Source organism: Streptomyces javensis, from assembly GCF_039525925.1.
In the GTDB taxonomy this organism is placed as follows: Bacteria; Actinomycetota; Actinomycetes; order Streptomycetales; family Streptomycetaceae; genus Streptomyces; species Streptomyces asiaticus.
Genome location: NZ_BAAAIF010000014.1, coordinates 1 through 55,473, shown reverse-complemented (window position 1 = coordinate 55,473; position 55,473 = coordinate 1). Strand labels below are relative to the sequence as shown.

Here is a 55,473-nt window from a genome sequence, read left to right as displayed (position 1 = left end):
TCTGAATCTGTAAATCAGATCGCCTACCACGGAAACATCTGTTGGACAGAAGTACGGCCATGTCCAAGGATCCCTCGTGCGGTGGCCCGGTCAACGCGACACCGGGATGGACCACCGCCTGAGTGGAGGCTGAACGTTGAGTGAAGAGACCGAAGTGGTCGTCGTCGGGGCGGGCCAGGCGGGTGTGGCGATGAGCGAGCACCTGGGGGCTCACGGTGTGCCGCACATCGTCCTGGAGCGGCACCGTATCGCCGAGCGGTGGCGGTCGGAGCGGTGGGACTCCCTGGTGGCGAACGGGCCCGCGTGGCACGACCGGTTCCCGGGGCTGGAGTTCTCCGACGTCGACCCCGGCGTACACCCCGATGGCTTCGCCTCCAAGGACCAGATCGCGGACTACTTCGTCACGTACGCCGAGAAGATCGGTGCCCCGATCCGGTGCGGGGTCGAGGTGACCTCGGTGCGCAGGCCCCCCGGCCGGCCCGGCTTCCGGGTCGAGACGTCGGAGGGCCCCATCGACGCGCGCTTCGTCGTGGCCGCCACCGGACCGTTCCAGCGGCCGGTGATCCCGCCCATCGTCCCGGACGGCGCCGTTCCCGTGCAGATCCACTCCAGCGGGTACCGCAACCCGGGGCAGCTGCCCGAGGGCGCGGTCCTCGTGGTCGGGGCCGGGTCCTCGGGGGTGCAGATCGCCGATGAGCTGCGCCGGTCCGGCCGCCGGGTCCTCCTCTCCGTCGGTCCGCACGACCGCCCGGCCCGCGAGTACCGCGGACGCGACTTCTGCTGGTGGCTCGGTGTGCTCGGGCGCTGGGACGCGGAGACGCCTCCGCAGGGGGCCGAACACGTCACCATCGCGGTGAGCGGCGCCCGCGGCGGCCACACCGTGGACTTCCGCGCCCTGGCCGCCGACGGCATCGAGCTCGTGGGTCTGACCGCGTCCTACGACGACGGTGTGCTGCGCTTCGCGCCGGATCTCGCCACGAACATCGCGCTCGGCGACGCCAAGTACCTCGAGCTCCTCCGGGCGGCCGACGAGTACGTCGAGCGCAATGGGCTCGACCTCCCCGAGGAGCCCGCGGCCCACGTCCTCGGACCGGACCCGGCAGGCGTGGCCGACCCCCGGCTTGAGCTCGACCTGGCCGGGGCCGGGGTCACCTCGATCGTCTGGGCGACGGGCTTCGCCACCGACTACAGCTGGCTCGAGGTCGACGCGTTCGACGAGCGCGGGCGGCCGGACCAGCGGCGCGGCGTGTCGTCCGAGCCCGGTGTCTACTTCCTGGGCCTGCCCTGGCTGTCCCGCCGCGGATCGAGCTTCATCTGGGGCGTCTGGCACGACGCCCGTTACGTGGCCGACCACATCGCGACCCGGCGGGGCTACCTCGCGTACGGCACCGGCGACCGGCCCGCCGCCACGCCGACCGCCTGGAAGAACTGACCAGCGACGAGGAGCAGATGATGACCTCCACGAGCGAGGGCCGCCGGGCGAAGTCCGGCAAGGCCGTCAAGGCCCCGATCGTCACCGGCGGGCACACCCGGATCCGCCCGTTCAACACCCGCGACACCTATCCCGAGCAGAACCTCGACAACGACCTCTGCCAGGCCGTCGTCGCCGGTGACACCGTGTATGTCCGGGGCCAGATCGGCCAGGACCTCGACACCAGCGAGTCGGTGGGCATCGGCGACGCCGGGGCGCAGGCCGAACAGGCCATGGCGAACATCGCGATGCTGCTGGAAGAGGCGGGCAGCCGGATGGAGCACCTGGTCAAGCTGACCATCTATCTGATCGACCCGCGCTACCGCGAGGCGGTGTACCGCACCGTGGGCCGCTGGACCAAGGGCGTCCACCCGATCTCCACCGGTCTGGTGGTGTCGGCCCTGGCGCGTCCGGAGTGGCTGTGCGAGATCGACGCCGTCGCCGTGATCCCCGAGGAGGAGCAGGCATGACGTTCTCCCTGGTGGTCCGAGACGGTGAGCGGTTCGGCATCGTGGCCAGCTCGTCCAGTCCCGCGGTCGCAGCCCGGGTCGCCCATCTGCGGCCCGGGGTCGGCGCGGCGGCTTCGCAGAACATCACCGACCCCACGCTGGGCACCAGCCTGCTGGAGGGGCTGGCGGATCACGGCGACGCGGAACGCGCCCTGGCCGGTGTCACCGGCGCGGCGCGGAACGCGAAGTCCATCGCCTACCGTCAGCTGACCGTGGTCGGCCGCTCCGGGCCCGGGTTCGCCCACAGCGGTACGCACACCCTGGGCAGGTACGCCTCGGCCACCGCCGAGGGCGCGGTGGCGGCCGGGAACATGCTGTGCGGCGAGCACATCCCCGGCGTACTCCTCGACGCGTACTCCGCCGCCACCGGGGAGCTGGAGGAGCGGCTGGTCATCGCCCTGAAGGCGGCCGTCGCGGCCGGTGGCGAGGAGGGGCCGGTGCACTCCGCGGGCCTCGCGGTCGTCGCGGACGTGGCCTGGCGGGTGACCGATTTGCGGGTGGACTGGGCCGACGACCCCGTCGACCGGCTCGTCGAACTCCTCGCCGTCTGGCTGCCGCAGCGGGACGACTACGTGCGCCGTGGGCTCGATCCCGCCTCCGCCCCCTCGTACGGCGTGCCGGGCGATCTGTGATGCGGGCGCTGAAAGAGGCGGCTCGGCGCGAGGTCGACCGGCATGCCGAGGAGCTGATCACCCTGTCCGAGCGGCTGCACGCCGACCCGGAGACCGCCTGGGAGGAACACCGGGCGGCGGCCGCCGTACCCGAGCCGCTGGACCGCGCCGGATTCGATGTCACCTCGTCCTACCTGGGCCTGGACACCGCCTTCCACGCCCGGTTCGGCAGCGGGCCGGTGCGGATCGCGCTGTGCGCCGAGTACGACGCGCTGCCCGGCCTCGGCCACGCGTGCGGGCACAACCTCATCGCGGCGAGCTCGGTCGGTGCCGCGCTGGGCCTCGCCGCCGTCGCCGACGACGCGGGCCTCACCGTCGAGGTCTACGGCACCCCGGCGGAGGAGGGCGGCGGCGGCAAGATCGAGATGCTCGACCGGGGCGCCTTCGCCGGGGTGGACCTCGCGATGATGGCGCACCCGGCGCCGGTCGACGTCGCCGAGGCCCGTCCGTTCGCGGTCAGCCACTCCAAGATCTCCTACACCGGCAGGTCCGCGCACGCCGCGGCCTACCCCGAGGCCGGGGTCAACGCGGCCGACGGCTTCACCGTGGCCCAGGTCGCCATCGGGCTGCTCCGCCAGCAACTGCCGTCCTCCGCCCGGGTGCACGGTGTGGTGACCCACGCCGGGGACGCGCCGAACGCCATCCCGGAGCGGGCCACCGGCCGCTGGTACGTCAGGGCGGAAACCCTCGCCGAACTGGCCGAACTCGAACCACGGGTGATGCGGGCCTTCGAGGCGGGCGCCCTCGCCACCGGGTGCGAGCTGGAGATCGAGCCGGAGAGCGAGCCGTACGCGGAGTTCCGCAACGACGAGACCGCCCTCGGCCACTACCGCGCGAACGCCCTCGCCCTGGGGCGGGAGTTCGCGCCGCCCGGGCAGGCCGCCCGGATGAACCGCGCCTCCACCGACATGGGCAACGTCTCGCAGGTGGTGCCCGCCATCCACCCCTACATCGGCATCGGCTCGCTGCCCGCCACCAACCACCAGCACGAGTTCGCCGCGTTCTGCGTGGGCGGAACGGCCCAGCGGGCCCTGCTCGACGGGGCGACGGCGCTGGCCTGGACCGGTGTGGACCGGAGCCCGGCCCGCGCGAGCCACTGACCGAGGCGGCACCCGCACAGCTCCGGCTTCTTCCACCCCATCCCCAAGGAGGCGCGCAATGCCCACCGCTCACACCGACGTCACCACGACCGAGGTCGAGGTGGCCACCGACGCCGTCGCCCTGCGCAGAAGCGTTGCCGCGGGAGCCGTCGGCGTGTTCGTGCACTGGTTCGACTGGGCCGCCTACGCCTATCTCGCCGGTACGGTCGCGACCGTGTTCTTCCCGGACGAGAACAGCACCACGGGACTGCTCGCCGTGTTCGGCGTGTTCGCCGTGTCCTTCGGCATCCGGCCCATCGGTGCCATGGTGTTCGGGCCGCTCGGCGACCGGATCGGCCGCAAGCGCACACTGTCGCTGGTCATCTTCATGATGTCCGGCGCGACCCTGACCATCGGTCTGCTGCCCGGCTACGCCGCGATCGGGGTCGGCGCCCCGGTGCTCCTGGTGATCCTGCGCCTGATCCAGGGATTCGCGGCAGGCGGCGAGTTCGGCAGCGCGGCGAGCTTCCTCGCCGAGAGCTCCCCACGGCGCCGCCGCGGATTCGGGGTGAGCTGGCTGGAGGTCGGCTCCCTGCTGGGCTTCCTCGCCGGTTCGTTCGTCTATCTGCTGCTGTCGACCGGACTCGACGAGGCCCAGCTGACCTCCTGGGGCTGGCGCGTCCCCTTCCTCATCTCCGCGCCGCTCGGCGTCATCGGCTTCATCATCCGCAACAAGATCGAGGACACCCCCGAGTACCGGACACTCGAGGCCAACGACGCCGTGCCGCGCACCCCCGTACGGGAGCTGCTCCGCCACCACAAGCGGCGGCTGCTCCAGGCGGCGGGCCTGATGGCGGCCATGCACGTGCCCTTCTACGCGGTGCTGACATACCTGGTCACCTACGAGACCGACCACCTGGGGCACTCGGCCGGCAGCGCCGCCCTGCTGTCCACGGTGATCTCGCTGCTGGGGCTGGTGCTGGTCCCGGTGTTCGGGCTGCTGTCCGACCGCGTGGGACGCAAACCGGTCTTCATCGGTGCCACCGCGGCCCTCCTGGTCGCCGCCACCCCCGCGTTCCTCCTCATGCGGACCGGGCTCGCCGGAACCTGGGTCGCCGGACTGCTGCTCGGAGCGATCCTCGCGGCGATCCTCGGCACCTACGCGGTGTGGTCGGCGGAGATCTTCCCCACCCGCACCCGTCAGAGCGGCCTGTCCATCGCCTACAACCTCACCGCCGCCCTGTTCGCCGGCACGGTGCCGTATCTGATGACCGTGCTCATCTCCGCGACCGGCTCCACCCTGGTGCCCGGCCCCTATCTGATGGTGTTCGCCGCCGGCGGCCTCATTGCCGCCCTGTCCCTGAAGGAGACCACCGGGTCCGCCCTGCTGCGCCCCGAGGACGTCGCCGACGCGCCCCCCGGGCATTCGTAGGCGCCGCCGCGGTCCGGCACCCGCCGCCGCATAAGGTCGGCACCGGCATGGACAACGATCACCAGGCGCGGGGGCCACGCATGACATCACCGGTGGGTTTCACCCTCCTCCAGCTCCGCTACTTCCTCGTCGCCGCCGAGCGCGGTTCGATGACGGAGGCGTCGGGGGCGCTCCACATCGCGCAGTCCGCCGTGTCCGCGGCCATCCACAACCTGGAGCGCGACCTGCGGGTGCAGCTGTTCATCCGCCGCAGGGGCCGTGGGCTGACCCTGACGCCCGCGGGGGAGCGGCTTCAGAGCCATGCGCGGGAGCTGCTGGCCCGTGCGCGTGAGGTCGAGCGGGAGGCCCGGGGAGACGGCGAGACGATCTCCGGGCCGGTGGCCGTCGGCTGCTTCGTGACGCTGGCCCCGTACTATCTGCCGCCCCTGTTCAGCGAGTGCACCCGCCGCTACCCGGGCATCGAGATCGACGTGGTGGAGGCGGAGACGGATCAGCTCGTCCAGGCCCTGGGCGCCGGGCGTATCGACTTCGCCCTCACCTACGGCCTCGGTCTGTCGGCCGAGCCGGACCTGCGCGGCGAGACGATCGCGCGGGCCCCGGCCTACGTCATCGTCCCGGCCGATCACCCCCTGGCCGGGCAGGGCACCGTGGAGCTGGCCGAACTGTCCGCGGAACCCCTGGTCCTGCTCGATCTGCCGCACAGCCGCGACTACTTCCGCTCGCTGGTGGCCGCCACCGGCACCGCGCCCGATGTCCGCTACCGCACCCGGAGCTACGAAACGGTGCGTTCCCTGGTGGCCCGGGGGCTCGGCTACTCCGTGCTGAACCAGCGGCCCGCCACCAGCCAGACCTACGGTGGCGGCGAGATCGCGGAACTGGAGCTGCGGGACGGAAGCCCTCCGCTCGAAGTCAAGATCGCCTCGGTGAAGGGCATGACCCAGACCGCCCGCGCCCAGGCTGTGATGGGGCTGCTGCGGGAGGTGGCCGCCGCCACGATCCCGTGACGCGCGGCCGCCACGGCCAGCGGTGACCGGTCCAGGAGCGCCGCTTCGGCGTCGGCGGTCCGCACTCCGTCCGGCGCCTCCGTGAAGGCGACGAACCAGCAGCTCTCGCCGTTTCCGCCGGTCAGCGCGATGGTCTCCACCGTCAGACGGAAGCGCTCGCCGTCCCGGTGCCTGACCTTCACGACGGCGTTGGCGGCCCGCCGGCCGCCGTGCCCGCCCGTGTCCCCGGGAGGCGAGGACCACCGCACCGCTTCGACAGGGGTCTCCGGCAGCTCCCGCGCCGGCAGCCCCACGACATCCCCCGCGCGGTGCCCGAGCAGCCGCCGGCAGCCCTCTCCCCACGCCAGGATGGTGCCGTCGGAGCCCAGGAGAGCGAGGGCCGGAGCGGGTGCCTCGGGCACGTCCGCGAAGCCGGCCGGTATCCGCTGCGCCTCGGGATCGGCCCCGGCTCTACGCGCCATCCCGATACCCTCCGTAGCCGCCGATATCGATCGATACGCTGCAAAAAGGTAACGCGCCCGGGCGGTGGTCGGGGCTTCGCCGATCGGAGCGGCCGACCACCGATGAGTTCGGCGACCGGGCGGGGTCTATACCTGCACGACACACGCCGCTGCACGACACACCACACACGACACACACATGATCAGGAAGGGATCCCGGCATGACCACCAACGCACTGCCGTCCGTCGTGGACGCCGAGACCTGGCAGCGTGAGCTCGAAGCGCTGCGGGTGCGGGAGAAGGCCGCGACCCGGGAGCTCGACGCGATCGCCGCCCAGCGCCGCCGCCTGCCGATGGTCGAGATGCCCGACTACACCCTCGAGGGCGAGGACGGGCCGGTTCGGCTGGTGGACCTCTTCGACGGCAGGAAGCAACTGATCGTCTACAACCACATGTGGTTCCCGGGCGAGAAGTGGCAGTGCCCGGGCTGCACGGGGTTCACCTCGCAGTTCACCAGGCTGGAGTTCCTGGGCAACTACGATGCCCGGTTCGTCGTCGTCACCCAGGGCCCGATCGACGAGGCACTCGCCTACAAGCGGCGGGTCGGGAACGCGATGGCCTGGTACTCCACGGCGAACAGCCCGTTCGGAGCCGATGTCGGCGCCCCGCCCGGCGGCGGGTTCGCCGTCAATGTGTTCCTGCGCGACGGCGACACCGTCTACCGCACCTGGCACACCAGCGGCCGTGGCACCGAGCAGCTCAGTTACTCCTTCGCGCTGATCGACCTGTTGCCGTACGGGCGGCAGGAGGAATGGCAGGACTCGCCCGACGGGTGGCCGCAGCAGCCCACTTACAGCCGGTGGGCCGGCTCCGAGGACATCGCCGCGCTCTACGGCCAGGGCGCGTGAGGGTGGCCGACGTCAGGCAGTTGGGGGCGGGGCCTCCTCGTTGAGCCGGCGCAGCAGGCCGAGCAGGGTGGCCCGGTCCGCGGACGGGAGCGGTGAGAAGCACTCCTCCAGGACCTTCTGGCTGACCTGGTGACCGGCGGCCAGGGTCTGTTCGCCGGCGGGTGTGAGGCGGTGTTCGATACGGCGTCCGTGGCCCGGCCTGCGCTCCACCAGGCCCTGGGCGGCCAGGCGGCCCACGAGCGCCCCGAACGCCTGCTCGCTCTGGAACGTCACCGCGGCCAGCTCGCGTGCCGAGGCCCCGGGCCGGCCGCTGATGGCGCGCAGCGCGTCCCACTGCGCCAGCGTCGTACCGACCTCGCCGAGCGCACTGTCCAGCGCTCGGTGCTGTCGGTACTGCGCTTGCTTGACCGCGCGCCCCAGAACCTGAAGATCGGCATCCATGTCGTAAGTCTACCCGCAATGAAACTAGCTTAATTAAAGAAGCTTAGTTAGGGTCTCGGTCATGACGACGGACCTGAACTCCCTTACCCATGCGGCCGCGTGCGACGACCTGGACCTCACCCTCTCCGAGGCGGGCTCCGGCCGCCCGGTGCTCGTCCTGCACGGAGGCGGCGGGCCCGCCACGGTCGCCGGTATCGCCGCACATCTCTCGCGCGCCGCGCACACGCTCGCGCCCGTGCACCCCGGCTGGGAGGGGACGCCCCGCCCCGACTGGCTGACCGGCGTGGACGATCTGGCCCTGACCTATCTGCACCTCCTGCACGACCGCGGCCTGCGCGACGTCCTGGTCGTCGGCTCCTCGCTCGGCGGCTGGATCGCGGCCGAGATGGCGGTGCGGGACACCGCGGGTGTCATCGGCGGCCTGGTCCTGATCGACGCGGTCGGGGTGCACATCCCCGGCGAGCCGATCACGGACTTCTTCGCCCTGGATGCCCGCGGTGTGGCGTCACACTCCTGGCACGACCCGGACCGCTACTACGTGGACCCCGCCGACATACCGGCCGGCCAACTCGCCATCCGGCAGGCCAACATGGCCACCATGCGCGTTCTCGCGGGCGAGCCGTATATGCACGACGCGAAACTGCTGCGCCGTCTGCGCCGTGTGGACACACCGGCACTCCTGCTGTGGGGGGAGAGCGACCGCGTGGTCACACCTGCCTACGGCGCCGCCTATGCCGCGGCCTTCGGCAACGCCCGCTTCGAGGTCATCCCCGGAGCCGGCCACCTGCCCCAGATCGAGCAGCCCGAGGCCACGCTCGCTCTGATCGACGCACACGTTCACGCATACGCATACGCACGCGCCCACCGCGCGCTCGGCTCCAGCGCCACCTGAGGTCCGGGTGGACCGGTCCGGGTGGGCTGGTCCGTATGGGTTGGCTCTGGTGGACGAGCTCTAGTCGAGCGTGGCCAGCGCGGCGCGGAGTTCGCCGAGGGTGTGGCGGGTGAGGTCGGTGAGCGTCCGCTCGCTCGCCGGATCGGCCCACTGGTCGAAGGCGTCGTAGAAGGCGCGGATGCCGAGTTCGGCGGCGAGGCTCGCGGCCGGTTCCGATACGCCGCGCTTGTGCAGCGCGTCCGTCACGGCCTCGGCGAGTTTGGCGCGCTTCAGGGCGGAGCGCTCCTGTAGTTCGGTGTTACCGGCGATGACCGGGCGGAGCCTGGCGCCGACGTCGCGGCGGTCGTCGGTGAAGGTGGCGGTCAGGGCGTCGAGGGCCGCGCGGACCGCTTCGAGCGGTGTGGCCGGGCCGGGCACCGCGTCGATCGCGTCGGCGAGGAGCCGGGTGTGCATGTCCTGACCGGCGAAGAGCACTTCCCGCTTGTCGCGGAAGTGCCGGAAGAAGGTGGTCTTGGTCAGACCGGCCCGATCGGCGATCTCGTTGACGGTGGTGGCGTCGTAGCCCTGCTCGGTGAAGAGCTCCAGTGCGGCGCGCACCAGCCGTTCCTGCGCGTTCGGTTCCCATCGAGCCATGCGCACAGCATAAGTGATGTGACTTGGTAACGTCACTTCGGCTATGGTGACGGTACCAAGTCACATCACTTCGCTCCGCCCGGGCGGAGCATGTCTCCAGGAGAGCTACGCATGCGTGTTTTCGTCACCGGTGCCAGTGGTCACATCGCATCGGCCGTGGTGCCCGAACTGATCCGGGCCGGACACGAGGTCGCCGGGCTGGCCCGGTCCGAGGCCTCGGCCGACGTCGTCAAGGCCCTGGGCGCCGAGGTGCGCCGCGGCGACCTCGACGACCTGGACGGTCTGCGCGCGGCCGCGGCCGACGCGGACGCGGTCGTCCATCTCGCGTTCGATCACGACGCCATCCCCGCCGGGAGGTTCGCCGACGCGGTGGCAGTCGACCTGACCGTGGTGCGGACCCTCGGCGACGCGCTGGCCGGGACAGGCAAGACCCTCATCGGCGTCGGCTTCACGCACACCGGCGACCCGCGGCTCGACGCGGCGATAGACGCCAACCCCCGCTCCGCCGTCGGGCGCGTGATCAATGACTTCACCGAACGTGGCGTGCGGACCGTCCTCGTCGCCATCCCGCCGGTGACACACAGCACGCGGGACAGGGCCGGTTTCATCCCGACGCTGATCAAGATCGCCCGCGACACGGGCGTGTCCGGCTACGTCGGCGACGGCACCAACCGCTGGCCCGCCGGTCACACCCTGGACGTCGGCCGCCTCTACCGGCTGGCGCTGGAGAAGGCCCCGGCCGGCTCGCAGCTGTACGCCGCGGCCGAAGAGGGCATCACGGTGCGCGAGATCGCCGAGACCATCGGCCGCCACCTGAACGTCCCGGCCGTGAGCATCCCGGCCGAACGGGCCGCAGACCACTTCACGGGCTTCCCGTTCATCACGATGGACATCACCATGCCCAACGCGGACACCAAGCGGCTGCTGGGCTGGGAACCGGTCCACCCCGGCCTGATCGCCGACCTCGACGACGGCCATTACTTCACCACCGACTGACACCGACGGGCGTGGGTGGGGCGGCCGGGAGCGGCGGGAGCCATGGCAGCCCGCACACCGCCTCGGTGAGCGGCCCCGAGGCGCTGACCGGCCCCGAGGCGCGCGGCGCGTTCGGGCCGGAGCACGCCCGCGCCCAGGCCGGCCGGTAGCCGGCACGGCCTGGGCGCGGGCGCGTCAGTTGAAGAGCACCATGTAGGACGAGGTGAGGCCCGAGGCCAGCCAGAACGATCCGCCGGCGATACCGACGATGATCAGGACTGCCAGCGCGCTGTCTATCTTTTCCACCAGCGGGGACGGAGGCCGGGGCTCCAGGTCATGTTCACTCATCCGCCCAACATATGCCAAGAAGTAGGTGTGTGCGGCAGCCTGTTGAGGTTTCCGTGACCGCGGGTTGTCCCAAAAGTCACCGAGCGTCTGCCGAAACGGGATCATTGGGCCGGAAGCCCGCCGAAGACCATGCGGTGCCCGAGCGCCGTGTCCATGTACTCGCGGACCCGGTGGATCAGCCCGTCCCGGAGTTCGAAGACGAGGCAGTAGTCATTGGCGTAGCGGTTGCCGTTCGCGAGCGTCGCCGTCATGGTCTCCTCCACGATCACCCGGTCACCGTCGGCGTAGAGACCGTGGAAGGTGACGGCGACGTCGCGTACGAAGAAGCGCACGATGGCCTCCTTGCCGATCATGTGGCTGGGGCAGTCCAGCGCGACGGCGGTCGCGTTTCCCGGAGGCGCCAGCCACTCGGCGTCCTCGGTGAGGACCGCGGCGATCTGGTCGGCGTCGTGGCCGGCGAACGCCTTCCAGGCGTTCTGAACGACCCTCTGGTTCCGTTGCGACTGCGACATGTTCGCGAAGGTAGAAGGGTGCGAACGAAGAGGCTGGCGGGTTTGCGACGCCACCGCCCCGGGTTCAGCACCTGGCGGGTGCGTGCGGCTCGATGCCGGGATGGGCCACGCCCGTGCACATCACCGACCACGTGCCCCGACCCTGAACGCGCGCGTGCGGCGACGCGGCACGCATGAGTCCAGGATCCGCGGGGCACTCACGGGCGCGACGCGGTCAGGCGTCCGTCGAGGTGGTGGTCGTGCCGATGCGCGGCAGGACGACGAGGAGCACGGCTGCCGCCGCGAGCAGATGCAGCACTTCGAGGGCCACGACGGTCAGGCCCTGGTCGGCGCCCACCAGCGGCCCGACAAGTAACAGCACCACGGCGACGGTCACGATCGCGGCGAAGGTACGGGTCGGCTGGGCCGTGCGCCGCGCGATGAGCAGTGCGACGGTGCCGCCGACCAGGCTCACCAGGAAGGCCGCGAGGCACGCCTGGACCGCGGTGACGGTGCTCTCGGTGCCGGACATGGTGACGTCGAAGTCGGCTCCGGCGGCGTCGAAGATCAGGTAGCCGACGAGGACGGCGACCGCCGCGGCCAGGGCCGCGGGTATGACGAGGCGGGCGATGGCGGCGGTGGGGCGGGTGGATGCGGTGTCGGTCATGGAACTTCTTCCGTGGATGGGGAAAGTGGGTGGTGAGCGGCCCCGCGGATCGGGTGGTCGCAGAGTGCGGGGCCGTTTTGGGCCACGTCATTCTGCTAGGTGATCGTTTCGGAGGGGGCGCTTCCGGCCACCGCCGGACATGGCAAACCACCCCGTATCCCACCGCTGCCGCCGCCGTGTCGCCTATTGGACGAAGCGCACGTCGGGGTGGGACGGGGCAGACCCGTCCAGCAGGTGTTGCGGCCGGCCGCGCAGATGCTGGTGGAAGCGCACGATCGTCTGGGCGTCGGGGTAGCTGAAGTGGGCGCCCGGTTCGGGGCTCAGGTCGCGCTTCCAGCGGGTCGAGCGGTCCCAGAGCGACTGCCAGGACGGCTCGTTCAGGTGGGTCTGACCGTCCTTCCCCATGAGCATGAAGGGACGGCCCAGCCCTTCCAGCGCGCCCGGCAGGAATTCGGTGTCGCTGTACTTGAGGTACATGCTGGTCGAGGACGAAGCGGGTGTCGCGGACACGGGCCTCGATGGCCGGCTTGCGCTTCGCGGGATCGGTCAGGGGATCCCTTCGCAACTCCACGCGGCAGCCGGGGAACTCGACCGGGGATGTCTCATGCGTGCGGTCCATGGTGACCACCACAAGCACGACCGGCCGGGGCGCGCGGCCGTCCGCCGGGGCGGCGGTGACGGCGTTCGTACGCGTGGCGGCCCAGTCCACCAGGCCGGGAGGTGCCAGGCCGAACGAACCCGACTCGTCCACGGCACGGGGGGTGCCGGGCGGCATAGGGGGCCGGCGGGGTATCCGCTCGCCGAACGCGCCGGGTACCAGACGCTGACCATCAGCTCCCGTCGCGTGCCGGTGACCCAGGGGTCGGTTCGGGTGTGGTCGACGAGATGGAGTTCGGTCACTCCGACCGGCTGCCGTCCCGTGGGTGAGGGCAGTTCGAAGCGCACGGCTCCGCGTACACCACCGTGTACGGGCCCGGGCGAGGGATCAGACGGACCGGTGGCGGGTGCGGCCGCCCTCGTGCCGCGTCAGCCAAGGTTTGCCCCGCTCGCCGCCCTGGCACGGCCATCTGCGGCGTTGCCGAACCGACCGAGTAGGCCCACTACGAGGCCGATTCGGCGCCTTGCAGCTGACCGCACCAGGACGCCTCGCTACCGGGCAAATCTTGACTGACGCGCACTAGCCGAGGTTCTCCGTCGGCGCGGCCAGTGCGGGATTCTGTCCGGACCGGCTGAGCGCCTCGGCCACGAATCCGGAGGCCGTCAGGTGGGCCACGGTCTCGCACAGGAAGCGCACGGTCTCCGGACGCCGTGTCCGCGTCGTTCCGACGGCCTGCCGGATGGTCATGAACGCGGGCTCGACCAGGCGCAGTTCGGGCCGTTCGACGAGGTGTGCGGTGAGCGGCTGCCGGATTCCCGCCGCGGCCTCCAGTTTCTCGCCGTGGAAGACGTCCACGCCCTCCGGGCCCCGGACCACGGTGGCGTGGCGCAGGGTCCGGGTGAGGTACAGATCGTAGGCGGAACCCTGCTTCACCCCGATACGGATGCCCGGACGGTCCACGTCTTCCGGTGTGCGCAGTGGGGACTCGGCGGGGACGGCGTACACCCCCTCGATATGCACATACGCGGGGGTGAACGCGATCTCCGCCTCGCGGGCCGGTTCGATGGCGAGGAAGCACAGATCGGCGTGGCCGGTGGCCATGGCCTCGTACGACTTGCGCGCCGCGTCGAAGCAGACGAACTCCACGGGCAGGCCGAGGCGCCGGGCCAGGTCACGGGCGAGGTCGACGGTGACACCGCCGGGCGCGTCCGGGGTGCCCTGGGCGAGGACGGGATTGCCGAGGTTGATGGAGGCGCGGAGCACTCCGGTGGGGGCGAGGTCGCGGGCGAGCGCGGTGCTGTCGGTAATCTCCATGGGCCGAGTCTAGGAACGATCGGCGCTCCTCGACCCCGGGTACGCCCCATGACCGGGCGGGCCTCACGGGCTCACAGCCGGACGACGATCAGGGCGATGTCGTCGCCTCCGCCGTCGGCCACGCCGAGGCGGCTGAGCAGGGTGTCGGCCAGGTGATCGGGGCCGAGGGAGGTGTGGCGGCCGAGGGTGTCGGTGAGGCGGCGCAGCCCGACATCGATGTCCTCGTCACGGCGTTCGATGAGTCCATCGGTGTAGAGCACGAGGGTGTCGCCCGGGGTGTAGGACACCGTGGCCTGCGGGCGGGGGAGGTGGTCGATGACGAGGCCCAGCGGAGGGTTGGTGGCCTGGTCGAGCAGGTCGACGGTGCCGTCCGGCCGGGCCAGGACGGGTGGCGGGTGGCCGGCGCTGGTGTAGGTGATGCGCTGGTGGCGGGTGTCGACGACGGCCTTGGCCGCGGTCGTGGCCAGCGCGCCCTCGAAGGTGCGGGCGTAGAGGCTCAGGACGTCCATCGCTCTGCCGGGCTCGCTGATGGCGCGGACGGCGGCGGACAGGGCGCTGCGGAGCATGCCCATGACGGCGGCGGCCTCCAGGCCGTGGCCGACCACATCGCCGACCGCGACGGTGAAGGTGTCCGCGGACAGGTCCACCACGTCGTACCAGTCGCCGCACACATTGAGCGACCGGGCGGCGGGCATGTAGCGCACGGCGATTTCGCGGTGTCCGGCCAGGTCCGGGGAGTGCAGCATGGCCTCCTGGAGGGTGAGGGCGGTGCGGCGCTCCCGGTCGTGGGCCTCGCGGAGCTCCTCGTTGAGGTGCTGGAGTTCCCGCGCCCGCGTGTACAGCTCGGCCTCCATCGCCTCGCGCTCCCTGCCCGCGTCCGGCTTCGGGCGCAGCGGCCGGGTCAGTACGAACTCGGTCATGTCCTCCACCCGGTGGATGATCCACCGCACCTCTCCATCGGGTCCCAGGACGGGTGTGTTCATGGGCGACCACCACTTGGCCCGGAACACTCCCGGCCGCCCGGAGACGGGGATGTCGTACTTCTGCACCGCCATCGTGTCCGTCTTCTTCGTGCGCAGGACCCGCTGGAGAGAGGCGTCCAGATTGCGCACCCCGTCCGCGTCCGGGTCCGCCGGGTTGTCGGGGTGGACCTCGAAGAGGTAGTGGCCGATCAGCTCCTCCCTGGACCGGCCCGTGGCCCGCAGATAGGCCTCGTTGACCTCGACGACCACCAGGTCGGGGGCCAGCACCAGATAAGGACTGGGCGTGACGGCGAACACCGCCTGGTAGTCGATCCGCGGTGCGCTCACAACCTTCTCCCGTCCGGCCCGGCCCCTGTCTCAATTCCGATTCTCGACTATGCGGCCCGCCCCGAGCGAGGGGCCGTCGGCTCGCCGATCATCGAGGGCGCCGACCGGGCGGCTCGCGGACCCGGCCACCCGGCGCCGACCGGCCCTGTCGCGCCCCGTCGGCTGCCGGGGCGCTGTGCCGGTTGTGGAGCGATCTTGTGAGATTCGGACACGTTTTTGAACCTCGTCCACCGGTTGTTCGTCCTCCAGTGCGGGAGCACCGGGATGCTTTGTGACGCAGCGAAGGTCCCCGCGTGATGAACCGCACCACGAGCGAATGGACAAGCACACCATGGGGCGACACCGACGAATATCCCGGCTTCCCCGGACCACGCTGGCGTCGCGAGCGGCGCTGGCCGCGGGGGCGCTCGTGCCGACGATCGCCTCGGTGGGGTCGGCTCACGCGGCCACCCCGCAGACGGCGATCTGCACCTCGGACCGGCCGGGGCTCGCCGACGAGCTCTCCGAGGACATCAACGCGGCACTGGACGGCTCCACCGCCACGACGGCGATCAGCCTCCACGACCGCACCACGAACACCACCTGCACCCTCGACGCGGACCGGACGTTCGACTCCGCGAGCACGGTCAAGGTGACCGTGCTCGGCACGCTGCTGTGGGACGCGCAGAAGGACGGTCGCGCCCTGACGCAGGAGGAGAAGGACCGCGCCACCGCCATGATCACGAAGTCCGACAACGATGCCACCACCGCGCTGTGGAAGCAGCTCGGGGCGGACAAGATCAACGGATTCCTCCAGGCCGCGGGGATGACCAACACCGTCCTCGACAGCGAGGGGCACTGGGGGCTCACCCAGATCACCGCCAACGAGGAGGAAAAGCTCCTCAACCTGGTCACCCACGCGAACCCGGTGCTCAGCGAGGACTCCCGCGGCTACATCCTGAAGCTGACGAGCGAGGTCATCCCCTCGCAGCGCTGGGGGACCCCGGCCGGCGCGCCGGGCGACGCACAGGTGCATGTGAAGAACGGCTGGCTGGAGCGGGCCACGAACGGCTGGCGGGTGCACAGCCTCGGCGCCTTCACCGGCGGCGACCACGACTACACGATCACGGTGCTCTCGCAGGACAACGCCACGATGGACGACGGCATCGCCAACATCGAGGGCGTCGCCCGAGCGGTCCACCAGGACCTCAACGCGCCCGCGGCCGACGCGCGGCCCTAGCCCGCCGGAACCCGCCGGAACCCGCCGGAACCCGCCGGACCCCCCGGACCCGTCGAGGTCAGGAAGCCCGGGTGTGGTGGTCCAGCAGACGGGTGAGCAGCCCCACGAACTGGTCGCGCTCGACAGGGCTCAGCGGCGCGAGCAGTTCGTCGTGGAGTTCGTCCAGGACCTTGTCGAGGCGGCGTAGCCGGCGGCGGCCCCGGGGGGAGATCGTGATGGTGTTGCGGCGCCGGTCGGCGGGGTCCGGCGCCCGCTCGACGAGGCCGCGCTCGGTCAGTTCGTTGAGCACACCGACCATGTCGCTGCGGTAGATACCGGTGCGCCCGCTCAGCGTCGCCTGGCTGCCCGGGCCGTATTCCCCCAGCGACGCGAGTACGGCGTAGTGCCACTTGCGGGCGTCGGCCCGGGCCAGGCCCTCGTTGATCAGCCGGTCCGACCGCGTGGTCAGCTGCGACAGCAGTCGGCTCGCCAGCCGACGCAGCCGTTCGGGCGTCTGGGGCGCGCCGTCGTCGGGGACGTTCGCGGCTTCGGCTCTGGTCATGGCGCTCATCCTACCGATTGCGTTAGTCCGACTAACGATGTACGTTCGCTCGCGCCGACAACGTTAGTGCGACAAACGTTTGTTGAGCGGACTCCACGGAAGGAACACCTTGCCCATCACGACACTGCGGATTCCCACCCCGGACGGTCAGGCCGACGCTTTCGCCGCCTTCCCCGACGGTGGCGAGCGGCACCCGGGGGTGCTGCTGTACCCGGACGCGTTCGGCATCCGGCCCGTACTGCGGGAGATGGCCCGCGAACTGGCCGACCACGGGTACTACGTGCTCGTCCCCAACTTCCTCTACCGGCAGGGACCGGCCCCGGTGATCGAACTTCCCGAACACATCGGAGAGGAGGTCCGGCCCGCGGTCATCGGCCGGCTGATGCCCCTGATCGAGGCGCACACCACCGAACGGATCCTGCGCGACGCCGATGCCTACCTGAGGTTCCTCACCACCCGGCCCGAGGTCGGCGCCGGACCGGTCGGCGTGATCGGCTACTGCATCGGCGCCGCCCTGGCGATGCGCACCGCGACGGCCCACCCCGGCCAGGTGGCCGCCCTCGCCGGATTCCACCCCGGCTTCCTGGTGGCCGACGCGCCCGACAGCCCGCACCGCCTCGTCCCCGCCCTCACCGCCCACGCCCACATCGGCCTCGCCGAAGGCGATATGTCACCCGAGGCCATCGGCGAACTCAACCGGGCACTGGACGCCGCGGGTGTCGACTACACCACCGAGATCTACCCCGGCGCCGTCCACGGCTTCACCATGGCCGACACCGATGCCTTCAGCCCCTCGGCGCTGCGACGCCACTGGGACCGGCTGCTCCCGCTCCTGGGTCGCGCCCTGGCCAACGGCTGAGGGGGCGCTCCGGTCCGTTCAGGCCGAACCCGACGGACGGATTTCCCGCGGTCCAACCCCTTCACGCATCCGGTGCATGCACTGTATACACAGTATATGAGCCGAGAAGACAGAGGCCGCCGCGGTGATGCCCAAGGCGCCGACGCCCTCACCGACGAGCTGCGCCGGCTGATCGTCGAGGGCGTCTACCCGCCGGGCCACCGACTGGTCCAGGACGAACTCGCCGACCGCTTCGGGGTGAGCCGCATCCCGTTGCGGGAGGCCATGCGCACCCTCGCGAGCGAGGGTCTGCTGCGCTCGACGCCGGGCCGCGGCACGTTCGTCACGGTGCTGGACCTCGAGGAGATCGACGAGATCTACAACCTGCGGCGGCTCATCGAGCCGAGTTTCGCCGAGCATGTCACCGAGCGGGTCTCCCGGCGCGACATCAGCCGGTTCGAGGAGATGGCGACCGCGATGGAGCGGGCCGCGGGGTCCGGCGCCGACATCTGGTCGCGGACGAACCTCGCCTTCCACCTGGACATGTACCGGCTGTCCCGGCTGCCCATGCGCTACGAGATCATCTCGCAGATGTACCACCGGCTGGAGCCGTACTCCCGGTTCTACGTCCATGGCACTTCGGCGTACGGCCGGGTCCACCATGAGCACGCCGCGATGGTCCAGGCGCTGGCCGACGGGGACGCGGAGGAGCTGGCCCGGCAGATCACGGCGCACATCGACGGCGGCCAGGAAGGGCTCCACACGGCCTGGGAGAACAGCAGCGGCGCCCTCCAGGCGTACTGGGCGGAGTCGGCCCGGTGACCGCCCTCGCGCTCAACACCGATGTGGGCGAGGGGTTCGGGGTCTGGGGGCCGGCCGACGAGGGCGAGCTGCTGGACCAGGTCACCGCGGCCAACGTGGCCTGCGGATTCCACGCCGGAGACCCCGACATCCTGCGTCGCACCTGCGAGGCGAGCACCGCCCGGGGCGTGGCCATCGGGGCCCAGGTCTCCTACCGCGACCTGGCCGGTTTCGGCCGCCGCTTCATCGACGTGCCGCCGGCCACGCTGGTCAACGAACTCCTGTACCAGATGGGCGCGTTGGAGGTGTTCGCCCGGCTCGCGGGCGGTCGCGTCAGCTATGTGAAGGCCCATGGCGCGCTCTACAACGCGGCGGCCCGGCACACCGGGCACGCGGCCGCGATCGTCGAGGCCGTAGCGCTGTACGACAGCACGCTGCCACTGCTGTGCCAGCCGCGCACCGCCGTCTGGGCGCGGGCGCTGGAGGCCGGGGTGCGCCCGCTGGCCGAGGGGTTCATCGACCGCGGCTACACCGACGAGGGGCTGCTGGTGCCCCGCTCCGCGCCCGGCGCCCTGATCACCGACCCGGCCGAGGCGGCCGAACGCGCCCTGCGGATGGCGGAGTCGGGGACGGTGGTCTCGGTGAGCGGCAGCGTCGTACGGATCGCCCCGGACGGCGGGGAGCTGGCCGCGCTGTGCGTGCACAGCGACACCCCGGGCGCCGTGGGGCTGGCCGCCGCCGTACGGGAGGCGCTGGCGTCGGGGGGTGTCGCGGTGGGCCCGCCCGGTGCCGCCGCGGACCGGGTCGGGGTGCGGCCGTGACGCCGGCGGACGTGCCCCCTGCGGACTTGATCCCTGGGGACGTGCCCCCTGCGGACTCGCCCCCTGCGGACTCGCCCCCTGCGGACGTGGCGTCCGTGGCCGTGAAGTCTGTGAGCACGACATCAGGAAAAACGATCCTGCGGAGGGCCGGTGACCGGGGCTGGCTGATCGAGTGCGCGGACCGGCTCCCCGCCGAGGTCGCCACCTCGATCCGCGCCCAGCCCTGGGCCTCGGGGCTGCGGGAGGTCGTGCCCGCCGCCGCGACCGTGCTGGTGGTGGCGGAGACCGCCGCCGGGATGGACAAGCTCGCCGCCGGGCTGCGCACCGTGCTCGACGGGCCCGGCGCCCACCCCACCGGACCGCCGCCCGGCAGGCGGATCGTGATCCCGGTCCGCTACGACGGACCCGACCTGCCCGAGGTCGCCGAACGCCTCGGCCTGGCCCCGGAGGAGGTCGCGCGGCGGCACGGCGCGGGGGAGTACCGGGTCGGCTTCTTCGGTTTCGCGCCCGGCTTCGCGTATCTGGACGGCGTACCGGAGAGCCTCCGGCTGCCCCGGCTGTCCAGCCCGCGCCCGAGGGTGGCCGCCGGGGTGGTGGCCATCGCCGGGAACCAGACGGTGGTCTACCCCGGCGGAACCCCCGGCGGCTGGCACCAGATCGGCGTCACCACCACCCGGCTGTGGGACGTGACGGCCGATCCGCCCAACCGGCTCGCGGTCGGCGACCGGATCGTCTTCGAGGCGGTGACGCCATGACGGTCACCTCCGCCGCCCCGGGCCGCCGGGTCCGTACCCGGTACCGGTCGCCGGGCCCCGGCACCGGTCCCGAGCCCGCCGTACTGACGGTCGTCCGGCCGGGGCCGGCGACCAGCGTGCAGGACCTGGGCCGTCCGGGAATGGCCCATCTGGGCGTGCCCGCCTCCGGCCCGGCGGACCGGCGCAGCTTCCGCCTCGCCAACAGGCTGGCCGGGAACCCGGAGGACACCCCGGCCCTGGAGGCCACCCTCGGCGGCCTCGCGATCACCCTCTCCACCACCCGCCAGGTGGCGGTCACCGGGGCCCCGGTGCCGCTGACGGTCGACGGGGTGCCGGTCGACGGCGCGCCACGGCTGCGGCTCCGCGCCGGATCGGTGCTCGCCATCGGCCGCCCCTGGGCGGGCTGCCGTACCTACCTCGCCGTCTCCGGCGGGATCGAGGCGGAGCGGGTGCTGGGGTCGGCCTCGCGCGACTTCCTCACCGGGCTGGGCCCCGATCCGGTGCGCGCCGGGGCGGAGTACGGGCTGGGCCCGGTGCGCCCGGTTCCGGCGGTCCCGCTGGAGCTGGCGTTCAGCGTGGTCCCGAGCGGCGGCCCGGCCACCGTCCGGTTCCGCTGGGGCCCGCGGCACGAGCTGTTCGACGCCGCGGACCTGCACCGGCTCACCACCACGCGCTGGCGGGTCTCCGCCCAGTGCGACCGGGTGGGCGCGCGGCTGACCGGGCCGCCGCTGGCCATCGGCTCGGTCGACCTGCCCAGTGAGGGGACGATGCGCGGCGCCATCCAGGTGCCGCCGTCGGGCGAGCCGATCGTCTTCCTCGCCGACCATCCGGTCACCGGCGGCTACCCCGTCATCGGAGTGGTCACCGACGCCGACATCGACCTCGTCGGCCAGACCCTCCCCGGGGACGAACTCCGGCTCGCCCCCGTCCACTGAACCCACTGAACCCACTGAACCCACTGACCCCCATCAACCCACTGACCCCCCTGAAACACCCTGAGAAACCTCGAGGAGACACTCACATGACCGCTCAGCCCGACTCCCTCGTCCCCTTCCACCTGGCCATCCCGGTGGACGACATCGACGCCGCCCGGGAGTTCTACGGCAAGGTGCTCGGCTTCGCCGAGGGCCGCTCGGACACCAAGTGGATCGACTGGAACTTCGGTGGCCACCAGGTCGTCACCCACCAGGTCGGCGACGGTCCGTCCGGGGCGCGGCGCGACGGCATCGCCGGGACCAACCCGGTCGACGGCCACCAGGTGCCGGTGCCGCACTTCGGCCTGGTGCTGCCGGTGCCGGAGTTCCAGAAGCTGGCCGAGCGGCTCACCGCGGCGGGCACGGAGTTCGTGATCGAGCCGTACGTCCGCTTCCAGGGCGAGCCCGGTGAGCAGTGGACGATGTTCTTCCTCGACCCGGCGGGCAACGCGCTGGAGTTCAAGGCCTTCGCCGACCTCGGACAGCTCTTCGCCGTCTGACCGCAGTGCGGCGCCCGGCCCGGCAGGACGACGGTCATCAGCAGGAGGACTGGTCCCGCGGATGACCGTCGTACGGGCCCCCGGCGCCGTACCGGCGGCACTGACAGCACATCCCGGCCAAAGGACATGTCAGACCCGGAGGAACCCATGACGAGCGTATCAACGGCCTCAACCGCACCCGGAGACACCGGGGACGCGGCCGCCGTGGCCACCGCGACGCGCGGCGGCCCGCGCCGGGCGGCGGTGGCGGCGGCCGCCGGCACGGCCATCGAGTACTACGAGTTCGGCGTCTACAGCTATCTGGCCGTGGTCATCGGCCCGCACTTCTTTCCCGGGGACGACCCCACCGCCGCCCTGCTGGCCACGCTCGCGGTGTTCGGCAGCGCGTTCCTCATGCGGCCGCTGGGCGGCATCGTGCTCGGCCGGCTCGGGGACCGGGTGGGCCGCAAGCCCGTACTGATCCTCACCGTGACCGGGATGGGCGGCGCCACCGCGGCCGTCGGGCTGCTGCCCACGGCCGAGGCCGTCGGCGTGGCGGCGCCCGTCGCCCTGCTGGTGGTGCGGCTCGCGCAGGGGTTCTTCGCGGGCGGTGAGGTGACCGGCTCGGCCACCTATCTCGCCGAGTCGGCCCCGGCCGGGCGGCGTGGCTTCTTCGGGGCCTTCACCCCGGTCGGGGTGGCCCTCGGCGGCGGGGCCGCGGCGCTGGTCGCGGGCGTCACCACGACCGCGCTGAGCGAGCGCCAGCTCGAAGCCTGGGGATGGCGGATACCGTTCCTGCTCTCGCTGCCCCTGATCGCCGTCGCCCTGATCGCCCGCAACCGGCTCGCGGACTCCGAGAGCTTCCTCGCGGCGAAGTCGGAGCGGGCCACCGCCAAGGCGCCGCTGACCGAGGTGTTCACCCGCCACCGCGGCCCGGTGCTGAAGGTGACCCTGCTGGCCATCGGCTCCAACTGCGGCTACTGGGTCGGCCTGATCTTCATGAACATCTACCTCACCAACGACCTCGGCTACCCCAAGTCCTCCACCTTCTGGATCATGGGCGGGATCAGCCTGTTCGTGGCCGTCCTGATGCCGGTGTGCGGGGCGCTGTCGGACCGTTGGGGCCGCAAGCGGCTCATCACCATCGGCTTCGCCGGGTACGCGGTCCTGGTCGTCCCCGCCATGCTGGTCATGGGTCTTGGCAGCTTCCCGCTCGCCGTCGCGGCCATGGTGGTGCTGGCCCTGCCGATGCCGATCGTCCAGTCCGTCACGTACCCGACGTACGCCGAACTGTTCCCGACCCGGGTGCGGTACACCGGGCTCTCGTTCAGCTTCAACATCGGCACCATCGTCGGCGGTGGGCTCAGCCCCTATCTGTCCACCTGGCTGATCTCGGCCACCGGCAGTCTGCTCGCCCCCGGATTCCTGCTGATGGCGGCCGTGGTCGTCGCCCTGCTGACGCTGCGCACCGTCACCGAGTCCAGCCACGGGGAACTGGCGTGACGGCCCCGGTCCCTTCCGTGGACGGCCTTCCCGTGGACACACCCGCCACCCCGGCGGCGCTGCGGCGCCTGGTGGCGGACGGCCGGTGGACCGGGCCCACGGCCGGTCTGCTGGACGGGTACCAGCAGGCCAACCTCGTGATCGTCCCGCGTGACCTGGCCTTCGACTTCCTGCTGTACTGCACCCGCAACCCCGCGCCCTGCCCCGTTCTCGCCGTCACCGAGCCGGGCGACCCGGTGGTGCGGCTCGGCACGACCGTCGCCGACCTGCGGACGGACCTGCCGCGCTACCGGGTCTGGCACGACGGTGAACCGGCCGCCGAACCAACCGACATCACCGCCCACTGGCGCCCGGACGCGGTCGGCTTCCTCCTCGGTTGCAGCCACACCTTCGAGGGTCCGCTGCGCGCGGCGGGCGTCCCGGTCCGGTACGCGCCGGAGTCCGCGGCGCCGCCCGTCTACGTCACCGACGTGGCCACCCGCCCCGCCGGGCGGCTGTCCGGGCCGCTGGTGGTCAGCATGCGCGCGATACCGGCCCGGCTGGTGGCGCGCGCCGTGGAGATCACCGCCCGCTATCCGGCCGGACACGGGGCGCCGGTGCACATCGGCGACCCGGCCGGGCTCGGCATCGCCGACCTGGCCCGGCCGGACTTCGGCCCCTCCCCGGTCGTCGAGGACGGTGATGTCCCGGTGTTCTGGGCCTGCGGGGTGACACCCCAACTGGCGCTCCCCGCCACCCGGGCCCGGTACGCCATCACCCACTACCCGGGTCATATGTTCGTCTTCGACCACACCGTCGACGCGGGTCCGGCACCTGGGTGAACGGGCCCTCCGCGGTCCGGCGGCGGGTGGCTCAGGGAGCGATGCCCACGCCGTCGATCCGGCTCCAGGCCCGCTCCTGGGCGGACGTCATGGCCGGCCAGGTCAGCCCGCCCGGCCGGGGCCGGACATGAGAGGCGTAGGGCTTGGGGTGGAAGGCGGAGTCGTAGAAGCACCCGGTGCCGTAGACGCGGTCGAACGTGGCGCACGCGGAGGCGATGGACCGCGGTGTGGGCTTGTTTCCGGTGCGCGCCCAGGAGTCCAGCGCGGCGATGGAGTCGGCGTACTCGGCGTCGCTCAGCTCGCTGTGTTCGCTCTCCCTGGTGAAGGTCTGCACGACGTTCTTCCCGCGGTGCGCGCCATCGACGGTCGCCCGGTACGCCGACTCGTGCTCGACGAATGCCGTGGGGTCGTCGATGGCGTGCATCGTCAGCACCGGGATGGAGACGCGGCCGGTGAGATCGCTGTCGTAGGAGAGGTCACGCCGGGCGTCGGGGGCGGCGGAGAAGCGCTCGACGCCCGCGTTCAGCGCCGCGTCGTCGTGTGAACCGGAGTACCACACGCCCCGGTTGCCGAACGGATTGCGGTCGCCGAGCCGGCTGTGCACGATGTCGCGGAAGGTGAACACCGAGAAGCGCAAGTGGGACTCCAGCGTCCGCTCCGGAAGGCGGGTGACGGCGAGGATGTCAGCGAGATTGCGCTGCTGCCGCGCGGTGCGTTCCTCGGGCGCGGAGGCGTAGCCGGTGCACTCCTGGAGGCGGGCGCGCAGCCCGGCCGTCGTCAGGGTCGACCCGGGACGCAGCCCTTGCCACAGCGGGTACTGGGGCTCGCTGGGGCGGGGCAGATTGCGGCAGTAGTACTGGTAGACCACGCGCAGATCGACGCGATAGTCGTAGCCCCGGGAGCCGCCGCCCAGGACACCGCTGGTGAGGAGGGCGCCGTCGTAGGGGCCGTTCTTCCTGCCGTACGTCTCCACGACCTTGGCGGCGACGTTTCCGCCCCAGGACTGGCCGTGCACATAGGTCCGCTCGGGCCTGCCGAAGTCCGCCACGAACAGGCGGCGCAGATTCTCCGTGTCGGCGGCCGCCATGCGCGTTCCGTAGCCACCTCGCCGATACGACGAGCCCGCCCAGGCATAGCCCTCGGACACCATCACCGACCAGCGGTCCAGATCGTCGACGCTCCGCTCGGGATCGGACCCCTCGCCCAGGTCGGGGCCGCCGTGGGAGTGGACGACCAGCGACCCGTTCCACTTCTTCGGGATGGCGATCGCGTAGTACGCCCCGTTGCCGTCCTCGCCCGTGTAACACGTGGCCCTGTCGCCCACGCTCGCCGGGCACGCGACCGGCGCGGGGCGCGGCTGGGCCGCCCGCACCGGACCGGCGTTGCCCAGCGTCCCCGCGACGATGCCCGCGATGCCGACGGCCGATGCCACGGTGCGGCGCATACGCGTCAGGCTTCGCGGAAAGGACGGTACGTTACGGCTCGAGCTGTGCACAGCGACGCTCCTGACCTCAGTGGCGCTCCCTCGCGCCAGGCGTTGCGATGTTAAGGACACCTGTTCCGCCGACACCATTGAGCAGGGAGTTGTGTTCTTAACGTGCACGGCTTCCAACGTGCACGGCCGGACGAGGCCGTGGTGCTGCAATGGACCCATGTCCCTCGACGAGCTCCGCACCCTGCTGGCCCGGCATGCCCGGCCCGACTGGACCACCGCCATCGACGGCGTCCTCGTCTCGAAGGTCGACCGGCCGGATCCGCCGGCGCCCTCCATGTCCGGCATGGTGCTCGCGGTCATCGCCCAGGGCAGCAAACGCCTCGCGCTGGGCGACCGGGTCTACGCCTACGGACCCGGGCAGTATCTGGTGGCATCCGTCGACCTGCCCGTCACGGGACAGTTCACCCAGGCCGACCCCGAGCAGCCGGCCCTCGGCTTCGGCCTCACGCTGGAGCCGTCCGCCGTCGCCGAGCTGCTGTTGCGAGCCGGTCCCGGAGACACCCCCCGCGCGGGCGGAGGCGTTCCGTCGGGGATCGCCGTCAGCGAGGCCCCGGCGGCGCTGCTCGACGCGGTGGTCCGGCTGCTGCGCCTGCTCGACGAGCCCCGCGACCGGGCCGTACTGGCGCCGCTGGTGAAGCGCGAGATCCTGTGGCGGGTGATCACCGGTGAGCAGGGGGCCACGGTTCGGCAGCTCGGTCTGGCCGACAGCGGCCTCAGCCATATCTCCCGGGCCGTGCGCTGGATCCGCGAGCACTACGCGGAGCCGTTCCGGGTCGAGGACGTGGCGCGCAGGTCCGGCATGAGTGTCTCCGCCTTCTACCGCAACTTCCAGGCGGTGACCGCGATGAGCCCCATCCAGTTCCAGAAGCAGATCCGGCTCCAGGAGGCCCGGCTGCTGCTCGCCACCCACCCGAACGACGTCACCGGAGTCGGTCAGCGGGTCGGCTACGACAACCCGTCGCAGTTCAGCCGGGAGTACCGCCGACAGTTCGGCGCACCCCCGAGCCGGGACGCGGCCCGCCTGCGGAGCACCGTACGCACCCCCGCGGGCGTCCTGCCGTGAGCGGGGCCGGGCCACCGGGAGGATCGTGCAGGTGCGGGCGAGGATAGTTCTATCGTTTCCGCAGGTCGGAGCGGTGCAATGGGAGTGCAAGCCCGACCGCGGAGCAGGAACCGCCTGTTCCTCCGCGGATCCCACCACATCGCAGGGGCCACACCATGAACACTGTTCTGATCACTGGTACGTCGTCCGGGTACGGCAAGGAGATCGCCCGCCACTTCCACGAGCGGGGGTGGCACGTCATCGCCACCATGCGGACGCCACGCCCGGGCGTCTTCCCCGAGTCGGACCGGCTCCGCGTCGTCGAGCTCGACGTGACCAGGCCCGAGAGCATCGCCGCCGCGCTCGAGGCGGCGGGGCCCATCGACGCCCTGGTCAACAACGCGGGCATCCCGTCGATGGGGGTGTTCGAGGGCATCTCCATGACCCAGGTGCGGGAGGTGTTCGAGACCAACACCTTCGGTGTGATGGCGACGACCCGGGCCGTGCTGCCCCAGTTCCGCGAGCGCGGCTCCGGCGTGGTGGTCAATGTGACCTCGAGCGTGGTGCTGGGACACATGCCGCTCACGGCCGTCTACAAGGCGAGCAAGACCGCCGTCGAGGGGTTCACCTCATCCCTCGCACTCGAACTCGCGCCCTTCGGTGTGCGGGCGAAGACGGTCGAGCCGGGCGCCTGCCTGACGACGAACTTCGGGGCCAGGGCGACGAACGACGTCCCGTTGCACGAGCTGGTCCCGGCGCCCTACGCGGCGTTCGCGAAGAAGTCCATGGACGACTTCATGGGCCAGGACGAGTTCACCAAGGAGAGCGACGTGGCCGAGACGGTGTGGCGGGCCGTGCACGACACCACCGGCCAACTGCGCTTCCCCGCCGGTCCCGACGCGGTCCGGCTCGACCAGGCGAAGTGACCGGTCGGCGGGCGCGGGACCGGCGTGGACGGGGCGGAACCTCCCGGAGGTTCCGCCCCGTCCCCTGTGCGTCAGGCGCCCGCCGTCAGAAGCGGTCCGGGGAGCGCTGCGGAAGCGGGGCCCCGGGACGGACGTCCCGCTTCCGGTCCTTCTGGGCGCCGCCGTTCGAGTCGCCCGTCGCCTCGCAGGTCACGTCCTTCGCGGGCAGCTTGCCGGTGGTCAGGTAGTCCGCCACCGTGCCGTCCGTGCACGCGTTGCCGCTCGGGTAGACGCCGTGGCCCTCGCCGCCGAGGACCGTCAGCATCCTCGAGCCCTTCAGATCGGCGTGCAGGGCCTGACCGCTGGGCAGCGGGGTCTGCGAGTCCCACTCGTTCTGCACGACCAGCGAGCCGACCTTGTTGTTCACGACGGTGGCCCGCTCGACCGACCTGTCCCAGAACGCGCAGGGCTTGATGCTGGACGCGAAGTCGCCGTAGAGCGGATAGCGTCCCTTGTCCTCGATGGCGTCCCGACGGTAGCTCTCGGGGTCGCGGGACCAGGCGGCCGAGTTGTCGTTGCACACCACGGCCCAGAAGCTCGCGGTCGTGTTGTCGCTCGGTACATCGGCGGCGGGGGCGGCCAGGCGTGGCGTTCCGGCCGGATCCGGGAGCTTCTCCGCGGCGGCGGGCTTGCCCTCCGCGGCCTTCTTCAGCTCCACGACCAGGTCGGTGCCCTCCCGCACGGTGAAGACCGCGCGGCGCATCATGCTCCGGACGTCGTCGCCGGTGTACTTCTCCCCGTCCATCTCGATGGGCTTCTCGTTCGCCCGCTGGACCAGGTCCCAGAACGTCCGGTCGACCTTCTTCGGAGTGTCGCCGAGGCCGTACTTCTCGGAACGCTCGGCGGCCCACTCGGTCCACCGGTCGAACGCGGGCTCGGCACCCTCCGCCCACCACTGGATCATCTTCCGCCAGGCGCGCGCCGGATCGACCGCGCTGTCCACCACGATCCGGTCGGCCCGGCTCGGGAACAGCTGGGTGTAGACGGCGCCGAGGTACGTCCCGTACGAGTAGCCGAAGTACGAGAGCTTCTTCTCACCGAGGATCGCCCGGAGCAGATCCATGTCCCGCGCCGTGTTGCGCGTGGTGATGTGCTTGAGCGTGGCGCCCGACTTCTCACGGCACTTGCGCGCGACATCCCGCGCCCAGGCGACGTCCTTGTCGAACGTCGCCTCCTTGTACGGCCGCAGCCAGTTCTCCTCCTCCGTCGTCAGGCCGCAGGTGACGGGGGTGGACCGGCCCACCCCGCGCGGGTCGAAGCCGATGAGGTCGTAACCCTGCCGGGCGGACTCGGGCAGCATTTCCCTCATCTGAAGCGGCATGTCGAGCCCCGATCCGCCGGGGCCCCCGGGGTTGGCGAGCAGCACGCCGTGCCGCTTGTCCGGTGTGGTGGTCTTGATCCGGGATATGGCCATGTCGATCCGCTTGCCGCCGGGAGCCCGGTAGTCCAGCGGCACCTTGATCGTCGCGCACTGGTACTCCGCCGGTTTGTCGGCCTCGCACCGCTGCCACGTGGGCTTCTGTTTGACGTACGGGTCCAGTGCGCTCGCGGTGGTGGACGCCGGGGCGGCGGCCTGGGCGGCGCCGGCCTGGGCGGTGCCGGGCTGGGCGGCGCTCGCCGTGGAGGTGGCGAGCGCGGGAGCCAACGTTGCCGTGACACCGATGGCCAACAGCGGCGCGAGACCTCGTCTACGCACGAAATCGTTCCTTCCGGTCGCGTATCGGGACAGGAACGATCATTCAGGTGGTGTGCGCCGGGGAACATCGGCCGTGCGTCTCCAACTCCCCTCCCTCTTGGGAGGGATGTGACGGCCGTGTGTGGTCCCATGGTTGTACGGCCCGCCCGCGCCGCCCTCAGGGTTGGGGCACCTCCTGGCCATTGACGAACACCCGCCGGAAGGTCAGGTCGTCGGTGTGGACGACGCTGTCGGGGTCGCGGATGCCGGTGAACGCGGAGCGGGAGAGGTGCACACCGCGCAGATGGTCGGTCTCCACGCCCACCAGCCGCAGCACGGCCTGGGCGCCGTCGATCTCCATCCGGTCCAGGTGGATGTTCCGTATGGACACCGGCAGCGTCCCGTCCTCGCCACCGTTGTAGTCCATGGTCACGAAGGCGATGTCCCGCTCCACGCCCTGCCCGGTGAAGTTGCGGATGTGCACACCGTCGACGGTGCCGCCGCGCTTCTTGTTCGCCTTGACGTACAGCGCGTACTTGACGGGGTAACGGCCGGGGAAGTCCGGTGGGTTGATCGCGCAGTCCTCGGCGAAGATGTCACGCACCCCGCCGGACATCTCGCTGCCGACCGTCATCCCGCCCCAGCGGCCGGAGAACCGGCAGTCGCGCACGACGATGTTCCGGCTCGGCACGCCGACCCGGTGGCCGTCCTCGTCCCGGCCGGACTTGACGGCCACGCAGTCGTCGTTGGTGTTGAACCGGCAGCCGGTGATGAGCACATCGGAGCAGCACTCGGGGTCGCAACCGTCGGTGTTGTAGAGCGTGCTGTCCACGGTGACATCGCGCACGGTGACATTGCTCGACAGCACCGGATGTACGGTCCACATCGGCGGATCGACGATGGTCAGGCCGCTGACCAGGACATTGCGGCAGCGGTAGAACTGCACCATCTTAGGCCGCAGGTGGTGGCCGTCGCCGAAGACGCGCTTCGCCACCGGTACCCCCGTGGAGCCCATCTCGCGCAGCAGCTTCTGGTCGGCCGCCTGCGGTCCGCCGTCGCGGTACCAGCTCTCCCACGGCCCGAGCCGCGCCTGCCCGTCGAGCGTGCCGCAGCCGGTGACCGCCACGTCCCGCTCGCCGTACGCGTAGATGAAGGGCGAGTAGTTGTACGCCTCGGTGCCCTCCCAGCGGGTGAGCACCACCGGCAGGAAGTCGCGCGGATCGGGGCTGAAGGCGATGGTGGCGCCCTCGGCGACATGCAGGTCCACCCGGCTGCGCAGATGGATCGCGCCGGTGAGGAACCGGCCCTCGGGGACCACGACATGGCCGCCGCCCGCGCGGTGGCAGGCGGCGATGGCGGCCCGGAAGGCCGCGGTGTTCATCGTCCGCCCGTCGCCGACCGCGCCGTAGTCGGTGACCCTGAACGTACGCCGGGGGAAGGCGGGCGGCCTGATCCGGGCCAGGATCCCCGGCACCGCGCGCCATGCCCCGGTGTAGGCGGCTGCCGCGTCCGTGCTCGGGGTGGCCAGGCCCGTGTTCGCGGTGGCCGCGTACGCCTGCTCCGCGGACAGCGGCGGAAGCAGCGTGCCCGCCGCCAGCAGACCGCCGGTGCGCAGCGCCGCGCGGCGGGAAGGTCTCGGATGCATGGCCTGCCTCCTTGGCAACGCTCTAGCTGACGGAGATCCGGTCCAGGTCGGGCGCGGACTCGGTGTCGTTGGAGATCCTGATGGTGTTGGCGCCGGGCTTCAGGGTGACGGGCAGGGTGGTCGTGCGGGGCGTGGTGTTCCCGGTGTCGGTCACCGTCACCTCGGCCGCCGGGCCGCCGTTGACGCTCACCTGGAACGAGCGGGTGCCGTTGACCGTGTAGTCGAGGTGCAGTGTGTGCTCCCCGCCGTCGGGGACGACCACATCGGGGAACACCATGGCCGCCCGCTCGTCGCCGCCGATGTTGCGCACCTTCTCGGCCCCGGAGCAGGGCCCGCAGCTGGTGATGCCCGTGCTGCCGAACTGGTTGGCCGAGTCCTCCGCCTCACGGGCCCAGATCCGGCCGGCGGGCAGTGGCCGCATCCGGACCTGGTCCGAGACCGACTTCTGCCGACCGAGCAGCGCGTAGTCCGCCGTGACGGGGATGTCGGCCGACCCGGCGTCCTGGCCGGGCGGGGAGGTGACGGTCCAGGTGCCCCGCACCGTCTGGCCGAGCCGCAGCGACCGGGCCGTCACCGGTGCGCCGTCCGCGGTCCAGCCGGCCGGCGGCCGGGGGGCGAGGCTGACGTTGTCGAGCTGCTCGTCGTCGTCCAGCCGGAGCGTCGCGGTGACCGTGAGGGACCGTTGCCCGGGGCCGACCCACTGAAGACCGTGGGGCCGCACGGTGAGCGTGGTCTTGGGGGTGTACGAGGCCGGGGGCAGCGGGGCCACCGCGATCCGGTCCAGGCCGGGGCCGCGGCGTGCGGTGCTGTACACCTTCACCGTATTGGCACCGGCCTTGAGCGGCACGGACACCGCTGTGCTCTCCGGCACCTCGGAGCTGTCCGCGGCCACGGGCACCTCGACCGGCGCCGCGCCGTTGACACTCACCGACAGGGCGGAGTCGGCCGAAGCGGTGTGGTCCAACTGGAGCCGGTAGTCGCCGTTTTCGGGTGCGCGCACATCGCGGTACGTCACGGAGTTGCGCGGTCCGCCGCCCAGGCCGTCGACGCGCCGGCCGCCCGAGCAGGCGCCGCACGCCACGGAGTGGGCCGCGCCCGCCGGCCGGTTCCGCCGTGCCTCCGCCTCCAGCGGCAGCGCGGTGCGGGTGGTCTTCGCGTGGCCGTACGCCACCTGGATCTCGTCGATGCGCAGCTGGTTGTGGAACTCCGGCGCCTGCGGACCGCCCCACAGGCTGCGCACCTCCAGCTTCAGATAGCGGGCGGTGCGGTCGCCGATGTCGATGGTGCGCACCCCGCGCGCACTGGGCAGGGTGCCCGAGCGCACCTGGGTCCAGCGCTTGCCGTCGCCGCTGGCGTAGACGCGGTAGTCCTTGATGCGCGCGGAGTCCTCGGGGCGGCCAAAGGACGACCGGGCGTGCGTCGGGGACCACTCGCGCTGGTTCACCGCCAGCGCCGTGGCGTGCTTGCGCCCGCCGAGGTCGAGGGTGACGGAGACGGGCAGCTTGCCGTCGCTGTCCCAGTAGGTCTCGTAGTCGCCGTCGGCGAGGTCGGCCGCCGGGTGGCCGGTGCGCGCGGACGTGGCGGTGGCGCCGACACCCGACTGCGGGTAGAGGGGCCGTCGGCCGTCGGTCTCGACCTTGAAGACGGTGTCGTACGGATCCCAGTCCTGGATGCCGAGGATCGACAGATGGCCACCGGACTGGCTGAACCGCATCGCCTCGCCGGTGCGCAGATCGGTGACCCGGCGCACGGTGTAGCCGTTGTCACCCAGCCGCACCATGTCGGTACGGGGCCGGGTGACCACGTGCACATACTGGGTGCGGTCGCCGTTCTCGCCCCGGCCCACGGTGACCACGCCGTGGGCGCCGTCGTTCCAGAAGCCGGGCTGCATACCGCCGTACATGTAGCCGCCGCCCTCGACGCCGTACACCGACTCCCGGATGGGCTCGACCCACTTGCCCATGAAGTCGTTGAACTCCTCCTGCTGCGGCGGGAGTTTGCCGTTCACCATGGGTGTCTCGGCCATGAGCGACTTGATCGAGGAGCCCGCGTTGGTGATGTAACGGCCGGTGCTGAGGCGGGCGTCCACCTCGTGGTCGCCGCCGTCGTACCACCAGTCGCCGGTGGTCGGCAGCTTGTAGTCGGCCTCGGTCAGCCGGGGCATGGGAACGGTCACCGCGGCGGGGTAGTCGTACGCCGGGGTCATGCCGGTCTTCTGCTCATTGCTGACCGTGTCCATGATCGGCGTGTCTTCGTTGTTGTTGCTCAGCAGCCAGTCCGGACGGCGCTCGCGGATCTTCTCGTAGAGACCGTTCTCCTCCCAGTACTCGTTGTCGTTGTCGATCCAGAACCCCGACAGGTCCGGGTACTTGTCCATGACCTCGAGGAACAGGTCGTAGCTGTACATGCCGAAGCCACGGCGCGTGGTCAGGTCCACCTTTTGGCCCTTGTAGGCCGAGTAGGCGGCCGAATCCAGCGTCTCGGCGCCGTCCGCGTTGTGCCACTGCGGGTCGTCGGTCATGTAGAGGATGATGTGCACGCCCTTGGCCTTGGCCGCGGCCACCAGCTCGCCGAGCAGATCGCGCTCGGTGGCGCAGCTGCCGGGGATCTTCGAGGGCCAGGGGCGGGCGTAGCCCAGCCTGCTGTGGAAGGTCGCGAGCACGATGTACGAGGCGCCGAGCTTGCGCGCCTCGTCCACCCAGTAGTCGGCGTTCCAGCCGCCCTCGGTGACATCGCGCTCCCAGGTGGCGCAGTCGCGGTGCTGGGGGTGGGTGAACATGCCCCAGTGCAGGAAGAGCCCGGCGGTGGACTGGCGCAGCCACTCCTGCCGGGGGTGCTGGACCTCGGCCTTGGCCGGGGTGGCCAGGAGGCCGATGGCCAGGGCGAGTACGACCGCCGCGCACAGCGCGCGCCACCGGGAGCGGGTGGCGCGTGCGGCACCGGCGGTGCGCGTCGCAGGGATGTGGATGGGGCGGAGCGGGATCCTCGGCGTGGGCATGTCCTGTCCTCCGTGAACGTTCCCGTGAGCGTTCACGGAGCACTGTCCGGCCCACCCGGCCGCCGTGTCAATATGTGTGCGAGGTTGGGGTGTTCGGCTGTGGGGTTCCGTTGACGCCCGTCGTCGGCGCGGTGATGATCGAGGAGGAGCGCGTCGGGGAGCACCCCCGTGAGCGGTCCCGAGTGCCACGTCGTGACCTACGTCCGAGGGTGGGGAGAGGGGTGGGGCCCGTGCCCATGAGCGCCAGGCCGCGCCGCATCACCATCGAGGATGTGGCGCGCTCGGCCGGGGTGTCCCGGCAGACGGTCTCCCGCGCGGTGAACGACAAACCGGAGATCGACCCCGCCACGCGGCAGCGGGTGCTGCGGGTGGCCCAGTCGATGGGGTACCGGCCCAGCCGGTTCGCCCGTGGCATGGTCGGCCCGCGCCTCACCACGCTGGGCCTGGTCATCGCGGATGTGCTCAACCCCTTCTTCCCCGAGGTGGTTTCCGGTGTGCTGGCGGCGGCCGACGAACGGGGCTGGCAGGTCGCCATCTACAGCACCGGCTCCGCCCTGGAACGCGAGACCGCCGTGGCGCGGACCGTGGTGGACCACGTGGACGCGTGTGTCGCCTTTCTGCTCGACCCCGGCGCCATCGAGCTCATCCACCGCTCCGGCATGCCCTTCGTCCTCCTCGACAACGAGCACCGGCCGCCGGGCGTGAGCGGCGGGCGGATCGACTTCGCCACCGGTATGCGGCATGCGGTCGGCCACCTCGTCGAGCGCGGCCACCGGCGGATCGCGATGCTCGACGACCGCGGCCGCCCGGACGCCGGCGGTCACGGCACCCGCCACTCGCTGTTCCTCGGCGCCGCCGCCGAACACGGGCTGCCCGCCGACGAGACGTGGGTGTTCCCGGCGGCCAACTCCCTCGAGGGCGGGGCGGCGGCCATGGACGACGTGCTGGCCGACGGCTTCGGGGCGACGGCGGTGCTCGCCTACAACGACCTCATCGCCATCGGCGCCATGCGCCGCGCCCGCGACCACGGAATGCGGGTGCCGGAGGACTGCGCGTTCGTCGGATGCGACGGCCTGACGCTGAGCCGGCTCGTGGACCCGCCGCTGACCACGCTCACGGTCGACAAGGAACTCCTCGGCCGGGCCGCGGTGCGGCAGGTCGCCGCGCAGCTCACTGGTGCCGCAACGGGGGAGACGGTGATCGTGCCACGCCTGGTGGTACGCGCGTCGTCCTGACGTGGTGGGTGCTCGTGCTCCGTACCGACGACGGCTCGTTTAGTTGTGTCTGTATAATGATTATGGCAACACAATTAAATGGAGGCCCTTCATGCCGGATCTCGCTCCTCGGCGACGATGGCTCGTGCTGGCCATCTGCTGCATGAGCCTGCTGATCGTCAGTCTCGACAACACGATCCTGAACGTCGCCCTGCCCTCCATCCAGCGCGACCTGCACACATCGGTGTCCGGGCTGCAATGGACGGTCGACGCCTACACGCTGGTGCTGGCGAGTCTGTTGATGCTCTCCGGTTCGACCGCCGACCGGGTGGGGCGTCGCCGCACCTTTCAGGCCGGGCTGGTGATCTTCACCGCGGCCTCGCTGCTGTGCAGCCTGGCGCCCGGGCTCGGCTGGCTGGTCGTCGCGCGGATGCTTCAGGCGGTCGGGGGGTCGATGCTGAACCCTGTCGCCATGTCGATCATCAGCAACACCTTCACGGACCCCCGGGAACGCGCCCGCGCCATCGGTGTGTGGAGTGGCGTCGTGGGCATCAGCATGGCCGCCGGGCCGATCATCGGGGGCGCGCTGGTGGAGTCGGCCGGGTGGCGGTCGATCTTCTGGCTCAATGTGCCGATCGGACTTGCCGCGCTCTTCCTGACCCGCAGGTATGTGCCGGAGTCGCGGGCGCCGCGGGCTCGCCGGGTGGACCCGGTCGGGCAGGCGCTCGTCGTGGTGCTGCTCGTCGCGCTGACGTACGCGATCATCGAGTCGCCGAACCTGGGCTGGACCTCTCCCGTGGTCGCCGGGTGCGCCGCCGCGGCGCTGGGCGCGCTGCTGGGGCTGCTGTGGTACGAACCGAGGCGCACCGACCCGCTCATCGACCTGCGCTTCTTCCGTTCCGCGCCGTTCTCGGGCGCCACCGTGATCGCGGTGGCCGCGTTCGCCGGTCTGGGTGGCTTCCTGTTCGTCAGCTCCCTGTACCTACAGGATGTGCGGCAACTCGATCCGCTGCACGCCGGGTTGTTCATGCTGCCCATGGCGGTCATGGCGCTGCTGACCGCACCCGTGTCCGGCCGCATGGTGGCCTCCCGGGGGCCGCGTACCCCGTTGCTGCTCGCCGGGACGGCGTTCTGCGCGAGCGCCGTGCTCCAGGCGCTCACCTACTCCGCGCACCTTCCGGTGACCCTGCTGGTCGTCGCGTATCTGCTCTTCGGCACCGGCTTCGGACTGGTCAACGCGCCCATCACCAACACCGCCGTCTCGGGGATGCCCCGTTCGCAGGCCGGTGTCGCGGCCGCGGTGGCCTCCACCAGCCGGCAGACCGGGCAGTCCCTGGGCGTGGCCGTCATCGGCGCCCTCATGGCCGGGGGAGCGCACACGGACCCGGCGGCCTTCACGGACGCGGCACGGACGGCATGGTGGATCATCGCCGGCTGCGGCGCCGCGGTGCTGGTCATGGGTACGCTCACTTCCGGCCGCTGGGCCCGGGCAACGGCCCAGCGCACGGCGAAGCGGCTCGCCGCCGAGGAGACCAAGGAGACAGTGAACGTCTGATGGAGCGCCCACATGACAACGAGCCGCACGAGGGGGACGGGCGGGACGAACGGGACGACGAGACCACCAGGACGGCGGCCCGAGCCTGGCTGGGGCTGAACACGCTCCTGATGGAGCGTTACAACCGCCGCAAGGCGGTCGCGGAGAGCCTCGGCATGAGCTTCAGCCGCGTCAGGGCGTTGCGCCGCCTCGCCGCCGGTCCGATCACCCTTCGCGAACTGGCCGAGCGGCTGGGCGCGGACCCGCCCTACACCTCCGTCATCGTCGACGATCTCGTACGGCGCGGCCTCGCCGAACGCATCACCAACCCGGCCGACCGCCGGTCCAAGCTGGTCCATCTCACCGATGACGGCCAGGCGCTGGCCGCCCGCGCCGTCGCGATCCTCACCACTCCGCCCGACGCCCTGCTCGCGCTGCCTCCCGAGGACATCCAGGCGCTCGACCGGGTGGTGGCCAAGCTTCTGCGATGAGCCAACTTCCACGATGAGCTGATGGCGTCTGGCATCTGGTGGCTTTGGGTTTTGGGCTTTTGGGTTTGGGTCAGTCCAGGCCGTGGTCGCGGGCGTAGCGGGTGGCCGCGACGCGGTCGCGGGAGCCGGTCTTGGTGAAGACCCGGTTGATGTGGGTCTTCACGGTGTTGCCGCTCAGGAAGAGGGTGGCGGCGATCTCCGCGTTGGTCATGCCGCGTGCCATCAGCGTGAGGATCTCCGCCTCACGACGGGTGAGGCCGTCCGGGAGCGGCTGGTTGGTGGCGTCGGGGTCCCGGGAAGGGGCATCGGGCCCCGGGGAAGGGGTGTCGAGCGGGCGAGGGGTGCTGGGGGCGCTCGCCGCGGCGAGCAGGGTGGCCTGGACCCTCGGGTCGAGGACGGAGAGCCCCGCCACGGCACTGTGCAGGGTACGGGCGATGTGCAGGCGGTCCGCGTCCTTGGTGAGGTAGGCGCGCGCCCCGGCCCGGAGCGTCTCCAGGACGGAGGTGTCGTCGGCGTAGGTGGTCAGGACGACGACGGCGACCTCGGGGTGGTCGGCGGTGAGCCGGCGGGTGGCCTCGGTGCCGTCGAGCACCGGCATGTGCAGGTCGAGCAGGATCGCGTCCGGGCGGTGCTCGGCGACCTGGTCGAGCGCCTGTTGTCCGTTGGCCGCGGAGCCGACGACGTCGATGTCCGGCAGCAGGTCGAGCATGAGGACCAGCCCCTCCCGGACGCTGGCCTGGTCGTCGGCGACCACGATCCGCAGCGGCCGGGTGTCCTGGGCGCTCATCGCGGCACCCCGGCCCGGACGCGCCACTGTCCGTCCCGTACGCCCGCGTCGAGCGTCCCGCCCAGCAGCAGCAGGCGCTCGCGCATCCCGGTGAGGCCGTAGCCGCCGTCGACGGTGGCGAACGCGGGTGCTCGCCGGGGGGATGATGGTGTGCCGAGCGGGTTGTCGACGGTGAGCGTCACGTGTTCGTCCTCGTAGGCCAGGGCGACCTCCACCGGCTGGGCGGGGGCGTGTTTGGCGGCGTTGGTCAGGGCTTCCTGCGCGGTACGGAAGAGGGGGAGCGCCTGGTCGGCCGGGAGCGGGGAGGGCTCGCCCTCCACCCTGAGCCGTACCGGAACGCCGTGCCGCTGCCGGTGGGTGTCCGCCATCGTGGCCAGTTCCTCGTCGAGCGGCGCGAGGTCGGAGCGCAGGGCGTGCACCGCGCGGCGGGTCTCGGCGAGCCCGTCGGCGGTCAATCGCCTCGCTCCGTCGAGCACGGTGACCGCGCGGTCGACGTCCCCGTGATCCGTCAACAGGGCACTGGCGGCCTGGATCTGGATGCTCAGGGCGCCGAGCGAATGTGCCAGTACGTCATGGATCTCACGGGCGATCCGGGTGCGTTCGTCCAGCACGGCCACCCGGCGCTGCTCAGCGCGGAGCAGCTCGCTCTGGGCGAGCATGGCGGCCGACTGCTCGGCGCGTATCCGATAGGCGCGCCGGTTGTGGCTCGCGACCAGGACCAGGGCCACCAGCATCGGATAGCCCAGTGCGAACCCGCGGCTCGCCCCGGCGACCAGGACCCCGGTCTCCAGGGCCACCACCGTGCAGCCCGCCACCGCCCAGCCCACCGGAAGGCTCGGCTCGGTGCCCAGGTGCATCACGGCCATCAGGGAGAGGCCGATGAGCGCTCCGGCGTGCGGGAAGGCGCTGGCGTAGCCGGCGAGGGCGGCGGCGGCCCCGAGCAGGATCCGTATCCGCGGCGCGTGCCGCGCGGCCTTCTCGCCGAGGGCGTGGGTGAGCTCCCACAGCAGCAGCGCCAGGCCGCCCAGCGCGTACGCGACGACGGCCAGGGGCACCGCCCCGGCCCCGGCCGGAGGGCGCGCGAGGGTGTGCAGGCCGATGAAGACGTACGCGCCGACCCTCATCAGCCATGACACCGTACGCAGCACGGATGCAGGATAGCGAGCCCAGGACCGCTTGGTCGCGGCGCCGGGGTGTACCTCGTCATGGTGGGCCGAGGGTCCGGCTGTTCCGTCGTCCCGTGTGGGGCCCGCGGGGGCGCCTTCCGGGTGCCGTCCGGTCATCGTCGTCCCCGGCGACCCCGGTCGCGCAGGCCGTCACGCGCCGACCGGTCATACGATCCCGTGGGCCGAGGCTGCCGCGCGGGCCGTTCCGCGCCGGGCGCCGACGGGTCGCCCGACCCGCCCAGCAGTCCCGCCAGCGCACCCCGCACATCGAAGGGGCGGCCGTCCTTCTCCGGCGCGAACGGCACACCGGAGGCGAGGGCGCGCGGTGTGACGACGGCGGCCTGGCCGAGCCGGTTGAGGCCGAGCAGCACCAGGAGGGGGGCCGAGGAGCCCGCCACGGGGGCGTGCAGCGCCATGGCGACGACCGTCATCACGACCCGCGAGACCACCAGCGCGAGCCACAGCCACAGTCCGTACACCGGCATCCGCGACCACAGCACCCCGTCGCGCGGCTCCAACCGCAGCAGCGCGCCCTGGGCGGTGCCGATTCCGACCGCGATCACCCCGCTGATCACGAGGCATGCGAGATCGGTCGTGGTCAGGTGGCGGCCGCCCTTGCCGAGGCCGGCGAATCCGACGACGGCGAGGATCGCGGGAAGCAGGATCAGCCGCTTGCCGCGCAGCGGCTCGCCGCGTAGCTGACGTGCGATGACGAAGATCACGACGGCGATCGCGGCCAGCACTTGCAGCACGTTCACTGGAGGACTCCCGTCGGCCACGCTTCGGTCGCGTAGGCCTGTTGACTCGCCCCGAGGCTAGGAAGGCGAGCGGGGCACCGCGTCACCCCGAGCGGTGACCTCCGGGGTGATCCGCGGGGTGATCCGCGGGGTGACCCTCGGGTGGTACCGGCGCCGGACCGGTACCACCGGGCGGCCGAAGCGATCACCCCGGAGGTCACCCCCTGCTACGGCGCGGGGGAGCGCGTACCGGCACCAACCTGAGCGAGCCGAATCCCCGGCAAACCGTCCACCGAGAGGCTCGCCATCCCATGTCCACCATCGGTCAAGCCATGATCATCAACGCCGCGGTCCTGATCGCCGTCCTGGAGGCGGACCTCGGGCCCCACCGCAAGATCGGGAAGCTGCGCATCCTGCGGCCGCCGCTGATGACCGCCGCGATCGTCCCCCTCTTCATCAAGAGCCCGGCCACCCAGGGCTCCGGCCTGGCGCTCGAACTCGCCGCCGTCGTCGCGGGGTTGCTCGTCGGCCTGCTGGCGGTGACCTTCACCACGGTCTACGCCAGCCCCACGACCGGCAAGCCGGTCAGCCGCGCGGGCTTCGCCTACGCGGCGCTGTGGATCGTCGTGATCGGCGCACGGGCCGCGTTCTCGTACGGATCGGAGCACTGGTTCGCCCGGCAGCTGGGCCGTTGGATGGCCGATCACCAGGTGACCGCCGACGCCCTCACCGACGCGCTGCTGCTGATGGCCGTGGCGATGACGCTCACCCGCACCATCGGACTCGCCACGCGAGCGGCCGCCGTCCGGACACCCGGGGGCGCGCCGAACGGAACTTGACGGTGTCATCCCGGCCATGGGGTACGAATAGAGGCCTATGCGACCCGGACAGGATGAAGAAGTGACCGACGCCGCGGAGCTCGCGGCGCGGCTGCGCCACGTCTTCTGGATCGGTGGCGGAAGTGGTGCGGGCAAGTCGACCGTCGCCCGCCGGCTCGCCGACCGCTACGGGTGGCGGCTCTACGCGACCGACGATGTGATGCGGGACCACGCCGACCGGGCCACGCCCGAGGAGGCCCCGTTCCTGCATGAGTTCATCGCCATGGACATGGACGAGCGATGGGTGAACCGGTCTCCGGAGGTCATGCTCGAGACGTTCCACTGGTTCCGGGGTGAGGGCTTCGGCCTGATCGTCGAAGACCTCCTCCGCCTGCCGCCGGAGCCCTGCGTCATCGTCGAGGGGTTCCGGCTGCTCCCGCACCTCGTGAGGCCGCTGCTCGACGCTCCTCAGCACGCGGTCTGGCTCATTCCGACCCCCGATTTCCGGCAGGCCGCCATCCGGAGCCGGTCCGTACCGGGGGAAGGGTTCGTGTGGCGGACCAGCGATCCGGCGAGGGCCGGCCGCAACCTCGCCGAACGGGATCGCATGTTCACCACGCGCATCGAGGAGGAGGCCGAGCGCCTCCGACTGCGCACCGTCGAAGTCGACACCACGATGACGGAGGACGATCTCACCGAGCGGGTGGCCAGGGTGTTCCGGCTCCGACGCGACGACTCCCGCGGCCGCTCCGGCCCCGGGCTCACTTGACGAAGACCGCCCGCGCGACCTCATCGGGCGCGGCGCTCGTCCCGGCGAGCGGCTCCCCGTCCGCGGACCAGATGCCCGAACGGCCGGACGTGCGGTCGAAGCCGCCCCCGGTCGGACCCGCGAAGGCCGCCGTGGCCGTCCACACACCGTGGTCGGCGGCGACCCGGCGGGCCCGCTCGCCGTGGAGCCCGGCCTCGTGTTCGGCGTGCACAACGCCCGCCACATAGCCGTCGATCCCCAGCGCCGCCGTCTTCGCGGCGTGCTCGGGGAAACCGGTGTCGCGGCAGACGGCGAGCCCCAGCCGCCACTCGTCCACGTCGAGCACGGCGGGCTCCCCGGGCACGAAGTGGATGGCCTCACTGGGGTGCAGGTGGACCTTTCCGTAGACCACCCGCGCACCAGCTCCGTCCACCGCCAGGATGCCGATGCGCGGACCCGCCACCGGTGCGCCGACCAGGGCGAGGGTCCCGGTCCCGGCGCACGCGGCGACGATCGGAGCCAGCCGTTCGTCGTCCGGGGCGACCGGCGTGGCGTCCAGTTCGTATCCCGTCAGCGACATCTCGGGGAAGACCACCACCCGCGCGCCCGCCGCCCGAACGGCCTCCGCGTGGGCCACCGCGTTCGCCGCCACGTCATGAGCGGCGCACCTCGGCTGCGCCACCGCGATGCTCAACGGCTGTGCCACCACCCTGAACTCCCCTCGCCGAGTCGTGCGAGCAGCCTATCCAAGCCTCTGCCGCGGACCTCGCCGAAGCTTGGCGGAGGCGCCGCGTCGGCAGGCCGACCTCATGGTTCGGCCTGCCTGCGCGGGGCCCCGCACCCCGGAGCTCAGGCGGACGTGGCGGGCGAGGAGGTGGTCGGGGCCGTGTCGGTTCCGGGCCGCCGGCCGTCCTCCGCCGCGCTCGGGGCCGTCGGCTCGCCGCCGCGTTCCTCGGGGAGCTTCAGCGTCAGTGTCAGGACGAGCGCGACCAGGTAGAGCGCGAGGAAGATCAGCGTGACGCCGCCGGCGCCGACGAGGGGGAGGAAGAGGCTGGCGACGGCCGGGCCGACGAAGGCGGCGCCGCCCGCGCCCAGGTTGAGCAGGGCCATGGAGCCGCCCTTGTTCTCGGGCGCCATCGACGGGATGAGGGCCGAGATGGGGACGAATCCCGCGAGGGTCGCGCCGTAGAACATGCCCGCGAGCACCGCGACCCAGTAGTAGTCCGGGCCGAGCCAGGTCGGTACGAAGTACAGCGTCGTGACGCTGATCGCACAGCCCAGCGCGCCGAAGCCGGCGATGGTCGTGCGCCAGCCGATGCGGTCGGAGAGGACGCCGAAGATCAGGTTGAAGAAGATGTTCGTGCCGTAGATGATCGCCAGCAGCTGGAGCCACTTGTCCTCGCCGAAGCCGACGTCGTCGGAGAAGATCCGCGGCAGGTACACCAGCATGCCGAACTCCGGGGCCGTGTTGATGATCCGGACCAGGCAGCCCACCAGCACGCGCGGATGGGTCCAGACGATGGAGACGGAGTTGAGCAGGCTCTCGCCGGTGGTGACCTCCGGCGGTGCCATCCGGTCGCCGCCGGGCCTCCGCCGGGCGCCGACCAGGGCGATGGCGCCGCCGATGAGAATGAGGACGAGCGCCGACCACAGCGTGCCCAGCCGGCCGAACGAGGGGATCGTCAGGCTCGACCACAGCGAGCCGAGGGTGGGCAGACCGCCCGTGAAGGCGAAGTAGAACCAGCCCACCGCGGTCCCCAGCCGGGCCTTCGGCGCCGTGTTGGTGATCCATACGAGGAAGCCGAACGCGAAGAGCGGATAGCCGAAGCCCCGGATGCCGTAGAAGATCAGCATCATCGGGTAGTTCTCGGTGCCCAGCGCGAAGAGCAGGTACGCGGCGTCGAAGACGGCCCAGATCGCCAGGCCCGTCCACATCACCCGGCGCGGCCCCCACACCTGGCAGAGCGCGCCGGAGAACCACGACGCCAGCATGACGGCGATGCCGTAGACCGTGATGACGTACCCGGCCCGTACGTCCGTCGCCGCGCCGTGATCGGCCATGTACGGAGCGATGAAGCCGGATTCGACACCGTCGCCGATCATGAACAGGAGTACGCCCAGATAGCCCAGGACCAAGGGTTTCGGCATCGCTTCCTCCACTCTGCGGGGATGACGGAGTACGACCGCAGATACTCAAGCGAGCCGGGAGAAATATCAAGAGGTCTGGTAAGAATAACGAGATTCGATGGTAACTACTCGGTCTCGATGACTCTCACATCGGTCAGCTCCCGCATCTCCCTGAGCAGCTCCTCGTCCACCGGGCCGGTCAGCAGGACATGGTCGAAGGAGTCCACGCTCTCCAGTCGGTGCAGGGCCCGGCGGCCCACCTTGCTGTGGTCCATGAGCAGTACGCTCGTCGCGCCCGCCTGCCGGGTCGCCCGCTTGATGCTGACGATCTCCTGCTCCTGGTGGAAGGTCATGCCCGCGGTGATCCCGGAGGTGGAGAGCACGCACAGATCGACGGAGATGCCGCTGATCATGTCCATCGCCGGCAGGCCGATCCATGAGTCATGGGTGCGCGAGTACTCGCCGCCCACACAGATCAGCCGGATGCCCTCGGCGCTCCGCAGCTCCTCGGTGATCAGGCGGTAGTTGGTCACCACGGTCAGCGGCCCCACCTCGGGCAACAGCCGCGCCAGGGCCAGCGCCGAGGTCGAGTCGTCCAGCATCACCGACATTCCCGGGGCCACGAACCCCAGGGCGGCGCGGGCCAGTGCCCGCTTCTCGTCGGTGTGCGAGTGCAGCCGGAAGTCCGAACTGGACTCGAAGACCATGGAGGGCTGTGCGGTGACGCCGCCGTGGTACTTGCGCAGGATGCCGCGGTCCGCCAGCTCGGCGATGTCCCGGTGGACCGTCATCAGGCTGACGCCGGTCAGCTCGACCAGCTCGGACACGGTGGCGTCCCCCTGGGCCAGAACGTGGTCGACGATCAGTCGCTGCCGCTGTTGCCGCGCGCCGCGCGACGACGGGGGAGTAGTCATGCCCTCCATCCTGCCGTGTTTATTTCTCACATAGAACCAGTGACAACTCACGCTCTGACTGTTAATTTCACTGTGACGGACCCCGCCGGGTGCCACCACCCGGCGGACGCCGCCGGGCGCACGGACACCTCGTGCCCCCGCCAGCCAGACATCATCAGCCGGGAGATCAGGGGTACGCATGGCCGACGCAGTGGTCTTCGACATGGACGGCGTGCTCGTCGAGAGCGAGCATCTGTGGGAGGAGCTGTGGGCCGCCTATGCCGCCGCACGCGGCAGCGTGTGGGGCCCGGAGCAGACCCGCGACGTCCAGGGGATGAGCGCCCCCGAGTGGGCCGCCTACCTCACCCGGTTCTGCGCGGCGGGTGACCCCGCCACCAGTACCGAGACCGAGGTCGTGGACGGCATGGTCCAGGCCCTGGCCGACGGCCGCATCGGCCTGCTGCCCGGGGCCCGCGAGATGATCACCGCCACCGCGGAGCTCGCCCCCGTGGCGCTCGCCTCCTCCGCGCCGCGCCGGGTGATCGACGCCGTGCTGGTCCACCACGGCGTCGACCACCACTTCAAGGCGACCGTCTCCAGCGCCGAGGTGGACCGTGGAAAGCCGAGCCCGGACGTCTACCTGGCCGCCGCGCGCGCCCTCGGCGTGGCCCCGGAGCGCTGTCTGGCGGTGGAGGACTCCAGCAACGGACTGCGCGCCGCCGCGGCCGCCGGGATGACCGTCGTGGCCATCCCGAATCCGCAGTACCCACCCGCCGAGGACGCCCTGGCCGGCGCCGCCTACCGTTCTTCGGACCATCATGCCGTACGTGACTTCCTGCTCAGCAGGCTCGACCCCCGAGGGGAGTGACCGACATGACCACGGTCCTGGTATCCGGCGACGACTTCATCGCCCCCGAGCTCTTCTCCGCCGCCCTGAGCGAGAGCCTGCCCTCCGCCGGGCTGACCTTCCGCACGCTGCGCACCCGCTGGCCGAACGAACCCTTCGGGCCGGTCGGGGCGGACGAGCGGGGGAACGGCGGGGTCAAGGAGGCGAGCGGCACCGAGGAGCAGGTGCTGGAGGCGCTCGGTGACGCGAGTGTCGCCCTCACCCAGATGGCGCCCTTCACCGCCCGTGTCATCCGCGAGGCCCCCGGGCTGAAGTTCATCGGCGTGGCCCGTGGCGGCCCGGTCAACGTGGACCTGGCCGCCGCCACCGCCGCCGGTATCCCCGTCACCCTCACACCGGGCCGCAACGCCGCCGCGGCCGCCGAATTCGCCGTCGGCCTGATCCTCGCCGCCATGCGCCGCATCACCCAGGCCGACGCGGCCCTCAAGGAGGGCATCTGGCGCGGTGACTACTACGCCTACGAGAACGCGGGTCTCGAGCTCGACGGCGCCACCGTCGGCCTCGTCGGATACGGGGCCATCGGCTCGATCGTGGCGCGGGTGCTGCGTGCCTTCGGCGCACACGTCCTCGTCTCCGATCCGTACGCGGACCAGGAGCGGGCGCACGCCGACGGTGTCGAGCTCACCGCCCTGGAGGACCTGCTGCGGCGCAGCTCCGTGGTGAGCCTGCACGCCCGGGTCACCCCCGAGACCCGGCATCTGCTGAACGCCGGCAACCTCGCGCTGCTGCCCGAGGGTGCCGTCCTCGTCAACTCGGCCCGCGGTGAGCTGCTCGACTACGCGCCGCTGCCCGGCCTGCTGGAGTCCGGCCGGCTCGGCGCGCTCGCCCTCGACGTCTACGACATCGAGCCGCCCCCGGCCGACTGGCCGCTGCACAAGGCCCCCAACGTCATCACCACCCCCCACCTGGCGGGCGCCACCCGGCAGACCGCCGACCGGGCCGCCCTGATCACCGCCGGCGAGGCCGCCCGCTTCCTGCGCGGCGAACCGCTGCGGCACGTGGCCAATCCGGAGGTGCTGCCCGGGAGCCGGCCATGATCGTCGGAGTCGACATCGGCACCTCGGTCACCAAGGCCCAGCTGATCTCCCACGACGGCCGGACCACCCCCGCGCACGAGGCCCGCAGCACCGTCTACACCCTGCCAGGACACCGCGTCGAGCAGGACCTGGACGACGTCGTGGGCACCGTGGAGACCGTCGTACGGGCGGCGCTCGCCGACGCCGCGCAGCTGGGCGACGAACCGGTCGAGGCCCTCGCCCTCACCGGGCAGGGCGACGGCCTGTGGCTGCGCGACGCCACGGGCGCCTCCGTCGGCCGCGCGCTGTCCTGGATGGACGGCCGGGCCGCGGACCGGCTCGACCGGTGGACCGCCGACGGCACCCTGCGCGCCCTGCACCGGCGCACCGGCGTCGGCCTCTTCCCCGGCTCCGCGGCACCCCTGCTGGCGCATCTGGCCGAGCACGAGCCGGAGCGGCTGGCGGCCGCCGAGACCGCCGGGTACTGCGTGGACGCCGTCGTACAACGGCTGACCGGCGCCGTGACCGTCGACGTCTCCGACGCCTCGCAGCCGTTCCTCGACGTCGCCACCCGTACGTACGACGAGACCGCGCTCGAGCTGTGCGGGCTGTCCGCACACCGCCGGCTGCTGCCCGACCCGGCGCCGCCCGGCACCCTGCACCGGCTGCTGCCCGACGCCGCCCGGCGGCTGGGCCTGCCCGTGGGGCTGCCGGTCTCCGCCGGCCCGTTCGACATCCCCGCCTGCGCCTTCGGCTCGGGGGTCGCCGAACCGGGGGAGGGCAACCTCATCATCGGCACCACCCTCGCCGCCCAGGTGCTGGACACCGAGCCGCGCCCGGCGCTCGCCGAGGACCCGGCCGGGATGGTGCTGGCCACCCCGTACGAGGGCCGGTTCCTGCGGGTCATGCCCGCCATGATCGGCACCGCGGGCCTGGACTGGCTGCTGAAGCTGCTCGATGTGAAGATCGAGGCGCTGGACGCGCTGCTCGTCCAGTCCCCGCCCGGCGCCGCGGGCGTCACCGCGCTGCCGTTCCTGTCCACCAGCGGCGAGCGGGCGCCCTTCGTCGACCCGCGGGCTCGTGGCCGGTTCGACGGCCTCTCCCCGCTGGCCGGCCGCGCCGACCTGGTACGGGCGCTGTGCGAGGCCGTGGCCTATTCGGCCCGGCACTGCATGGAAACCCTCGGCGTCACCCGCACCGTCACCGCCTGCGGCGGTGGCGCGCGCTCCGGGGAGTGGGCACGGATCTTCGCCGGTGTCCTCGGCGGCGACCTGGAGGTCTGCGACGACGCCGTGGGCATCCGCGGCGCGGCCCATGTCGCCTGGCGCTCCCTGGGCACACCGGTCGACCCCGGAGCCTGGCGCGCCCGACTCCGTACCGTCACCGCCGAGCGCGGGCTGATCGACCACTACGCCGAGGGCTACGCCGCCTACCGCCAGACCCTCGACACCGCACGCGAAGGCTGGAGCACACGATGACCAGGCTCTTCAACGACCCTGCCCGGTTCACCGACGACATGATCACGGGCTTCGCCGCCGCCCACCCCGGGCACGTACGGGCCGTGCCCGGCGGTGTGGTGCGCACCCGCCCCGCCCGCGCGGGCAAGGTGGCCGTGCTCACCGGCGGCGGCTCCGGCCACTACCCCGCCTTCTGCGGCGTCGTCGGCCCCGGATTCGCCGACGGCTCGGTCATCGGCGATGTCTTCACCTCTCCGTCGGCCGCCCGCGCCCGCTCGGTCGCCGAGGCGGCGGAGGCGGGCGGCGGTGTCCTCTTCCTCTTCGGCAACTACGCGGGGGACGTGATGAACTTCGGGCTCGCGGCACGGCAGTTGGAGGGCGACGGGATTCCCGCCCGCTGTTTCGCCGTCACCGATGACATCGCCTCCGCCCCCGCCGACCAGACGGCGCGGCGGCGTGGCATCGCCGGTGGCTTCGTCGTCTTCAAGACCGCGTCGGCGGCGGCCGAGGAAGGCGCCTCGCTGGAGGAGGTCGCCCGCGTCGCCGAGCGCACCAACGCCCGTACCCGCACGCTCGGCGTGGCCTTCGACGGGTGCACCCTGCCGGGCGCCGAAGCGCCCCTCTTCACCGTCCCCGAGGGCCGGTTGGGCCTCGGTCTCGGCATCCACGGCGAACCGGGGGTCAGCGAGGACACCCTGGGCACCGCGGACGAGCTGGCCCACGCCCTGGTGACGGGGCTGCTCGCGGACCGGCCCGCCGACGCGGGCGACGGCGGACGGGTCGCGGTCGTCCTCAACGGGCTCGGCGCCACCAAGTACGAGGAGCTGTACGTGCTGTGGGGCGCCGTGGCCCGCCGGCTGGACGAGGCGGGGCTCACTCCCGTACGCCCCGAGGTCGGCGAACTCGTCACCAGTCTCGACATGGCCGGCTGCTCGCTGACCCTGAGCTGGCTGGACGAGGAGCTGGAGCGGCTGTGGCTCGCCCCGGCCGACACCCCGGCCTTCTGCCGTACCGCACCGCCGGAACCCCCGCTGGATGACGCCGCCGTACGGCCCGCCGCGGCCCCGCGCCGCCCGGAGCGGTCCGCCGCCACGGCGTCCGGCGCGGCGGTCGAGGTCGCCGAACTGGCCGTCCACGCCCTGCGCGCCGCCCGCGACGTACTGCACCGGGACGCGGAGGACCTGGGCCGGCTGGACGCGGTGGCGGGCGACGGCGATCACGGCCGTGGCATGTCCAAGGGCGTCGACGCGGCACTGGCGGCCGCCGAGCAGGCGCACACCGAGCGGCTCGCCCCGGCGGCCGTGCTGGCCGCCGCGGGTGATGCCTGGGCGGCGGAGGCCGGGGGCACCTCGGGGGCGCTGTGGGGCGTGGGCCTGCGCGCCATCGGCGCGGCGCTGCCCGCCGACCGGGCGCCGGAGCGCGCGGAGTTGGCGTCCGCCGCCGCGGACGCGCTCACCGCGGTCACCTCGCTCGGCGGGGCCGAAGTGGGCGACAAGACCCTGGTCGACGCCCTCGCGCCGTTCGCCACCGCCTTCGCGGCGGGGCTGCGGACCGGAGCCCCGGTGTCCGAGGCGTACGCGTCCGCCGCGGCCGAAGCCCGTACGGCCGCCGAGCACACCGCCGGACTGCGCCCCCGCCTGGGCCGCGCCCGCCCCCTCGCCGACCGCAGCGTCGGCACCCCCGACCCCGGAGCCACCTCACTCGCCGCGGTGCTGACCGCGGTGACCACACTCCGCGCGACGACAGGAAGCGAATCCGTATGACCACCGCGCACGCCTTCCGGATCGTCGTCGGCTGCGACGACGCCGGTTACGACTACAAGGAAGCCCTCAAGCGGGATCTGGAGGCCGACCCCCGGGTCGCCGAGGTCATCGACGTCGGCGTGGACAGCGACGAGCACACCGCCTATCCGCATGTCGCGGTGGAAGCGGCCCGCCGCGTCGCCGAAGGCACCGCCGACCGCGCCCTGTTGGTGTGCGGCACCGGCCTCGGCGTGGCCATCAGCGCCAACAAGGTCCCCGGCATCCGCGCGGTCACCGCCCACGACACCTACTCCGTGCGCCGCTCGGTCCTCAGCAACAACGCCCAGGTACTCTGCTTCGGCCAGCGCGTCATCGGCCTGGAGCTCGCCCGCGCGCTCACCGACGACTGGCTCGCACAGAGCTTCGACGAGACCTCGCCGTCGGCGGAGAAGGTCGCCGCCATCCGGAGCTACGAGGGCTGACCGTCGCCAAGCCCGTCCCACGCACACTGGGGGCATGACCATTGACGTGGAGGCTACGGCCGGCGAACTCCTGGGGTCCCTCGCGGCGCGGGCCGACGCGGACTTCGCGGTCGGAACGCAGCGCTACTTTCCGCGGAAGGTCCGCGCGCTCGGGGTGAGCAACGCCTCCACCGTGGAGATCGCGAACGACTACTTCCGCGAGCGGCCGGACGTCCCCCCGGCGACGAGACTGGCCCTCGCGGAAGAAGTGCTGTCGCGCGCCTCCCACCACGAAGAGGTCCTGCTGGGATTCGCGGTCCTGCACAAGGTCGCGCGGGTCGGGCTGGGCCCCGAACTGCTCGACCGCTGTGAACACTGGCTCGGAGCGTATGTGTCGAACTGGGCGCAGTGCGACGACCTGTGCCTGAAATTGCTGTACCCGTTCTTCCGCGGACACCTCGACCAGATCCCGCGGACACGAGCCTGGGCCGGATCCGAGTCCAACTGGGCGAGGCGCGCCGCGAACGTGGCCGTCGTGAAGTTCGTCCGGCGCAAGGTGGGGCGGTCGGTGTTCGAACTGCCGCTGTCCCACGTCTTCGACAACTGCACCCGGCTGATGCACGACGACGACGCGTATGTGCAGAAGGGCTGCGGATGGCTGCTCAAGGTCACCGCCGAGGTTCATCCGGAGGAGGTGGCCGAGTTCCTGCGCGCCTGGCACACCGAGATGAGCCGCGACACATTCCGGTATGCGATCGAGAAGATGGACAAGGAGACACGTGCTTCCCTGATGGCGCTGAGGTAGGAGGGACCGACCTGGCTCGCTCATGCCGCCCGGTCCGCTGTCCGATCCGGAGGACGCTCAGATAGCGGCGTGACGCTCTGTCATCCATGCGGGTACGGACGCGCTCGGCGATGGCGTCGAGCAGGGGCTCGCAGACATCGCGGTCGAGCCTCCGGTAGGGCGACGTCGAGCGAAGGTGATCGGCGAAGCCTTCCCCGTCGAACCACTGAACGGTCGGGTACCAGCGCACGGTCGTCGGGCCGAACAGGCCGCCGGGGCCGTCGACCAGCCCCCAGCCCTCGTCGCTGCCGCGCACGTCCTCCTCAAGCGGTGGATGGCCCCAGTCGGGGTTCCCGGGGCTGAACCGCTCGTGGAGATCGGCGGTCTCGGCGTACGCCTCGGTCAGCCGGCCAGGTGCTCGCCGAAGAACGCGGTGAGCTCGGCCACGGCGGGGGTGACGTATTCGTCCCGGTCATACAGGTCGATATGGCCGGCGCCCTCGATGATGACCAGTCGCTTGGGCTCGGCCGCCTTCTCGATCGCTTCCCGGCTGAAGTACGCCGTCTCCGCCTCCGAACCGGCGATCATCAGCAGGGGGCGGGGCGAGATGAGCCGGATCATCGCGTACGAGTCGTACTGGGCGATCAGATCGATGCTGCGCAGCACCCATCCCTGGTTCGCGCGGGGGTGGTAGCCGCGCGGGGTGCGGTAGAACTCGTACGTCTCCCGGAACTGCCGCCCGGCGGTCTCCAGCAGTTCCTCGGCGTTCTCTGGAATCCACGCCTCCATCCGCGGGGCCGCGCCGTGTGCTTCCTCGGTGCGCAGTGCGCCGGCCTGGTCGAGCAGGCCCTGGAGGACCGCCGGGTCCTGGGTGCGGCCCAGCCCCTCGCGGAACACCGACCCGAGGTCCCCGGCGCTGACCGTGGCGACGCCCTTGATGCGGTGGTCGGTCTGCGCGGCGTAGGGGACGTAACCGCCGGACGCGCAGATGCCCAGGGCCCCGATGCGGTCCGGGTCGATGTCGTCGCGGGTGGTCAGATAGGTCACGGCGGACTTGATGTCCTCGGCTCGCTGGAAGGGGTTCTCCAGACCTCGCGGCTCGCCCTCGCTCTCGCCCTGGTAGGCGGCGTCGAAGACGAGCGCGGCGAACCCGGCGGCGGCCAGGCGCTCGGCGTAGACGCTCGGGCTCTGCTCCTTCACACCGCCTCCCGGGTGGGAGATGACAACGGCCGGTGACCGGCCGCCGGTGTGGTCGTCGGGGGTGAACAGAATCCCGGCGATGGCGAGATGGCTGCTGGGGAAGGTGACGTTGGCCTGCACGGTTCTGTGGCTCCTGAGTGGGTGCGGGTGAGTGGGGCGGGTCGTCCGCCAGTCACGTCACCGACGCTCGCACGCGGCACCGAGGCGGGTAAGGGGCGTCTTCCGTCCCAGGACAGCGCTGTCCTGGGACAGGCCAGGCCCCCTGTCACGATCCTCGATGTTTGTCAGACTTGTGGCCATGAGCAGCAGCGACGCCCACCACAGCGAACTGGGTGCCTTCCTCAAGGCGCGGCGCGGGGAGCTGACCCCGGCCCAGGTCGGGCTGCCCGATTCGGCGGGCAGGCGCAGGGTCAGGGGGCTGCGCCGGGAGGAAGTGGCCTTGCTGGCGTCGATCAGCCCCGACTACTACACGCGCCTGGAGCAGGGCCGCCGCCAGGCTTCGGAACCGGTGCTGGACGCCCTGGCGCGCGTTCTCCGGTTCGACGACGGCGAGCGTGCCTACATGTTCGAACTGTCCGGCCGGGACGCCGCCCGGCCCCGTCGGCGCACCGCGCAGAAGGTCCACCCACAGCTGCGGCGGCTGCTGGACGACCTCGCCACCACGCCGGCCGTCGTCCTGGGCCGGCGCACGGACATCCTCGCCTGGAACCCCATGGCCGCCGCCCTGTTCACCGACTTCGCGCGCATCCCGGTGGAGCGGCGCAACTTCGTACGGCTGGTCTTCCGCGAACCGGCCATCAGGGCGCTGTACCCGGACTGGGACTGGGTGGCGCAGACCAGCCTGGCGCAGCTGCGCATGGAGGCCGCCCGGGACCCGAACGATCCACGGCTGGCCAAACTGGTGGGCGAGCTGTCGCTTCAGGACCCCGACTTCCGGCGGTGGTGGGGCACCCACCGCGTCGCCGTCCAGGGCACCGGCACGAAGGTCCTGCACCATCCGGTCGTCGGCGAGCTCACCCTCGACTGGTCCTTCCTCACCTGCGCCGACGACCCCGACCAGCGGCTGATCACCCTGACCGCCGAGCCCGGCTCACCCAGCCACGACCGGCTGCGCATCCTCGCGTCATGGGCCGCGCGATCGGCCGGCAATCCGGTGGCGGACCACTAGACACCCGGTTCTCTGCGGCCGCCGCGCAGCCCGTCGTGGAGGATCGCGGTGATGCGTACCGCGTCGTCCCGCCACCCCTTGGCGCGCATTCCGCAGATGCCGCCGAGCGCGCGCAGAAGGACGCGTCCGCTGACGCCGTCGCGGATGGCACCGGCGGCGACCCCCGCGGCGAGCAGCTCATCGAGGGCACGAGCCATCTCGGCGCGCGCGTCGTCGAAGACCGGGGAGTCCGTCGCCATGATGCTCTCCAGCGCCTCGGCCATGCCCTTGCCCACGGCCGAGTGCTCGACGAGCAGCAGGAGGAAGCGGCGCAGGGCCTCGTCCGGGGCGTGGTCCGCGAGCAGCCGAGCGGGGGCGGCGCAGAGTTCGGCGACCTCCTGGCGGTACACCTCCGCGACGAGCGCTTCGCGCGTCTCGAAGTGGCGGTAGAGCGTACCGACCGCGACTCCGGCTCGCCGGGCGATCTCCTCCACATGAGCGTCGGCGTCGCCGGTGAGGAATGCCTCCCGCGCGGCGGTCAGGAGCGCTTCGCGGTTACGGCGGGCATCGGCGCGCAACGGGCGTGATGACGGCAACAGTCCTCCATAAGGTGAGTCGGGCTCCGTTTGTGTGTACAGTTTCCGGAGCGGTTTCCGGAGTCCAGTTCACCTTACTGAGGGAGTACGCGCATGACGATCGTGGATGAGGGGCTCAGCGGCCTGCGGGTGCTGGTCACCGGTGGCAGCCGGGGGCTGGGAGCGGCGACGGCCCGTCGCTTCGCGGCGGCCGGCGCGACCGTACTGACGGCCTCGCGCACCGCGCCCCCGGAAGACCTGCCCGCCACCTTCCTCCCCGTGGACCTGCGGTCCGAGGAGGGGGCGGCGGATCTCGGCCGACGGGTGCTGGACAGCGTCGGAGGCATCGACGTCCTGGTCAACAACGCGGGGGCCGCGACCGCCCCGATGCCGACCCTGAAGCGGTCCGACGCGTCCTGGCTCGCCGACCTGGAGATGAACCTGCTCAGCGCCGTCCGCGTCGACCGGGCCCTGGTGCCCGGGATGGTCGAGCGCGGCGCGGGCGTCGTGGTGCACGTCTCCTCGATCGCGAGCCGGCTCCCACAGCGTGCCGAGGCGTCGTACGCCGCGGCGAAGGCGGCGCTCAACGCGTACAGCCGCGAGCTGGCGACGGAGGTGGGGGAGCACGGTGTCCGCGTGGTGTGCGTGCTGCCCGGCTTCGTCGCCACGGAGGGAGCCGTCGGCCATCTCCAGCGGATGGCCGACGGTCAGGGGATCTCCTACGACGAGGTGCAGCAGCGGATCGTGGACCACCTGAAGGTGCCGATGGGGCGTCCCGGCGAACCCGAGGACGTGGCGGAGATGATCGCGTTCCTCGCCTCCGACCGCGGCAAGTGGCTCACCGGGGCCGAGTTCCGGGTCGACGGCGGCATCATCCCGGTGGTCTGAGCCGTACTCCGCACCCGCGGAACGAACCGCCACCGGCCCGGTGAACCGGTCGTGGGCGCGGTCAGATCACGCGGAAGAGGTCGGCGGCCGCGTGGACGTCGGTGAGGTCCTCGATGGAGCGGAGGTTGTCGCACAGGGCCTCCAGGACCGAGCCGGTCTCGGTGGCGCGCGGGGCGCCGATGGCCACGCCGAAGACCCGGAACCCCAACCGGTGTTTGGCGTCGTTCCAGCCGCGCATCCACTCCTCGGTGACACCGCATTCGTCGTCGGTGATCATCACGATGTCGCCCCGGGTGCGGGCGGCGTCGTCGAACTCCTCCGCCAGCAGTCCGGCGGCCGCCGTCAGCGGCGCCTGGTAGCTGGTGCCGCCGCCGAGGAAGGTCTCCGCGAAGTCGAGGATGGGGTCGATACCGGCGGGCCGCGGCGCGTCGGCGGGGAAGCGGAAGACCTGGAGCTTGTCGGCGGCGGAGAACAGGATGCCGACGAAGTCACGCCCCGCGTGGCGGGCCTGGTCCAGCAGGGCCAGGGCGCACGCCTTGGACCACGCCTCCCGGGTGACGCCGCCGGGCCCCGCCGCGTACATGGAGTGCGAGGTGTCGACGCACGCGATGATGGCGCCCTGGCCGGTGGTCCGCTCTCCCCGGGCGTCGTAGAGCATCAGCTCCCCGGCGGCGTAGCGCGCGGCGAACACCGCGCGCAGCTCGGGCAGGCCGAGGCCCGCCAGCTCGGAGGGGATGACACGGGAGAGGTCGTCCCCGAGTGTGACGCCGACCAGCTCACCGGTGGCGTTCTCCATCTTGCGGGCGCGCTCGCCGTCGGCCATCTGCCGGAAGCGGCCGATCAGTTCGGCCCACCGGGCGAGGCGGCCGGTGCGCAGCCGCTCGGCGAGCCGGGCGCGCTCGTCGAACGGCATCCGCTCGAGCTCGCCGGGGGCCACGCCCCATGCCCGCATCAGCGCGGCCTCCTCGCGTACGGCCTCGGCGGCCTTGCCCGCCGTGTTCCGCGCGGCGGCGCGGATGCCGGGGG

At 71.8% G+C, this 55,473-nt stretch carries 56 protein-coding genes; 34 read left to right on the top strand and 22 right to left on the bottom strand.

From position 1 onward, the window contains the following. The first annotated feature begins 136 nt into the window (after positions 1–136). The 7 genes from ABD329_RS15415 to ABD329_RS15385 all read left to right on the top strand — a co-directional run bounded on the left by ABD329_RS15415 (position 137) and on the right by ABD329_RS15385 (position 7,514). Positions 137–1,432 (top strand): flavin-containing monooxygenase, encoded by a 1,296-nt coding sequence (locus ABD329_RS15415; protein WP_198276297.1) that lies wholly within the window; start codon positions 137–139, stop codon positions 1,430–1,432. A 20-nt stretch (positions 1,433–1,452) separates the two neighbouring features. Beyond that, positions 1,453–1,941, top strand: coding sequence for a Rid family hydrolase (locus ABD329_RS15410; protein ID WP_198276317.1), 489 nt, complete (start codon positions 1,453–1,455; stop codon positions 1,939–1,941). Continuing rightward, entirely contained in the window at positions 1,938–2,612 is a 675-nt protein-coding gene (locus ABD329_RS15405; protein WP_198276298.1) for a DUF1028 domain-containing protein, read from the top strand. Before ABD329_RS15410 ends, ABD329_RS15405 begins: the two co-directional genes overlap by 4 nt. Further along, the gene (locus tag ABD329_RS15400; protein WP_198276299.1) at positions 2,612–3,751 is read left to right on the top strand and encodes a M20 family metallopeptidase; all 1,140 of its coding nucleotides are present in this window, start codon (positions 2,612–2,614) and stop codon (positions 3,749–3,751) included. The genes ABD329_RS15405 and ABD329_RS15400 overlap by 1 nt, the downstream gene beginning before the upstream one ends. 58 nt (positions 3,752–3,809) lie before the next feature. Continuing rightward, entirely contained in the window at positions 3,810–5,162 is a 1,353-nt protein-coding gene (locus ABD329_RS15395; protein ID WP_198276300.1) for an MFS transporter, read from the top strand. 80 nt (positions 5,163–5,242) lie between these two features. Further along, complete coding sequence (locus ABD329_RS15390; RefSeq protein WP_198276301.1) at positions 5,243–6,166, top strand: LysR family transcriptional regulator; 924 nt, start codon at positions 5,243–5,245, stop codon at positions 6,164–6,166. 661 nt (positions 6,167–6,827) lie between these two features. Next, positions 6,828–7,514, top strand: coding sequence for a DUF899 domain-containing protein (locus ABD329_RS15385; RefSeq protein ID WP_198276302.1), 687 nt, complete (start codon positions 6,828–6,830; stop codon positions 7,512–7,514). A 12-nt stretch (positions 7,515–7,526) separates the two neighbouring features. On the opposite strand, the gene ABD329_RS15380 is transcribed toward ABD329_RS15385, so the two are convergent. Then, the gene (locus ABD329_RS15380; protein WP_198276303.1) at positions 7,527–7,955 is read right to left on the bottom strand and encodes a MarR family winged helix-turn-helix transcriptional regulator; all 429 of its coding nucleotides are present in this window, start codon (positions 7,953–7,955) and stop codon (positions 7,527–7,529) included. 61 nt (positions 7,956–8,016) lie between these two features. Here ABD329_RS15380 and ABD329_RS15375 point away from each other — a divergent pair, with 61 nt between their 5' ends. Further along, positions 8,017–8,847: an alpha/beta fold hydrolase gene (locus tag ABD329_RS15375; protein ID WP_198276304.1), complete on the top strand. Its 831-nt coding sequence runs from the start codon at positions 8,017–8,019 to the stop codon at positions 8,845–8,847. 60 nt (positions 8,848–8,907) lie between these two features. On the opposite strand, the gene ABD329_RS15370 is transcribed toward ABD329_RS15375, so the two are convergent. Next, positions 8,908–9,480 (bottom strand): TetR/AcrR family transcriptional regulator, encoded by a 573-nt coding sequence (locus ABD329_RS15370; protein ID WP_198276305.1) that lies wholly within the window; start codon positions 9,478–9,480, stop codon positions 8,908–8,910. 111 nt (positions 9,481–9,591) lie between these two features. Here ABD329_RS15370 and ABD329_RS15365 point away from each other — a divergent pair, with 111 nt between their 5' ends. Both ABD329_RS15365 and ABD329_RS15360 read left to right on the top strand, forming a co-directional pair. After that, the gene (locus ABD329_RS15365; RefSeq protein WP_198276306.1) at positions 9,592–10,476 is read left to right on the top strand and encodes an SDR family oxidoreductase; all 885 of its coding nucleotides are present in this window, start codon (positions 9,592–9,594) and stop codon (positions 10,474–10,476) included. A gap of 11 nt (positions 10,477–10,487) precedes the next feature. After that, on the top strand, positions 10,488–10,625 hold the full coding sequence (locus tag ABD329_RS15360; RefSeq protein ID WP_198276307.1) for a hypothetical protein: 138 nt from the start codon (positions 10,488–10,490) through the stop codon (positions 10,623–10,625). Between the two features lie 25 nt (positions 10,626–10,650). Here ABD329_RS15360 and ABD329_RS15355 read toward each other — a convergent pair whose 3' ends face one another. The 6 genes from ABD329_RS15355 to ABD329_RS15330 all read right to left on the bottom strand — a co-directional run bounded on the left by ABD329_RS15355 (position 10,651) and on the right by ABD329_RS15330 (position 15,183). Next, positions 10,651–10,803 (bottom strand): hypothetical protein, encoded by a 153-nt coding sequence (locus ABD329_RS15355; RefSeq protein ID WP_198276308.1) that lies wholly within the window; start codon positions 10,801–10,803, stop codon positions 10,651–10,653. Positions 10,804–10,904: 101 nt separating this feature from the next. After that, positions 10,905–11,315, bottom strand: coding sequence for a nuclear transport factor 2 family protein (locus ABD329_RS15350; protein WP_198276309.1), 411 nt, complete (start codon positions 11,313–11,315; stop codon positions 10,905–10,907). Between the two features lie 214 nt (positions 11,316–11,529). Beyond that, on the bottom strand, positions 11,530–11,961 hold the full coding sequence (locus ABD329_RS15345; protein ID WP_198276310.1) for a DUF6069 family protein: 432 nt from the start codon (positions 11,959–11,961) through the stop codon (positions 11,530–11,532). Between the two features lie 183 nt (positions 11,962–12,144). Next, positions 12,145–12,471 carry a hypothetical protein gene (locus ABD329_RS15340; RefSeq protein WP_246618331.1) on the bottom strand — a complete coding sequence of 109 codons (327 nt, stop codon included), beginning with the start codon at positions 12,469–12,471 and terminating at the stop codon, positions 12,145–12,147. Between the two features lie 667 nt (positions 12,472–13,138). Continuing rightward, a complete protein-coding gene (locus tag ABD329_RS15335; protein WP_198276311.1) occupies positions 13,139–13,873 on the bottom strand; it encodes a transporter substrate-binding domain-containing protein in 735 nt (244 codons plus the stop codon). A 71-nt stretch (positions 13,874–13,944) separates the two neighbouring features. After that, positions 13,945–15,183 carry a SpoIIE family protein phosphatase gene (locus ABD329_RS15330; protein WP_198276312.1) on the bottom strand — a complete coding sequence of 413 codons (1,239 nt, stop codon included), beginning with the start codon at positions 15,181–15,183 and terminating at the stop codon, positions 13,945–13,947. 331 nt (positions 15,184–15,514) lie between these two features. Here ABD329_RS15330 and ABD329_RS15325 point away from each other — a divergent pair, with 331 nt between their 5' ends. Continuing rightward, positions 15,515–16,402 (top strand): serine hydrolase, encoded by an 888-nt coding sequence (locus ABD329_RS15325; RefSeq protein ID WP_198276318.1) that lies wholly within the window; start codon positions 15,515–15,517, stop codon positions 16,400–16,402. A gap of 58 nt (positions 16,403–16,460) precedes the next feature. On the opposite strand, the gene ABD329_RS15320 is transcribed toward ABD329_RS15325, so the two are convergent. Next, the gene (locus tag ABD329_RS15320) at positions 16,461–16,943 is read right to left on the bottom strand and encodes a MarR family winged helix-turn-helix transcriptional regulator (RefSeq protein ID WP_198276313.1); all 483 of its coding nucleotides are present in this window, start codon (positions 16,941–16,943) and stop codon (positions 16,461–16,463) included. A 109-nt stretch (positions 16,944–17,052) separates the two neighbouring features. Between ABD329_RS15320 and ABD329_RS15315 the strand changes: the two genes are divergently transcribed. The 8 genes from ABD329_RS15315 (at position 17,053) to ABD329_RS15280 (ending at position 23,935) form a co-directional block, all read left to right on the top strand. Next, positions 17,053–17,802 carry a dienelactone hydrolase family protein gene (locus tag ABD329_RS15315; RefSeq protein ID WP_344316499.1) on the top strand — a complete coding sequence of 250 codons (750 nt, stop codon included), beginning with the start codon at positions 17,053–17,055 and terminating at the stop codon, positions 17,800–17,802. A gap of 96 nt (positions 17,803–17,898) precedes the next feature. Further along, positions 17,899–18,603, top strand: a complete 705-nt coding sequence (locus ABD329_RS15310) for a GntR family transcriptional regulator (protein ID WP_020873163.1) — start codon at positions 17,899–17,901, stop codon at positions 18,601–18,603. Continuing rightward, entirely contained in the window at positions 18,600–19,403 is an 804-nt protein-coding gene (locus tag ABD329_RS15305) for a LamB/YcsF family protein (RefSeq protein ID WP_198277982.1), read from the top strand. Before ABD329_RS15310 ends, ABD329_RS15305 begins: the two co-directional genes overlap by 4 nt. A 110-nt stretch (positions 19,404–19,513) precedes the next feature. Further along, on the top strand, positions 19,514–20,158 hold the full coding sequence (locus tag ABD329_RS15300) for a 5-oxoprolinase subunit B family protein (RefSeq protein ID WP_198277981.1): 645 nt from the start codon (positions 19,514–19,516) through the stop codon (positions 20,156–20,158). Continuing rightward, positions 20,155–21,093 carry a 5-oxoprolinase subunit C family protein gene (locus ABD329_RS15295; protein ID WP_198277980.1) on the top strand — a complete coding sequence of 313 codons (939 nt, stop codon included), beginning with the start codon at positions 20,155–20,157 and terminating at the stop codon, positions 21,091–21,093. Before ABD329_RS15300 ends, ABD329_RS15295 begins: the two co-directional genes overlap by 4 nt. Positions 21,094–21,179: 86 nt before the next feature. Continuing rightward, positions 21,180–21,632 carry a VOC family protein gene (locus ABD329_RS15290; protein ID WP_198277979.1) on the top strand — a complete coding sequence of 151 codons (453 nt, stop codon included), beginning with the start codon at positions 21,180–21,182 and terminating at the stop codon, positions 21,630–21,632. Between the two features lie 147 nt (positions 21,633–21,779). Then, entirely contained in the window at positions 21,780–23,114 is a 1,335-nt protein-coding gene (locus ABD329_RS15285; RefSeq protein ID WP_344316498.1) for an MFS transporter, read from the top strand. 32 nt (positions 23,115–23,146) lie between these two features. Beyond that, positions 23,147–23,935: a putative hydro-lyase gene (locus ABD329_RS15280; RefSeq protein ID WP_198277984.1), complete on the top strand. Its 789-nt coding sequence runs from the start codon at positions 23,147–23,149 to the stop codon at positions 23,933–23,935. A 31-nt stretch (positions 23,936–23,966) separates the two neighbouring features. Here the strand turns inward: ABD329_RS15280 and ABD329_RS15275 are convergent, their stop codons facing one another. After that, positions 23,967–25,379, bottom strand: coding sequence for an alpha/beta hydrolase (locus ABD329_RS15275; protein ID WP_198277977.1), 1,413 nt, complete (start codon positions 25,377–25,379; stop codon positions 23,967–23,969). Between the two features lie 208 nt (positions 25,380–25,587). Between ABD329_RS15275 and ABD329_RS15270 the strand changes: the two genes are divergently transcribed. Further along, positions 25,588–26,493 carry an AraC family transcriptional regulator gene (locus ABD329_RS15270; protein WP_198277976.1) on the top strand — a complete coding sequence of 302 codons (906 nt, stop codon included), beginning with the start codon at positions 25,588–25,590 and terminating at the stop codon, positions 26,491–26,493. A 155-nt stretch (positions 26,494–26,648) separates the two neighbouring features. Then, entirely contained in the window at positions 26,649–27,398 is a 750-nt protein-coding gene (locus ABD329_RS15265; protein WP_198277975.1) for an SDR family oxidoreductase, read from the top strand. Between the two features lie 85 nt (positions 27,399–27,483). Here ABD329_RS15265 and ABD329_RS15260 read toward each other — a convergent pair whose 3' ends face one another. The 3 genes from ABD329_RS15260 to ABD329_RS15250 form a co-directional block, all read right to left on the bottom strand. Next, the gene (locus tag ABD329_RS15260) at positions 27,484–29,133 is read right to left on the bottom strand and encodes an alpha/beta hydrolase (protein ID WP_198277974.1); all 1,650 of its coding nucleotides are present in this window, start codon (positions 29,131–29,133) and stop codon (positions 27,484–27,486) included. Between the two features lie 157 nt (positions 29,134–29,290). Next, positions 29,291–30,757 (bottom strand): glycoside hydrolase family 28 protein, encoded by a 1,467-nt coding sequence (locus ABD329_RS15255; protein WP_198277973.1) that lies wholly within the window; start codon positions 30,755–30,757, stop codon positions 29,291–29,293. Between the two features lie 22 nt (positions 30,758–30,779). Next, positions 30,780–33,755: an alpha-L-fucosidase gene (locus tag ABD329_RS15250; protein ID WP_198277972.1), complete on the bottom strand. Its 2,976-nt coding sequence runs from the start codon at positions 33,753–33,755 to the stop codon at positions 30,780–30,782. A 236-nt stretch (positions 33,756–33,991) separates the two neighbouring features. Here ABD329_RS15250 and ABD329_RS15245 point away from each other — a divergent pair, with 236 nt between their 5' ends. The 3 genes from ABD329_RS15245 (at position 33,992) to ABD329_RS15235 (ending at position 36,994) form a co-directional block, all read left to right on the top strand. Continuing rightward, a complete protein-coding gene (locus ABD329_RS15245; protein ID WP_214665758.1) occupies positions 33,992–34,990 on the top strand; it encodes a LacI family DNA-binding transcriptional regulator in 999 nt (332 codons plus the stop codon). Between the two features lie 91 nt (positions 34,991–35,081). Then, positions 35,082–36,524 carry an MFS transporter gene (locus tag ABD329_RS15240; RefSeq protein WP_198281896.1) on the top strand — a complete coding sequence of 481 codons (1,443 nt, stop codon included), beginning with the start codon at positions 35,082–35,084 and terminating at the stop codon, positions 36,522–36,524. Further along, a complete protein-coding gene (locus ABD329_RS15235; protein WP_198281895.1) occupies positions 36,524–36,994 on the top strand; it encodes a MarR family winged helix-turn-helix transcriptional regulator in 471 nt (156 codons plus the stop codon). Before ABD329_RS15240 ends, ABD329_RS15235 begins: the two co-directional genes overlap by 1 nt. Before the next feature lie 70 nt (positions 36,995–37,064). Here ABD329_RS15235 and ABD329_RS15230 read toward each other — a convergent pair whose 3' ends face one another. From ABD329_RS15230 to ABD329_RS15220, 3 genes are all read right to left on the bottom strand, one after another. Then, complete coding sequence (locus ABD329_RS15230; RefSeq protein ID WP_344316497.1) at positions 37,065–37,781, bottom strand: response regulator transcription factor; 717 nt, start codon at positions 37,779–37,781, stop codon at positions 37,065–37,067. Beyond that, positions 37,778–38,929, bottom strand: a complete 1,152-nt coding sequence (locus tag ABD329_RS15225; protein WP_344316496.1) for a sensor histidine kinase — start codon at positions 38,927–38,929, stop codon at positions 37,778–37,780. The genes ABD329_RS15230 and ABD329_RS15225 overlap by 4 nt, the downstream gene beginning before the upstream one ends. Before the next feature lie 131 nt (positions 38,930–39,060). Continuing rightward, on the bottom strand, positions 39,061–39,705 hold the full coding sequence (locus ABD329_RS15220) for a hypothetical protein (RefSeq protein WP_344316495.1): 645 nt from the start codon (positions 39,703–39,705) through the stop codon (positions 39,061–39,063). 290 nt (positions 39,706–39,995) lie between these two features. On the opposite strand from ABD329_RS15220, the gene ABD329_RS15215 reads away from it, so the two are divergent. Beyond that, positions 39,996–40,523 carry a hypothetical protein gene (locus ABD329_RS15215; RefSeq protein ID WP_344316494.1) on the top strand — a complete coding sequence of 176 codons (528 nt, stop codon included), beginning with the start codon at positions 39,996–39,998 and terminating at the stop codon, positions 40,521–40,523. A gap of 61 nt (positions 40,524–40,584) precedes the next feature. Then, positions 40,585–41,271, top strand: coding sequence for a hypothetical protein (locus ABD329_RS15210; RefSeq protein WP_344316493.1), 687 nt, complete (start codon positions 40,585–40,587; stop codon positions 41,269–41,271). Here the strand turns inward: ABD329_RS15210 and ABD329_RS15205 are convergent. The 3 genes from ABD329_RS15205 to ABD329_RS15195 all read right to left on the bottom strand — a co-directional run bounded on the left by ABD329_RS15205 (position 41,264) and on the right by ABD329_RS15195 (position 44,291). Next, positions 41,264–41,956, bottom strand: a complete 693-nt coding sequence (locus tag ABD329_RS15205; protein WP_344316492.1) for a carbon-nitrogen hydrolase family protein — start codon at positions 41,954–41,956, stop codon at positions 41,264–41,266. The genes ABD329_RS15210 and ABD329_RS15205 overlap by 8 nt on opposite strands. Positions 41,957–42,099: 143 nt before the next feature. Continuing rightward, positions 42,100–43,398, bottom strand: coding sequence for an MFS transporter (locus ABD329_RS15200; RefSeq protein ID WP_344316490.1), 1,299 nt, complete (start codon positions 43,396–43,398; stop codon positions 42,100–42,102). A 104-nt stretch (positions 43,399–43,502) separates the two neighbouring features. Beyond that, positions 43,503–44,291, bottom strand: coding sequence for a DeoR/GlpR family DNA-binding transcription regulator (locus ABD329_RS15195; RefSeq protein ID WP_344316489.1), 789 nt, complete (start codon positions 44,289–44,291; stop codon positions 43,503–43,505). A gap of 178 nt (positions 44,292–44,469) precedes the next feature. Between ABD329_RS15195 and ABD329_RS15190 the strand changes: the two genes are divergently transcribed. From ABD329_RS15190 to ABD329_RS15165, 6 genes are read left to right on the top strand one after another with little or no spacing between them, the layout of a single operon-like run. Further along, the gene (locus ABD329_RS15190) at positions 44,470–45,138 is read left to right on the top strand and encodes an HAD family hydrolase (protein WP_344316488.1); all 669 of its coding nucleotides are present in this window, start codon (positions 44,470–44,472) and stop codon (positions 45,136–45,138) included. Between the two features lie 5 nt (positions 45,139–45,143). Beyond that, positions 45,144–46,214, top strand: coding sequence for a 2-hydroxyacid dehydrogenase (locus ABD329_RS15185; protein ID WP_344316487.1), 1,071 nt, complete (start codon positions 45,144–45,146; stop codon positions 46,212–46,214). Next, the gene (locus ABD329_RS15180; RefSeq protein ID WP_344316486.1) at positions 46,211–47,671 is read left to right on the top strand and encodes an FGGY family carbohydrate kinase; all 1,461 of its coding nucleotides are present in this window, start codon (positions 46,211–46,213) and stop codon (positions 47,669–47,671) included. Before ABD329_RS15185 ends, ABD329_RS15180 begins: the two co-directional genes overlap by 4 nt. Continuing rightward, on the top strand, positions 47,668–49,413 hold the full coding sequence (locus ABD329_RS15175) for a dihydroxyacetone kinase family protein (RefSeq protein WP_344316485.1): 1,746 nt from the start codon (positions 47,668–47,670) through the stop codon (positions 49,411–49,413). Before ABD329_RS15180 ends, ABD329_RS15175 begins: the two co-directional genes overlap by 4 nt. Next, positions 49,410–49,874 (top strand): ribose-5-phosphate isomerase, encoded by a 465-nt coding sequence (locus ABD329_RS15170; protein ID WP_344316484.1) that lies wholly within the window; start codon positions 49,410–49,412, stop codon positions 49,872–49,874. Before ABD329_RS15175 ends, ABD329_RS15170 begins: the two co-directional genes overlap by 4 nt. A 34-nt stretch (positions 49,875–49,908) precedes the next feature. Further along, positions 49,909–50,658 (top strand): DNA alkylation repair protein, encoded by a 750-nt coding sequence (locus ABD329_RS15165; protein ID WP_344316482.1) that lies wholly within the window; start codon positions 49,909–49,911, stop codon positions 50,656–50,658. A 381-nt stretch (positions 50,659–51,039) separates the two neighbouring features. On the opposite strand, the gene ABD329_RS15160 is transcribed toward ABD329_RS15165, so the two are convergent. Further along, on the bottom strand, positions 51,040–51,957 hold the full coding sequence (locus ABD329_RS15160) for an alpha/beta hydrolase (protein WP_344316481.1): 918 nt from the start codon (positions 51,955–51,957) through the stop codon (positions 51,040–51,042). Between the two features lie 178 nt (positions 51,958–52,135). On the opposite strand from ABD329_RS15160, the gene ABD329_RS15155 reads away from it, so the two are divergent. Beyond that, complete coding sequence (locus ABD329_RS15155; protein ID WP_344316480.1) at positions 52,136–53,005, top strand: MmyB family transcriptional regulator; 870 nt, start codon at positions 52,136–52,138, stop codon at positions 53,003–53,005. Here ABD329_RS15155 and ABD329_RS15150 read toward each other — a convergent pair. Further along, positions 53,002–53,580, bottom strand: coding sequence for a TetR/AcrR family transcriptional regulator (locus ABD329_RS15150; protein ID WP_344316479.1), 579 nt, complete (start codon positions 53,578–53,580; stop codon positions 53,002–53,004). The genes ABD329_RS15155 and ABD329_RS15150 overlap by 4 nt on opposite strands. Positions 53,581–53,673: 93 nt before the next feature. Here ABD329_RS15150 and ABD329_RS15145 point away from each other — a divergent pair, with 93 nt between their 5' ends. Further along, positions 53,674–54,447, top strand: a complete 774-nt coding sequence (locus tag ABD329_RS15145) for an oxidoreductase (protein WP_344316478.1) — start codon at positions 53,674–53,676, stop codon at positions 54,445–54,447. 61 nt (positions 54,448–54,508) lie between these two features. On the opposite strand, the gene ABD329_RS15140 is transcribed toward ABD329_RS15145, so the two are convergent. Beyond that, positions 54,509–55,473 (bottom strand): vWA domain-containing protein (locus ABD329_RS15140; protein ID WP_344316477.1); only part of this gene is annotated, 965 nt, incomplete at its 5' end.

What these genes read in the sequence shown, in the direction of transcription:
- ABD329_RS15410 (WP_198276317.1), top strand. Translation starts at nt 1,453, where the DNA reads ATGACCTCCACGAGCGAGGGCCGCCGGGCGAAGTCCGGCAAGGCCGTC.
- ABD329_RS15405 (WP_198276298.1), top strand. Translation starts at nt 1,938, where the DNA reads ATGACGTTCTCCCTGGTGGTCCGAGACGGTGAGCGGTTCGGCATCGTG.
- ABD329_RS15400 (WP_198276299.1), top strand. Translation starts at nt 2,612, where the DNA reads ATGCGGGCGCTGAAAGAGGCGGCTCGGCGCGAGGTCGACCGGCATGCC.
- ABD329_RS15395 (WP_198276300.1), top strand. Translation starts at nt 3,810, where the DNA reads ATGCCCACCGCTCACACCGACGTCACCACGACCGAGGTCGAGGTGGCC.
- ABD329_RS15390 (WP_198276301.1), top strand. Translation starts at nt 5,243, where the DNA reads ATGACATCACCGGTGGGTTTCACCCTCCTCCAGCTCCGCTACTTCCTC.
- ABD329_RS15385 (WP_198276302.1), top strand. Translation starts at nt 6,828, where the DNA reads ATGACCACCAACGCACTGCCGTCCGTCGTGGACGCCGAGACCTGGCAG.
- ABD329_RS15380 (WP_198276303.1), bottom strand. Translation starts at nt 7,955, where the DNA reads ATGGATGCCGATCTTCAGGTTCTGGGGCGCGCGGTCAAGCAAGCGCAG.
- ABD329_RS15375 (WP_198276304.1), top strand. Translation starts at nt 8,017, where the DNA reads ATGACGACGGACCTGAACTCCCTTACCCATGCGGCCGCGTGCGACGAC.
- ABD329_RS15370 (WP_198276305.1), bottom strand. Translation starts at nt 9,480, where the DNA reads ATGGCTCGATGGGAACCGAACGCGCAGGAACGGCTGGTGCGCGCCGCA.
- ABD329_RS15365 (WP_198276306.1), top strand. Translation starts at nt 9,592, where the DNA reads ATGCGTGTTTTCGTCACCGGTGCCAGTGGTCACATCGCATCGGCCGTG.
- ABD329_RS15355 (WP_198276308.1), bottom strand. Translation starts at nt 10,803, where the DNA reads ATGAGTGAACATGACCTGGAGCCCCGGCCTCCGTCCCCGCTGGTGGAA.
- ABD329_RS15350 (WP_198276309.1), bottom strand. Translation starts at nt 11,315, where the DNA reads ATGTCGCAGTCGCAACGGAACCAGAGGGTCGTTCAGAACGCCTGGAAG.
- ABD329_RS15345 (WP_198276310.1), bottom strand. Translation starts at nt 11,961, where the DNA reads ATGACCGACACCGCATCCACCCGCCCCACCGCCGCCATCGCCCGCCTC.
- ABD329_RS15335 (WP_198276311.1), bottom strand. Translation starts at nt 13,873, where the DNA reads ATGGAGATTACCGACAGCACCGCGCTCGCCCGCGACCTCGCCCCCACC.
- ABD329_RS15325 (WP_198276318.1), top strand. Translation starts at nt 15,515, where the DNA reads ATGGGGCGACACCGACGAATATCCCGGCTTCCCCGGACCACGCTGGCG.
- ABD329_RS15320 (WP_198276313.1), bottom strand. Translation starts at nt 16,943, where the DNA reads ATGACCAGAGCCGAAGCCGCGAACGTCCCCGACGACGGCGCGCCCCAG.
- ABD329_RS15310 (WP_020873163.1), top strand. Translation starts at nt 17,899, where the DNA reads ATGAGCCGAGAAGACAGAGGCCGCCGCGGTGATGCCCAAGGCGCCGAC.
- ABD329_RS15295 (WP_198277980.1), top strand. Translation starts at nt 20,155, where the DNA reads ATGACGGTCACCTCCGCCGCCCCGGGCCGCCGGGTCCGTACCCGGTAC.
- ABD329_RS15290 (WP_198277979.1), top strand. Translation starts at nt 21,180, where the DNA reads ATGACCGCTCAGCCCGACTCCCTCGTCCCCTTCCACCTGGCCATCCCG.
- ABD329_RS15285 (WP_344316498.1), top strand. Translation starts at nt 21,780, where the DNA reads ATGACGAGCGTATCAACGGCCTCAACCGCACCCGGAGACACCGGGGAC.
- ABD329_RS15275 (WP_198277977.1), bottom strand. Translation starts at nt 25,379, where the DNA reads ATGCGCCGCACCGTGGCATCGGCCGTCGGCATCGCGGGCATCGTCGCG.
- ABD329_RS15270 (WP_198277976.1), top strand. Translation starts at nt 25,588, where the DNA reads ATGTCCCTCGACGAGCTCCGCACCCTGCTGGCCCGGCATGCCCGGCCC.
- ABD329_RS15265 (WP_198277975.1), top strand. Translation starts at nt 26,649, where the DNA reads ATGAACACTGTTCTGATCACTGGTACGTCGTCCGGGTACGGCAAGGAG.
- ABD329_RS15255 (WP_198277973.1), bottom strand. Translation starts at nt 30,757, where the DNA reads ATGCATCCGAGACCTTCCCGCCGCGCGGCGCTGCGCACCGGCGGTCTG.
- ABD329_RS15250 (WP_198277972.1), bottom strand. Translation starts at nt 33,755, where the DNA reads ATGCCCACGCCGAGGATCCCGCTCCGCCCCATCCACATCCCTGCGACG.
- ABD329_RS15245 (WP_214665758.1), top strand. Translation starts at nt 33,992, where the DNA reads ATGAGCGCCAGGCCGCGCCGCATCACCATCGAGGATGTGGCGCGCTCG.
- ABD329_RS15240 (WP_198281896.1), top strand. Translation starts at nt 35,082, where the DNA reads ATGCCGGATCTCGCTCCTCGGCGACGATGGCTCGTGCTGGCCATCTGC.
- ABD329_RS15235 (WP_198281895.1), top strand. Translation starts at nt 36,524, where the DNA reads ATGGAGCGCCCACATGACAACGAGCCGCACGAGGGGGACGGGCGGGAC.
- ABD329_RS15230 (WP_344316497.1), bottom strand. Translation starts at nt 37,781, where the DNA reads ATGAGCGCCCAGGACACCCGGCCGCTGCGGATCGTGGTCGCCGACGAC.
- ABD329_RS15215 (WP_344316494.1), top strand. Translation starts at nt 39,996, where the DNA reads ATGTCCACCATCGGTCAAGCCATGATCATCAACGCCGCGGTCCTGATC.
- ABD329_RS15200 (WP_344316490.1), bottom strand. Translation starts at nt 43,398, where the DNA reads ATGCCGAAACCCTTGGTCCTGGGCTATCTGGGCGTACTCCTGTTCATG.
- ABD329_RS15195 (WP_344316489.1), bottom strand. Translation starts at nt 44,291, where the DNA reads ATGACTACTCCCCCGTCGTCGCGCGGCGCGCGGCAACAGCGGCAGCGA.
- ABD329_RS15190 (WP_344316488.1), top strand. Translation starts at nt 44,470, where the DNA reads ATGGCCGACGCAGTGGTCTTCGACATGGACGGCGTGCTCGTCGAGAGC.
- ABD329_RS15185 (WP_344316487.1), top strand. Translation starts at nt 45,144, where the DNA reads ATGACCACGGTCCTGGTATCCGGCGACGACTTCATCGCCCCCGAGCTC.
- ABD329_RS15180 (WP_344316486.1), top strand. Translation starts at nt 46,211, where the DNA reads ATGATCGTCGGAGTCGACATCGGCACCTCGGTCACCAAGGCCCAGCTG.
- ABD329_RS15175 (WP_344316485.1), top strand. Translation starts at nt 47,668, where the DNA reads ATGACCAGGCTCTTCAACGACCCTGCCCGGTTCACCGACGACATGATC.
- ABD329_RS15170 (WP_344316484.1), top strand. Translation starts at nt 49,410, where the DNA reads ATGACCACCGCGCACGCCTTCCGGATCGTCGTCGGCTGCGACGACGCC.
- ABD329_RS15165 (WP_344316482.1), top strand. Translation starts at nt 49,909, where the DNA reads ATGACCATTGACGTGGAGGCTACGGCCGGCGAACTCCTGGGGTCCCTC.
- ABD329_RS15155 (WP_344316480.1), top strand. Translation starts at nt 52,136, where the DNA reads ATGAGCAGCAGCGACGCCCACCACAGCGAACTGGGTGCCTTCCTCAAG.
- ABD329_RS15145 (WP_344316478.1), top strand. Translation starts at nt 53,674, where the DNA reads ATGACGATCGTGGATGAGGGGCTCAGCGGCCTGCGGGTGCTGGTCACC.